32 protein-coding genes and 1 pseudogene are annotated in these 50,999 nt (G+C 40.8%); 26 read left to right on the plus strand and 7 right to left on the minus strand.

The window, feature by feature from the left end:
- Window positions 1-13 precede the first annotated feature (13 nt).
- The gene (locus B5G52_RS14825; RefSeq protein WP_087533416.1) at window positions 14-883 is read right to left on the minus strand and encodes a sensor domain-containing diguanylate cyclase; all 870 of its coding nucleotides are present in this window, start codon (window positions 881-883) and stop codon (window positions 14-16) included.
- A gap of 32 nt (window positions 884-915) precedes the next feature.
- Window positions 916-2,937, minus strand: coding sequence for an ATP-binding protein (locus B5G52_RS14830; protein ID WP_087533417.1), 2,022 nt, complete (start codon window positions 2,935-2,937; stop codon window positions 916-918).
- Window positions 2,938-3,209: 272 nt separating this feature from the next.
- Here B5G52_RS14830 and B5G52_RS14835 point away from each other — a divergent pair, with 272 nt between their 5' ends.
- From B5G52_RS14835 to B5G52_RS14870, 8 genes and pseudogenes are all read left to right on the plus strand, one after another.
- Window positions 3,210-5,510 carry a TonB-dependent receptor gene (locus tag B5G52_RS14835; RefSeq protein WP_087533418.1) on the plus strand — a complete coding sequence of 767 codons (2,301 nt, stop codon included), beginning with the start codon at window positions 3,210-3,212 and terminating at the stop codon, window positions 5,508-5,510.
- Window positions 5,511-5,564: 54 nt separating this feature from the next.
- On the plus strand, window positions 5,565-5,852 hold the full coding sequence (locus tag B5G52_RS14840) for a hypothetical protein (RefSeq protein ID WP_087533419.1): 288 nt from the start codon (window positions 5,565-5,567) through the stop codon (window positions 5,850-5,852).
- The gene (locus B5G52_RS14845; RefSeq protein ID WP_087533420.1) at window positions 5,849-7,459 is read left to right on the plus strand and encodes a PepSY domain-containing protein; all 1,611 of its coding nucleotides are present in this window, start codon (window positions 5,849-5,851) and stop codon (window positions 7,457-7,459) included. The genes B5G52_RS14840 and B5G52_RS14845 overlap by 4 nt, the downstream gene beginning before the upstream one ends.
- On the plus strand, window positions 7,456-7,686 hold the full coding sequence (locus B5G52_RS14850) for a hypothetical protein (RefSeq protein WP_087533421.1): 231 nt from the start codon (window positions 7,456-7,458) through the stop codon (window positions 7,684-7,686). The genes B5G52_RS14845 and B5G52_RS14850 overlap by 4 nt, the downstream gene beginning before the upstream one ends.
- Before the next feature lie 244 nt (window positions 7,687-7,930).
- Complete coding sequence (locus B5G52_RS14855; RefSeq protein WP_254911226.1) at window positions 7,931-9,955, plus strand: TonB-dependent siderophore receptor; 2,025 nt, start codon at window positions 7,931-7,933, stop codon at window positions 9,953-9,955.
- 171 nt (window positions 9,956-10,126) lie between these two features.
- On the plus strand, window positions 10,127-11,023 hold the full coding sequence (locus B5G52_RS14860) for a LysR family transcriptional regulator (protein ID WP_087533423.1): 897 nt from the start codon (window positions 10,127-10,129) through the stop codon (window positions 11,021-11,023).
- Between the two features lie 78 nt (window positions 11,024-11,101).
- A complete protein-coding gene (locus tag B5G52_RS14865; RefSeq protein ID WP_087533424.1) occupies window positions 11,102-11,791 on the plus strand; it encodes a VC0807 family protein in 690 nt (229 codons plus the stop codon).
- A gap of 121 nt (window positions 11,792-11,912) precedes the next feature.
- Window positions 11,913-12,362: pseudogene (locus B5G52_RS14870) on the plus strand (efflux RND transporter permease subunit); the annotation flags it as partial.
- Window positions 12,363-12,417: 55 nt separating this feature from the next.
- On the opposite strand, the gene B5G52_RS14875 reads toward B5G52_RS14870, so the two are convergent.
- Window positions 12,418-14,397: a ligand-gated channel protein gene (locus B5G52_RS14875; RefSeq protein WP_087533425.1), complete on the minus strand. Its 1,980-nt coding sequence runs from the start codon at window positions 14,395-14,397 to the stop codon at window positions 12,418-12,420.
- Window positions 14,398-14,518: 121 nt separating this feature from the next.
- On the opposite strand from B5G52_RS14875, the gene B5G52_RS14880 reads away from it, so the two are divergent.
- A complete protein-coding gene (locus B5G52_RS14880) occupies window positions 14,519-15,427 on the plus strand; it encodes a LysR family transcriptional regulator (protein WP_087533426.1) in 909 nt (302 codons plus the stop codon).
- On the opposite strand, the gene B5G52_RS14885 is transcribed toward B5G52_RS14880, so the two are convergent.
- Together B5G52_RS14885 and B5G52_RS14890 are read right to left on the minus strand one after the other, a co-directional pair.
- Window positions 15,424-18,147, minus strand: coding sequence for a choice-of-anchor I family protein (locus tag B5G52_RS14885; protein WP_087533427.1), 2,724 nt, complete (start codon window positions 18,145-18,147; stop codon window positions 15,424-15,426). The two genes, B5G52_RS14880 and B5G52_RS14885, sit on opposite strands and share 4 nt — an antisense overlap.
- Before the next feature lie 188 nt (window positions 18,148-18,335).
- The gene (locus tag B5G52_RS14890; RefSeq protein ID WP_087533428.1) at window positions 18,336-20,780 is read right to left on the minus strand and encodes a prolyl oligopeptidase family serine peptidase; all 2,445 of its coding nucleotides are present in this window, start codon (window positions 20,778-20,780) and stop codon (window positions 18,336-18,338) included.
- A 176-nt stretch (window positions 20,781-20,956) separates the two neighbouring features.
- Here B5G52_RS14890 and B5G52_RS14895 point away from each other — a divergent pair, with 176 nt between their 5' ends.
- The 5 genes from B5G52_RS14895 to B5G52_RS14915 all read left to right on the plus strand — a co-directional run bounded on the left by B5G52_RS14895 (window position 20,957) and on the right by B5G52_RS14915 (window position 29,251).
- Window positions 20,957-21,961: a LacI family DNA-binding transcriptional regulator gene (locus B5G52_RS14895; RefSeq protein ID WP_087533429.1), complete on the plus strand. Its 1,005-nt coding sequence runs from the start codon at window positions 20,957-20,959 to the stop codon at window positions 21,959-21,961.
- Window positions 21,958-23,178 carry a glycosyltransferase family 4 protein gene (locus B5G52_RS14900; RefSeq protein ID WP_087533430.1) on the plus strand — a complete coding sequence of 407 codons (1,221 nt, stop codon included), beginning with the start codon at window positions 21,958-21,960 and terminating at the stop codon, window positions 23,176-23,178. The genes B5G52_RS14895 and B5G52_RS14900 overlap by 4 nt, the downstream gene beginning before the upstream one ends.
- Before the next feature lie 116 nt (window positions 23,179-23,294).
- The gene (locus B5G52_RS14905; RefSeq protein ID WP_087533431.1) at window positions 23,295-24,527 is read left to right on the plus strand and encodes a threonine/serine exporter ThrE family protein; all 1,233 of its coding nucleotides are present in this window, start codon (window positions 23,295-23,297) and stop codon (window positions 24,525-24,527) included.
- 538 nt (window positions 24,528-25,065) lie between these two features.
- Window positions 25,066-27,624, plus strand: a complete 2,559-nt coding sequence (locus B5G52_RS14910) for a TonB-dependent receptor (protein ID WP_087533432.1) — start codon at window positions 25,066-25,068, stop codon at window positions 27,622-27,624.
- A 289-nt stretch (window positions 27,625-27,913) separates the two neighbouring features.
- Window positions 27,914-29,251 carry a TonB family protein gene (locus tag B5G52_RS14915; RefSeq protein ID WP_087533453.1) on the plus strand — a complete coding sequence of 446 codons (1,338 nt, stop codon included), beginning with the start codon at window positions 27,914-27,916 and terminating at the stop codon, window positions 29,249-29,251.
- On the opposite strand, the gene B5G52_RS14920 is transcribed toward B5G52_RS14915, so the two are convergent.
- Window positions 29,232-31,367, minus strand: a complete 2,136-nt coding sequence (locus B5G52_RS14920) for a winged helix-turn-helix domain-containing protein (protein WP_087533433.1) — start codon at window positions 31,365-31,367, stop codon at window positions 29,232-29,234. The genes B5G52_RS14915 and B5G52_RS14920 overlap by 20 nt on opposite strands.
- A gap of 157 nt (window positions 31,368-31,524) precedes the next feature.
- Between B5G52_RS14920 and B5G52_RS14925 the strand changes: the two genes are divergently transcribed.
- The 3 genes from B5G52_RS14925 (at window position 31,525) to B5G52_RS14935 (ending at window position 36,906) form a co-directional block, all read left to right on the plus strand.
- Window positions 31,525-34,146: a TonB-dependent receptor gene (locus B5G52_RS14925; RefSeq protein WP_087533434.1), complete on the plus strand. Its 2,622-nt coding sequence runs from the start codon at window positions 31,525-31,527 to the stop codon at window positions 34,144-34,146.
- 94 nt (window positions 34,147-34,240) lie between these two features.
- A complete protein-coding gene (locus B5G52_RS14930) occupies window positions 34,241-36,289 on the plus strand; it encodes a S9 family peptidase (protein WP_087533435.1) in 2,049 nt (682 codons plus the stop codon).
- Window positions 36,290-36,480: 191 nt separating this feature from the next.
- Window positions 36,481-36,906 (plus strand): hemerythrin domain-containing protein, encoded by a 426-nt coding sequence (locus tag B5G52_RS14935; protein ID WP_087533436.1) that lies wholly within the window; start codon window positions 36,481-36,483, stop codon window positions 36,904-36,906.
- Window positions 36,907-36,965: 59 nt separating this feature from the next.
- Here the strand turns inward: B5G52_RS14935 and B5G52_RS14940 are convergent, their stop codons facing one another.
- On the minus strand, window positions 36,966-37,382 hold the full coding sequence (locus B5G52_RS14940; RefSeq protein ID WP_087533437.1) for a hypothetical protein: 417 nt from the start codon (window positions 37,380-37,382) through the stop codon (window positions 36,966-36,968).
- Window positions 37,383-37,547: 165 nt separating this feature from the next.
- On the opposite strand from B5G52_RS14940, the gene B5G52_RS14945 reads away from it, so the two are divergent.
- From B5G52_RS14945 to B5G52_RS14985, 9 genes are all read left to right on the plus strand, one after another.
- Entirely contained in the window at window positions 37,548-39,878 is a 2,331-nt protein-coding gene (locus tag B5G52_RS14945) for a TonB-dependent siderophore receptor (protein WP_087533438.1), read from the plus strand.
- A 12-nt stretch (window positions 39,879-39,890) separates the two neighbouring features.
- Window positions 39,891-42,044 (plus strand): FAD-dependent oxidoreductase, encoded by a 2,154-nt coding sequence (locus B5G52_RS14950; RefSeq protein WP_087533439.1) that lies wholly within the window; start codon window positions 39,891-39,893, stop codon window positions 42,042-42,044.
- Between the two features lies 1 nt (window position 42,045).
- Entirely contained in the window at window positions 42,046-42,867 is an 822-nt protein-coding gene (locus tag B5G52_RS14955) for a DUF547 domain-containing protein (protein WP_087533440.1), read from the plus strand.
- A 49-nt stretch (window positions 42,868-42,916) separates the two neighbouring features.
- Window positions 42,917-44,116, plus strand: a complete 1,200-nt coding sequence (locus B5G52_RS14960) for an ABC transporter substrate-binding protein (protein WP_303394028.1) — start codon at window positions 42,917-42,919, stop codon at window positions 44,114-44,116.
- On the plus strand, window positions 44,116-45,828 hold the full coding sequence (locus tag B5G52_RS14965) for an ABC transporter permease (RefSeq protein WP_087533442.1): 1,713 nt from the start codon (window positions 44,116-44,118) through the stop codon (window positions 45,826-45,828). Before B5G52_RS14960 ends, B5G52_RS14965 begins: the two co-directional genes overlap by 1 nt.
- 1 nt (window position 45,829) lies before the next feature.
- A complete protein-coding gene (locus tag B5G52_RS14970; protein ID WP_087533443.1) occupies window positions 45,830-46,480 on the plus strand; it encodes an ATP-binding cassette domain-containing protein in 651 nt (216 codons plus the stop codon).
- Window positions 46,473-47,105 (plus strand): CDP-alcohol phosphatidyltransferase family protein, encoded by a 633-nt coding sequence (locus tag B5G52_RS14975; RefSeq protein WP_087533444.1) that lies wholly within the window; start codon window positions 46,473-46,475, stop codon window positions 47,103-47,105. Before B5G52_RS14970 ends, B5G52_RS14975 begins: the two co-directional genes overlap by 8 nt.
- Window positions 47,098-47,886 carry a sterol desaturase family protein gene (locus B5G52_RS14980; RefSeq protein WP_087533445.1) on the plus strand — a complete coding sequence of 263 codons (789 nt, stop codon included), beginning with the start codon at window positions 47,098-47,100 and terminating at the stop codon, window positions 47,884-47,886. Before B5G52_RS14975 ends, B5G52_RS14980 begins: the two co-directional genes overlap by 8 nt.
- 244 nt (window positions 47,887-48,130) lie before the next feature.
- Window positions 48,131-50,386 (plus strand): tetratricopeptide repeat protein, encoded by a 2,256-nt coding sequence (locus B5G52_RS14985; protein ID WP_087533446.1) that lies wholly within the window; start codon window positions 48,131-48,133, stop codon window positions 50,384-50,386.
- Window positions 50,387-50,999 lie beyond the last annotated feature (613 nt).

The following is a 50,999-nucleotide window of genomic DNA, read 5'->3' on the forward strand; positions in this document are numbered from 1 at the left end:
TAGTAACATCAAATTATGCGGTTATTACTTGGTTGCCACCCGCTTTTTTAGCTTTATACATGGCATTATCTGCATATTGAATTAATTGCTGGTCGTTACAGCGTTTATCTGGATAAATTGCCATGCCTATACTGCTTGAAATATTTAAAGTATGACCTGCAATCACAAAGGGCTGACTACAGGCTAGGCGAATTTTTTCTGCTAACTGCTGACAGTTTTTATGATGTTTTATTCCATATATTAAAACCAAAAACTCATCACCACCGAGTCGACCGACAGTATCTGACTTACGAACGGTCAATAATAAACGTTGTGCAATTGCTGTAAGCAACTGATCGCCTATAATATGACCAAAATTATCATTAACATCTTTAAAGCCATCAATATCAATAAATAATACTGCTAACGAAGCGAGATCACGTTCAGCTTTAAATAAGCTAGTGCGTAAACGGTCTAACAACAACACTCGGTTAGGTAATTCAGTGAGTGGATCATGGCCAACTAAATAATGCAGCTGTTTTTCCATCTCTTTGCGCTCAGTAATATCATGCGCAACCGCTATTCGTACCTGATGTTGTTCTGACCAACATACGGACCATAGAATATGTACAATGCCACCATCTTTTCGCACCCAACGATTCTCAAAACGTGGTTTTGCAGTACCTGATAATAATACCTCGACAGTCTCAAGGGTGATATCTTTGTCTTCATGGTACACAAAATCAATCATGGATCGACCAATAACGTCTGCCACAGGATAACCAAATATCGTTTCAAATGCCGCGCTTACAAACAGGAAATGTCCTTGCTTATCAACAATACAAACAGCATCGAGCATCAGTTCGAGAACATCAGTCAGACTCACTAAATCATTTTTAATCATAAAGCCTGCTTTTAAGGGGGAATACTTGTATGTTAGCTTTTACTTGCTAACTGTTCAGAAACACGAATTACAGCTTCTTCAATAGAGTGTAGTTTAAACGGCTTTGAAATAAACATATCCATGCCAGCTTCTTTACATGCGACTTTATCAGTGGCTGAAGTATTGGCAGTTAATGCAACTATTAAAGTGTCACCAATTGGACTTAACTTTGTATCTCGTAGGATCTTAGTCGCTTCTAAACCATTCAGCTGAGGCATAACACAATCCATAAAGATGAGATTATATTTCTTTTGCTCACATTTAAAGATGGCATCTTGGCCATCAACAGCAAAATCTGCTTTTATATTGAGTTTATCAAGTGATGCCTCAAGTACTAACCGATTAATTTGATTATCATCCACCACTAACACGGATAAGTCATCAATACTAACAGCAAGTTTATTTCGCTCAAAATACTCAACCTGAACAGTCCCTATTTCTAAAGGTAGTTGAATATTAAAAGTAGTCCCTTTATTTAAGGTGCTCTCTACAGCAATGGTACCATGCATATAATCGACCAGTTCTTTTACTATTGCCAACCCCAACCCCGTTCCACCAACGCTTTTCGTTGCATCAACTTCTTGTGTAAAAGGTGAGAATAATGACTCTAAAAAATCTTCAGTCATGCCACGGCCACTATCCGAAACCACTATATCCAACATTATTTTCGACGCTTGGACGCTAGAGTTCACAGTGAATTGTACTCCACCACGCTCTGTGAATTTAAGCGCATTACTTAATAGATTAGACAAAATTTGGCTCAATCGCGCATTATCACAATAAGCCCAACAGTGATCGTCAATATTTATAGATGATTGAAAATAAACGTTTTTGTCTTTAAATAGGGGTAAATACAGTGACGCTAAATCCACAAAGATTGTTTTTAGCAAGAAGTGATTGGGCTCTAGTTTGAGCTCACCATGATTGATTTTTGAGAAATCCAGCACTTCGTTAATAATGCTCAGTAATATATCTGCACTTCTTAATGCAACTTTTAGTTTTTCAACTCGGCGCTCTTCATTTTGTTCATCCAGTAATGTGGTTAACATACCTGTAATGCCGTTAAGCGGCGTACGTAACTCATGACTAATTTTTGCAAGTAACATACTTCTGTCTTCAAGCATTCGTTCTGCAAGCGCTTTTTTATTTTTTAGCTCTTCGCGTAGTTCAACAGATTCTGTAATATCTTGCAGCGTGCCAAATAAACGCACACATTTATCATCAACGAATTCTGCTTCCCCAAACGTTGAAACCCATATACTTTGATTATTTGCAGTAATTAATTGTAATTCTAGGTCCCATTTGTTCCCATTCTCAATAGCGATCTCAACAGCATTAGTAATACTGTCACGACTTTTTCCTGCTCTAAAAAATTCAATCGCAGATTCTAAATCTGGTTGATATGACGAAGATACTTGATAAATACGCCGAGTTTGTTCACTCCATGTTACTTTATCTAATAGTAAATCCACTTCCCATGTGCCAATTTTTGCTACATTTTCTAGTTTTAATAAAGTACTGTTATTTTTTATTAATTGCTCTGTAGCTCGCTTGCGGGCTTCTTCTACACCTAACCATTGTGCAAAAAGTTCGACATAGTCGTAAGCTTGATCTGAAAATGGAGACGAGGCTTTGGCTGCAGAGAAATTAACAGTTCCATATATTTCTTCACCAACTTTAATTGGAGCGCCAATATAAGACTCTAATTTAAAATTTAAGTAACAAGGGTGACTCGCTACACTACTAGTTGAGGCTTGATTAAAAGCAACAGCACTACCTGCTGCTAATGTATGGATACAATAAGTACCCTCTAAATCGAAGGTAGTACCTACAGGTAATGAATCATCAGGTGTAATAACGTGCTTAACAAGGTAGCTACCGTCAATAACCTTACTTACAATCGCAATCTCTAAGTCAAAAACATCAAGTCCAAATTTAAGAAGCCTATCAACTTTGCCATCAAAATTTTGTGTTTGATCTGAAACGATATCATGAAAGCTTCTCAGAAAATTCAAAGTGTAGTTCCTTAATGCTCAAATTATAAGCTCAATATTTAACTGATAAAGGTAAAATTTTTATCCTACCTAAACAATAATGTAGCCAATTTAATAAAGCAATTTATTCCGTCTTTATCTTTGTAGTTAGAATAAATTAAAACAGTGCATTGTAATTTACCCGTTAAATAATTTATTTAGCAATTACTCTATTAACGATTGTTAATAAAAATACATCAATATATAATAACAACTATTATCATTTACAGTTACCAAAAGGACTACAGCCGCTAATGCGTATACTCACCAAATCAACTATTGCACTGACTATTGCCTCTTCTCTCGCCAATTTAGCTGTTGCTGATGATTCAGCCATCGAAAAAATCATGGTTAAAGGCCAAAAGATAGACCGAACATTACAAGACACCCCCGCTAGTGTGGCGGTTATTACAAGCCAAACGATTGAGCGAGAAAACCTGAATGACTTTTACGACGTACTAGCACGCACACCAAATGCATCAGGTACTGATGGTTCAGGTTTTAATATTCGCGGTATTGATGCATTTGGTGTAACTGATGGTGGAACGGGTGGGCTTGCTAGTGTTTATGTAGATGGTGCGCCAGTGCCGTATCGTATTATGCAACAAGGGGCTTTTTCAACATGGGATATAAGCCAAGTCGAAATACTACGTGGTCCACAATCGACTTTACAAGGGCGTAACTCACTTGCCGGTGCTGTGGTAATGAAAACCCGTGATGCTGTACAAGAATATGATTTTAAAGGCCGTATTGGCATGGGTGAATACGGCACAAAAGAAGCGGCCGTAGCGTTTGGCGGCGGCTTAATTGAAGATGAGTTAGCATTTCGTATCAGCGCAGAAAAGCGTGACTTTGACGGCTACAACACAAATGTGGCTAGCGGTGAAGAGTCTGACTTTGATAACAATGAATTTTATCGCGCAAAATTACGCTATACCCCTTCAGCTCTACCAGAATTTGAAGCCCAACTAAGCTTTATGCACAGTGAAAACGAAAAAGGCGTTGATTGGGTAATGGAACAAAGCGGCCATGAAAATTACCCAATCAATAATATTTATGATGATCGTTTTGTCTATTTAGATTCCCCTACCTTTGAATCCACAGAGGCTGATTTATACATACTAAACCTTGATTATGATATCTCTGATGAGTGGTCATTCTCTTCAATCTCAACTTATTCAGACGCTGTATATGGCTATGAGTGGGATGGCGATGCAAGCATGCAAGAACCTAAATCTATTCTGACAGATACGCGTACTGATAAAACCACTACCCAAGAGGTGCGTTTTACCTATGAGGGCGAAAAACTCTCAGGCCTTATTGGCGTTTATTATTCAGATTTAGATGTATTTGATAGCAGCGGCGGTGAGCGCGGGATCACATTTGAACAACTGGGTGTACGTTCATTATTAACGGCACCAGCACAATACGGTGGTTTAGGCTTATCTGGCGCTTTAGCGGATCAAGTTTTACAGTTCTACACTGGCGCAGATCCTGTTTATATTGGGCAAAGCTCTGATTTTACGCAAAAGGTAAAGACTAAAGCCTTGTTTGCAGATTTTACCTATGAAATAAACGACGCTTGGGATATTTTTGCAGGCCTGCGCTACGATAAAGAAGAGCAAGCGAACGGTACTAATGCCGATATTTACATCACGGAGCAGACACAAAACGCCCTACCACAGCCTGAAAGCTTTGCTGCTGATCCTATGCTTGCACAACTAATTGCTGGGATTAACATGCAATTATACGCTATGGCGGATGGTGCATCAGGTGACGAACCTGTTGAAGATGCAACATTTGATGCATGGTTACCTAAAGTTGGCACAACCTATCGCTTCAACCAGGACGTATCAACGAGCTTCACCATTCAAAAAGGCTATCGTTCAGGGGGAGTTGGTACCAACATAGCACAAGCGACACCTTTTACTTTCGACCCTGAATACACTTGGAATTACGAACTCGCTTTTCGCTCTGTTTGGCTAGACCAAAAACTCGTTATCAATGCCAACATGTTCTATCTTGATTGGACTGATCAACAGGTATCCGTCTACTTATCAGGGAATCAATATGACCGTGAAACCCGCAATGTTGGTGAGTCACACGTTCAAGGTTTTGAAACTGAAATTAGCTACGAGCTAACCCCTTCAACTAATTTATATGGTGGTATTGGTTATTCTAAAACTAAGTTTGATGAATTTAGTGCAAGCTTTAATGGTGAAGAACAGGATTACAGTGGCTACTCATTTGAAGGCGCCCCAGAGTGGACCGCTTTGATTGGCTTAGATTACGCTAATGCTGATGGTTTCATCGCTAATATTAATGCTAGCTATACAGGTAGTTCACAACGCTTAGCAACTGCTCTTGAACCCCGTAATGATGCATATTGGTTAGTTAACTCGCGTGTTGGTTATCAGTGGAGCAACTACGGGGTTTATGCCTTGATAGATAATCTACTTGATGAGGAATATATCGCGCTTGCACCGGCTGGTTTTAGTAATCAAACACTTAGCTCTCCACGTACAGCAAGCGTACGTTTTGAGGTTAATTTCTAAAAGCAATTAATTAGGTGATAGCCATGAGGCTGTCACCTATTGGGGCAAGTTATAATGAATAAAAAAAATACTTTCACAGCCACTAAACGGCGCCATTTAATGGCTTGTTTATTGGCATTAGTTACAGCTGTTGTCATGATCCCTGGCATGACAACTTACTTACCGTTTGCCATGGAAGAACAAATACTAATACCCATCATGTTATTCCCTTTTATTTGGGCTGGATTATTTATCTATGCCTATATGGCTGAAAAAGCATGGCAGCCATGTGTGGTGATGCTGTTAATAATTTTAAGCCATGCTGGATTAAGCTTCATGGCGTTATCAGGGGCACAAGGATGAAATCAATCTCATTAAAAAAATTATTTTTACTGCATAGTTGGGTAGGAATAGTTACCGGTATTTTACTTTTTGTGGTGTGCTTTACAGGCGCCCTGGCTGTACTTAGCCGCCCGGAGCTAAAAATTTGGGCCAACCCTGAATTACATCAATTAAACTCCGTACCCAGTGAAAAGGTCACTGAGTTAATTAATCGCTATCATCAACAAGTCCCTCAAGAGTTTGGCGAGAACATTCACGTTTATTTACCCACCGGCCATAATACTCACCTTCTGACTATTTTATTTGAATCTCATGACGGTGATGAAAACTACGATGAAGAAGCAGCATACGCCTATCAATTCGATCCGCGTAACTTTGAATTAGTAAACGAGTACTATGGTGCAGCGGGCTATTTTTACGAGCACCGTAAAACCGATGCTCCTTCTTTTATTGGTCATTTTCATGCTGACTTACATTTAGGCCGCCCTATTGGATTAATACTTACTGGCTTTTTAGGTTTAACCTTACTGGTATCGACAATCACAGGGTTATTTATTCATCGCCAATTGATTAAAGAACTCTTTACCTTTAGACGTAAAAAAGAGCTTGATGTAGTCGTTAATGACGCCCATAAAATCATGGGGATTTGGGGCAGTTTATTTCATGGTGTTATTGGCTTTACCGGTGCATTTTTAGGTTTAGCAACCATCATTTTACTTCCCGCAGCAGCTTTTGTCAGCTTTGGTGGCGATCAAGATAAATTGGTAGAAAAGTTTACCGCAATGCCCGAACCTATCGTAACCAATCAATATCAGGCGACCGATATCACCACAATTCTAACTGATGCGCAAAGCCGTTTTCCAAAAGCAAAAGTCATCGACTTAACCATAATGGCGCATAACGACGCCAGTGCTGAAGTGTACCTACGTTTGATTGGTGGTGAAGCTGTTGCATCTCAATTGCTGCAATACCATGGCAATGGCGAATTTAGTAAGTCAATGAGTAGCTTTGGTGATATCCCAGGCCCTGCAATTAAAGTGTTAGAGCTGCTTTTCCCACTGCATTTTGGTAACTTTGCAGGCATCTTTGTCAAACTGATTTGGGCTTTATTAGGCTTAACAACGGCATTATTACCGCTTTCAGGCATGATGATGTGGCTTGCCAAACGCAGCCGGGGCAGCAATCCAACATTAACTCAGGTTGCTTATCAACGCTGGAATAGAGTTATTATTGGCAGCTGCGGCGGCCTTGTTTTAGCAACTGCTCTTTTATTTCCAGCACAAGTACTACTTAACAACTTTGTACCAGTGCAAATGCATAACGATTACTTTGGCCCATTATTCTTCTATTCTTGGCTTGCTTGGAGTTTACTGGCTATTTTGCCATTTAATTATCATCGCTATTTAAACGTCACAATGACCTTAACTGGTATCGCCTGCATAGCGGTATTACCTCTTAACCTTATATTCTCATCAAGTCATGCTTTTATACTCAATAACCTTTTAGTAACAGTGGTCGATATCAGTTTTTTAACCATCGGCGCCTTGATTATATTTGCTGCTCAACGCATTAACGCTAAGCAATTTAAATTAACCGAATACGCTAACGCACAGGGAGTAACTGTATGACATATTTTTACTTAACTCTTGGCTGTCTACTATTAGTTGCAACTAGCTTATTGCTTAGAAATGCAACTAAAGCTCAACGTCTGCTAAGTCTAGCTACATTTGTGCTTGCGCTGATTTGCTTTATCACCATTTACGGCAATATTGCAGGCGTTTTTGTTACAATTACCTCAGGGCTACTTTTTGGTTTGCTTACAGCCTTTATATTGGGTAAACCTAAAAACAACTAGTATTTTACCTACTAAGGCCTTCAAATTGTTGTATGAGGGCCTTCATTTCCCCCGTAATTTAGAAAATGTATCTCACAAAAACCAATAATCGTAATGATAACTCATATCAATTGTGTTAATGTGTCGGCAGTTTAATTATGCAAAAATCACAACAATATACAATCTACTCTATTACTTGGAGAACCGAATGAAATTTAGCCACTTTCCCGTTGCTGCAGCAGTTATTTATGCGCTAGCCCCACATATGAGTATTGCACAGGAAGAGCCAACAGCCGAGGACACAAGCATTGAAACACTAGAAATTGTCGGTGTGCGCCAAAATCGAATTTCTGAAGGTGCGACGGGTTTAGCGCTTGAGATTGATGAAACGCCACAATCGATCAGTATTATTTCAGCTGAACAATTAAAAGATTACGCTGCTTTTAGCATCAATGATGCCTTACGACTCGCACCAGGTATAAATGTTGAAGAGTGGGAAACAAATCGTACCAACTATACAGCTCGTGGTTTCGAAATTAAAAGTACACAAGTTGATGGCGTAGGCTTACCTAATGATTGGGGCATAGTAACGGGTGCAATGGAAGCATATGGTTACGAAAACATTGAAGTCATCCGTGGTGCAAACGGTTTATTAACCGGTGTTGGTAATGCATCTGCAACACTTAATTATGTTCGTAAAAGACCAAAAAATGAAAATGGTGGTGAAGTAGGCGTTGCAATCGGCTCATGGGACTTTAAACGTGTCCAAGCAGATTACTCTGTATTATTGACAGAGTCTGGCAGTTGGGCTGCGAGATTTGTCGCTGCCGCTGAAGATAAAGCGTCTTATTTAGATGGACTTGAAAATAGTCGTGAGTTTTTCTCTGCCATTGTTGACGGGCAATTAACAGATAACGCAACGATAACACTCGGTTACTCATACCAGGATGCCGACACCGATGGCAATACTTGGGGCGGCCTAGTTTATAATTACACTGATGGAACGCAGGCAGAGTGGGATGTAAGTGACACCACAACTCAAGACTGGACGATGTGGGATACTGTTAATAGCTCAGCATTTATTGAGTACAATTATATTTTTGCTAACTCATGGCAGGTTCAAGCAAGCTATAACTATCGCTCTTTTGAAGAGCAAGACAAACTCTTTTACGCCAGTGGCGCAATTGATAAAGACACAAACTTAGGTTTATCTGGTTGGCCTGGTAGATACGACAGTGAAGTTGACTCTGATATATATGAAATCAAAGCATTTGGTGCATTTGAATTATTCGACCGCGAGCATGAAGCAAATTTTGGTGTAAGCGTAGCTAAAAGTAATGATCTAATGTATCAATATGGTTTTGATTTTGCTAATACTCAAGCGTATGGCCCGACTCCTGCATTTCCATATCAGCTAGATGCCATCCCTGAACCTGACTGGTTGCCAAAAGCAGAGTACTCAGATATTGATCAAAAATTAACTCGTTACTTTGGCTCTGCAAAAATTAACTTAACTGATTCATTATTTGCTGTTGCAGGTTTTAACTCCATCAAATTTAAACGTTCAGGAAATAATGCCGGCGCAGATATTTTAAACGAAGAAAGCGAAACTAGCCCATATGTTGGTTTAACGTATAAAGTACATGATGACATTAACTTATACGCTAGTTACTCTGATATTTATCAACCACAAGAGCAAACTGATTTTGATGGCCAATACTTGGACCCAACAAAGGGTAAAAACTTTGAGACCGGTGTAAAAGTGCAGTGGCTTGATAATTCACTCATGACGTCGTTTGCGATATTTACAGCTGAGCAAGAAAACTTTGCCCAATATGCCGGGACCACATCAGCTGGTATCTATTATTACGAAGGTGTGTCAGTTGAATCTAAAGGTTATGAGTTTGAAGCCGTTGGTAATATTACAGACCAATTAAACATTGTTGCTTCCTATACTAAACTTGATGTTACTGATAAAGATGGTAACGACACCAACAAATGGGCACCACGTGATGTATTTGGCTTTTCTGTAAATTATGCTCTATTAAATAACTTAAACGTAGGTTTTGGTGGCCGCTGGCAGTCAAAAATCGAAAGTACGGATTACAACGTAAAACAAAGCAGCTATTTGTTACTTAACGCGTTTGCTCGTTGGGGCATTACGGAACAACTAGCCGTGCAAGCAAATGTGAATAATATCACTGATGAAAAGTACATAAACAGCCTACAAACTGTTGGCTTTTATGGTGCACCTGCTAACGCAAGTTTATCACTTACATATCAGTTTTAACTTCTGAAAACTTTTGAGGCCTCACCATGAGGCCTCATTAGGCTAATATCTCTTTTTCTTCATTATCTGTGTGACATGCCGTTATTTAATGTAATAATTACTATAACTGTTTGATGCTATATACCCTCCCCCTTACTTGTAACTTTTTAACACTTAATAAGACGACGCTAGATGAATCCTAAACTATTTCGCTCATTGAGTATCTTTGTCAGAATTGTTGAAACTGGCAGTATGAGTAAAGCAGCTCAAGAACTTGCTATGACCACGTCAGCAGTCAGTCAACAAATTAAACAAATTGAGCGTGAAATAAATTTAAGCTTATTTAACCGTAGTCCTCGTGATTTAACTCTAACAGAAGCTGGTGAACTCAATTATCAAAGCTGTTTAGCCATCCTCAGTGCAGCACAACAAACGAGTGAAAAACTACAGCTATTACAAAATAGGCCAAGTGGCCAATTAAAGCTTGTTGCTCCGGTAGGTTTCGGTGGTGGGATTTTAAGTAAGCCATTAAAACAATTAACGGATCAATATCCAGATTTCGATGTGCAACTGAGTTTATCAGATGAAGCTGTAGATATGATAAAGTCAGGGGCTGATTTAGCCATTGCAATTGGTCCAATGGAGGAATCTAACTTAGTTTCGAGGGCTTTAGCAAACTGGCCTTTAACCCTCTGTGTCAGTAAAAACCATGCTTTAGCAAATAGTTATTTACTGCCACCGAATGAACTCAGTAATTTTACTCGCATTGCCCACACCACGGCTGAGTTTCCACTAACGAATATAAAAGATCAACAAATAGCTCAGTTACCCAAACCCCGTATTAAAGTGAATAACATGCACAGTATCATTCAGCTAGTGTGTGATGGTGTAGGCTACGCTATTTTGCCCAAACCGGAAGTGAAAACTTTATTAGACAATGGTGAATTAATTGAAGTGTGCCCACAATGGCAGTTGCCCAAATACGACGTACTCGCAATGACACCAAAGCGGGATATCTTAGCCGCTAAGACAACTATCGCGATTGATATTTTAAAACAGCATTTTGATGAAATTTCTGCGGCCTTATAACTGACACAGCAAGCGGTGTGTATCTTAGGTCTGCTTAAGTATATACTTACGCAATATTATTCTAATTAAATGTAAGCAATGACAGCACCTAAAAAGAAAAGTAATTTTTTCAGTAATCTTATTTTTAATATTATTTTACCTGCGGTAATTTTAAGCCGTTTTAGTACTCCTGACACACTAGGTCCCGTTTGGGCTGTTGTTGTAGCCTTGGCTTTTCCACTATTATTTGGTTTATGGGAGCTAAAGCAATCCGGCAAAGTTAACTTTTTCTCTATTTTGGGAATTATCAGTGTACTACTTACTGGCGGTATTAGTTTATTTGAGCTTGACCCACAGTACATTGCGATAAAAGAAGCTATGGTGCCTGGAATTATTGGCATTATTGTGTTGATCAGCCAGTACACTCCCTACCCGCTCATCCGCAAGTTATTAATTAACCCTGAGTTGTTAGACATAGAAAAACTAACTCAGTCACTAGCGCAACAAAACAACACCGCCGTATTTGATGCAAAAATGCGTTTAGCTGGGTTTATTGTCGCCAGTGCATTCTTTTTATCAGCAACCTTAAATTACTTTTTAGCAAAAGCCATTGTAGTCAGTATGCCGGGAACTACCGCCTATGCCGAAGAGCTGGGTCGTATGACATGGTTAAGTTATCCGGTCATTGTTGCACCAACGATGGTGTTACTCGTAGGCGCGATTATTTTTACCTTTATGCAAATAGGTAAACTCACTAAGCAGCCTATAGATGACTTTATTTTGCAGTAAGTGGTTGGTCAAAAGTCTTAGCGATACATTTTAATAAATCGCATTACGCAATCTGCAACGTATTCTGCCGGCGGAAGGTCGTCGGCTTTTGCATGGCCAAGTGCGTGGCGTAGTTTCCAATCTATTGATCACCGTACTGGTGATGTCATTTAATTCGTTTACCACCACAGCATTAATTTTAGTCAACGCCTTGCAAGCGGCGATGCTTGGCTTATTAAGTGTATACATTGCAGACTACCCTTTCGGTTTTACCGTGATCATCGGCTTATTAGGTTTAATGGGGCTGGCAATTAACGCTGCGATCGTTATTTTATCCGAACTTAACGCAACTAGTGCTTTAACCGATAAAAACAAGATCATTGCCGCGGTCATGACTTGCTCTCGCCATATCAGTTCAACAACTATTACTACGGTGGGTGGCTTTTTACCGCTGATTTTAGCTGGTGGAGGCTTTTGGCCACCGTTTGCAATCACGATTGCTGGCGGTACAGTGCTAACTACTATGCTGTCATTTTATTTTGTACCTATCGCTTATTATTTACTATCAAAACGAAAGTTGCACTGTAAATAAGCATTCACTCGAACTAAACAAGGCCTCAATTGAGGCCTTGTTTATGTTAAATTACTTAAAACTCCCAGCTCAGTGAAGCCCAATAACGGCGGCCGTCTTCAACATAACCGTACTCATCCTCAGTGATGGCTTTATCGAAAATGTTATACACACCAAAGCCAAGCTTTACCCTGTTGGTTAAGCTATAGTTACCACCGATATCCGCCAAAGTATAATCCGGTGCAATAAGGCTACTTTGCGATGGCCCGGTTGTTGGTTGGCTTTCTTCACCGCGATAATGCACACGTAACCAGCTGCCAAATGTATCGCTCGGTTGCCAATTTAAGGACGTTTGCAATATATGTTTAGGTAACTGATTTAACGGACTGCCTTTGTACTTACCCGATTTTTGCTCGGAATCGGTGTAAGTGTAATTTGCCCTGACGTCGATATCACTGCTGATGTCATACGACAGCGTAAATTCAAAGCCTTGCGTAACCGCTTCATCAACATTTATATATGTCGTTGGCATTGAGCCAAACTGATTTGGACCATCGGTGCATTGTGTTAACGGGCAAGCAATACGGGTAATTTTGTCATCAAACTGATTATAAAACACGGTACTTGAGACATTGAGATCGCGGCTAACATCATAGTAAACCCCCATTTCATAGTTAACGGACTTTTCTGGGCTTAAATCCGCATTACCATAAATATTACCACCTCGACTTACTTGCCCCCAATCTGGCGTTGATTGACGAATATTTGGCGCTCTGTAGCCTGTTGAGATACCACCTTTAATTGTGAAATCATTAGTTGCTGAATAAACGCCATATAAGCGAGGACTCCAATGGCCAGCGAAGTTACCATCGTGATCGTATCTAAGTCCTGTCGTTAACTTAAATGTTTTAGTAGCACTCCATTCATCTTCTGCAAAGATAGACCACTGTTCATTCTCAATGTGTGTTAAGTCACTAATTTTATTGCTGGTGTAATCATCCAGTAGTTCTTTTAAATACGCCGCGCCTACCGTAGCATTATGATCGCTAATAACTGGCAAGGTCCAGCTAGTTTGCACGTCGGTGTTTTCAACAAACATTTCACGGGAGGTGTTGTCGAACTTATCGTATTTTAAGTAGCTACGAGAAGAGCCAAAATCGTAAAAGCCATTATGACTGAGTGAAAATGTTTGTTGTTCATATTCGCTCGTTGATGATTCTGGACAACCACGGCGCCCACAAGATTCACCAGGAGCGAGTGGCTCTATCGTTTTACCTAAAGTAGCATCAATGGTTTGATTCCCAGTGCCCAGCTCAAGCATAATTTCATGGTTATCTGTAGGGGTTAAAATAAATTTAGCCTTAAGGTTGCTTTGCTCTTTGCCTCTATAACCTGTCGGAAAATCATCTTCATCTCGTTTGGAAAATTGCCCAGAGAACTGCACACCGAGTAACTCAGGAATTAAGCCGCCCGCAGTAAAAAAACTACCTTGATTAATATTACCCGACTCATTACGCTCTTGAATTGTGCTATCAAGGCGTACTTCGCCATACCATTGCTCTGGTGTTTTACGGGTAATAATATTGATCACCCCACCAATAGCATCAGAGCCATAAAGCGATGACATCGGACCGCGAATAACCTCAATGCGTTCAATTGCGGAGATCGGGGGTGTCCATGCACCTTCGACACCCGGTCCATCACTGTTTGGGCGAGTTTCGCGAGATGTCTGCCGCTGCCCATCAATTAGAATTAAGGTATATTGACTCGCCATGCCGCGCAGACTAATGTCTTTTCTATCGCCGCCGCCAGTGACAACAACACCGGGCACGTCGGTTAATGCATCGGTTAAATCTCGATAAAAACGTTTCTCGAGCTGTACTCTGTCTATCACGCTAATACTGGCTGGTGCCTCTTTGAGCATTTGTTCACTGCCAGATGCTGATACCACAATCACTTCCATATCTTGCTTTGCATCATCCGCATGGGCTGACACACTCAAAGCGCTTAAAATTGCTGCAGTTAACGGTATAAATTTACGGCTTACCGTATTCATGATGATTCTCCGTGACTTCTGTCTTATAAATGATAATAATTAGCGTTTGCGATATTAATCAGAAGTTCCCTCGTTCTCAACGTGTGAATTCTTAAAGCTATGTTAAGCAGGACTTAAAGTTATGAATGGGAAATTACTAAAGGCGCTCAATGTGTTCGCACGCACAGTGGAAACAGGGAATATGAGTAGTGCAGCACAAGAGTTAATGATGACCACCTCTGCTGTAAGCCAACAAATAAAGCAACTTGAGCATGAGTTAGGTTTAAGCTTGTTTAATCGCAGTCCGCGGGTGCTCACACTCACCGAAGCAGGCGAGCTGTATTATCAAAGCTGTATCAAGATGCTGGCCCTGAGTGAATCTGCGTCGCAGCAGTTACAGCACTTACAAAATAACCCCAGTGGCCGATTAAAGTTAGTGGCACCGGTGGGCTTTGGCGGCGGGCTGTTAAGTGCACCACTACAGCAATTAATCAGCCAATACGAGGATATTGATATTCAACTCAGCTTGTCTGACGAACCTATTGATATGATAAAAGCCGGCGCTGATTTAGCCATTGCGATTGGCCCTTTGCAAGACTCGAACTTAATCGCAAGGCACTTAGTTGACTGGCCTTTAGTGTTATGTGTGCACCACAGCCACCTGTTAGCCAATGAGATCAGTAACGATATTGAGCAATTAACAAAAATGCCACGCATTGCCCACATAAGCGCAGAATATGCGCTGACACATAAAGCAACTAAACAAAGCGTTACATTGCCCGCAGCACGGATCACCGTAAACAATATGCAAAGCATCATTCAACTAGTATGTGATGGTGTTGGCTACGCCATTTTACCCGAGCCGGAAGTGCGTAGTTTATTACATTCAGGTGAATTAAAACCTTTGTGTACCGATTGGCAACTCCCCCATTACAGTGTGTTTGCAGTCACGCCTGCGCGGGATATTTTAGCTGCGAAAACGAAAGCCGCAATTGCCTTATTAAAAGCAAGTTTTGCGGCTCTTTCGTTAGTAAAAGCCAGTAAAAATTAATTTACTGGTTTTAACTCAATTATCGATACGGAACCAAGAGGATCAATCTTGTAATCTTCACTCGGTTCGCCTTCATCGGCGGTGATGATTAATTTACCATCTGGACTGAACGTTACCATGTCTGGCAGCGCTCCGACTGCAGCTATCATTTCAAGCTCATAACTACTGGTGTTAAACATAGCAACAACGCCAGTATCCGTTTTCACGCCTGACTCGATCGCAGCGGCAAGTTTTCCGCTTGATACTGCCACTGAATTTACACCCGCACCATAGTAGCTGATATCGATGGTAGCTAAAGTAGCAATGGTGGCCGGATTAGCAAAATCAACCACTTCAATACGCGGTGCACTAAGTAAACTGCCGTTATTAACTACAAATAAGCGTTTAGTTAGTTCATCATAAGCTGTAATTTCTGCAGCACCTTCACCACCTTCCAGTAATAAACGTGATGTAAAATCAAACTTACCTTCGCTGTTTTCAGAATAAACAGTAATATTGCCGCTGTCTTCGTTTGATACCACAAGTTGCGAGTTACCTGTAGGGCTTTGCGCAGCCGCTATAAATAGAACCCCCTCTGGTGCATCATCATCTTGTGTTACCAGCATTTGTACAAATGATACCGCATTCACGTCTGTAATATCATAAACAGCAACCGCATCAGCACGCTCAAGCGCAATAAAGGCATAACGCTTATCACCGACCATCCCCGTTGTTATACTTTCTGGCTCAGTGCCTTTCGCATCACTGCGGTCATCTGGATACACACCCGCTTTTTGCGCTTCAATCGCTAATGATGATCCACTATCAAAGACTTGCTCACCGGTATCACCATTGTAAATAGAGAATGAACGAGCACCAAAACTATGTAATTTATTATGACTTGAAGCTGCACTATCAGAATCAACATATTGCGAAACTAATAAACGACCCAATTCAGCATCGGTTTGTAGCATAGAGGCATCGGTGAAAACTGAACCGTCGAGTATCACGTCAGCAACTTTCTCACCTTCTTCAAAGTTAGTGAACCAATCGCGCACGTCCCCTTCATTTGCGGTCAATACGAAGTGAGTGCCGTCTTGTGCAAACGTTGCGATACCGTCTGGTTGATACATACCAACCACATTTGCACGTGTTTGTAAGTTAATTACATCATCTTTATCACTGGCATCAATTTCGTTGCCAACTACACCGTAATCTTTAAGACCTAGCGCAAAGATATCAGTAATGCTCATGCCCACTAAATCAACTTTCGCAAGGCCATTATTTTCTTGTAATGACACCCAAGCTGTTGCTGAATCTGCTGATACTGCAATGTACTCAGGCTCCACGTCGGTGGCTAAATCAGCATCTTTACCAAACACACGGAACCCTTTGCTTTCCAGCTCAACTTCTTGGTTATTAAACGCGGTAAAGTTAAGAGTCGTTGCCGTAGCAACAGTGGCTGGTGTGGCAAAATTTTTACGACCTGGGCTGGCATAAAGCTGTGGTGCATTACCTTCATCTAAATCAATAAAGTCCATACCATCAGGGAAGCGACCATAACTGTTTACATGGAAATCGCCGTAGCTTACCTGCTCATGTACTTCACCTTGGTATTTAAGCTTAATTGTTTCGCCTTTACCTAACCCAAAGTCTTCATTATTGTTAAATATTGCATTTGCAGGCGCACCATTTGGTAGCGCAGCCCCTTCGACCATGTCCGGTATTAGCACAATAAAACCATGCCCAGGGATTTCAGTACCGGCAGGAATGGTCATGCCCGCTTCGTTATTGGCCTCACGGTCTAAATCAACTAATTCCCACTCATTTTCACTAAATACAAATGGTTCTGATGATTTGTTGTAAAGTTCGACGTAATCGAAATCGGCGTCATCACGTCCTTTTGACACCACTTCGTTAATTACGATATCTGCAGCCGTTGCTCCCTCGACCACATCAGGAAGTTTATTGGCTGAACCTGGAGTGGCTTCTAGTGCTTCATCTTGGCTATGCCAAGCACCACCATCTGGTAAGCGGCCCCAAGTTTCAACATGGCTACCATCATTGTAGTTTATGCTTTGTACAATCTCATTATTATGAACAAGTAACGCGGTATCACCTTTACCTAAACCAAAATCGGTGTCACCTTCACTGGCGGCAATCGTGCCCGCAGGCGCATCAAACGGTACACTTGTTTGATCCACTGCAATCACTAAAAAGCCACCGGCTTCAATGACTGTGCCTTGCGGGATTTTAACTCCAGGTTCTTTATCTTCTGAAAAACCTTTAATATCGTTTACTGCCCAGTTAGCATCAAAGGTAAATGCTTCATCTGAAGTATTGTAAAGCTCAATATAATCATAGCCACCACCTGTTGAGCGCAACTCATTGATAACAATATCACCCTCTTCAGGCATCACAACAGCGCTAAATGTCGCTGTAATATCTTTATGACTATCCATCGTTAATGTAAGCGACGGGGTGTCATAATCAGCGCTGCCAATATCACCCGTCCATGATACAAACTCATAACCCTCTGCAGCCTGAGCCGTTAACATAACAATCGCATTTTCTTCGTAATCTTCACGCTCAGGTGAAATCACAACATTACCCGCACTTTGCGGCGTAATTTCGAGCATTAACTGATATCGTGCTGGGTCCATATCATTATTATTATCGAGATCACAGCCAGATAAAGCGCCGAGCATTAGTAGACTGCCCACAAGTGGTTTTAATTTCATCTTATTTCCTTGGTAAGTACAAAATTATTATTTTAAGAGCAGCTACAATAAGGAAGAATTTTGACAGTTAGATGCCATTTACATGGCGCCTAGGTAACAGGTTAGTTACATTATTATGAAAGATACTTTACAAAGAGGGACAAAAAACGCGATATTGAACCGCGTTTTTTAATTGAAATTAGACTAAATCACTCACCAGGTGTAGCTGACTCAGCTGTACCTCCATCACTTAATAAGTACTTTTCAAGCCATTGCTCTTGCTCCCAAAGTACATGCAATAAGCTCTTACGCGCTTTATAACCATGCGCTTCATAAGGTAGCATTACCAAGCGAGCCTCTTTGCCTAAGCCTTTAAGTGCTGCGTACATTCGCTCACTTTGCATTGGAAAGGTTCCTGAATTCGGATCTTCTTGACCATGGATCATCAACATTGGTTCGTTAATTTTCTCAGCATGAAAAAATGGCGACATCGCTGCGTATACATCTTGTGCTTGCCAAAAATCACGCTCTTCACCTTGAAAACCAAAGGGTGTCAGGGTACGGTTATAAGCACCACTTCGGGCAATACCGGTTTTAAATAAATCACTGTGTGCTAATAAGTTTGCCACCATAAATGCACCATACGAGTGCCCTGCAATAGCAATTTTATCTTTATCGGCAATGCCTTTTTCAACAAGCACATCCACAGCGGCCTGCGCACTTGATACTAACTGTTTTCTAAACAAGTCATTCGGCTCTTTACCCTCTACGCCTACAATGGGCATTTTCGGGTCATCAAACACCGCAATGCCTTTAGCAAGATATGGCATAGGTCCCCAATAACCTACATAGGTAAACGCATAAGGTGATTCACGTACTTGAGATGCCACTGCTTTATCTTTATATTCAAGCGGGTAAGCCCACATAAGCACAGGTAAAGTACCTTGGGTTTTATCATAACCAGAGGGTAAATAAAGCGTGCCTGTTAATTCAACACCATCGTCACGTTTGTATCGCAGCAACTCTTTTGTTACTCCTTTGAACGCAGGGTATGGGTGTTCAAACGTTGTCAGCTGGGTCAGCGTATCGTCATCTAAATCACGAATAAAAAAGTTAGGTTGCTCTGTTTTAGACTCACGAATGGTAATTAATCGTTCACCTTCATCATCAAGCATGGCGCGAACGCGTTCATAATATGGCGCTTTTGACTGCCATAAACGCTTTGTTGTATTTGTTTTTATATCATACTGATCCAAAAACGGCACATTGCCTTGCTCAGACTCACCATTGCCGCGTAAGAAGATGTATCGACCACCCACTACTTTAATGACACTGCTACCTAAATCATTTCGTTCATAAATTGCACTGCCTGGATTTTTATAGGCATCATTATAGCTGCGCTGTGAAAACAGCACTCGGTTTCTATCAGCGTTGCGCGGTTGAATAACAAACGTGCGTACTTGGCGATCACTAAAGCGCCAGTCTCTCAACATTGCCACATTTTGATTGGCCCACTCAAATCCAGCAAAACGGCGCTCAATTTTAGCAAATAATTTTGGCTCTCGTTTAAAAGGCGCGCGTAAAGAATAAATATAATCGTGATGCGACACATCGGTTTTCATATCACCGCCATCTTGCGCCTCGGCCCAAATAACTTCTGCCCCTTGATCTGCTCGCCATTCAAAATCACGACGGCCTGTTCGTACACTGTCATAACCTTGCGGAATATTATCTGCAAGTGGCTGCTTAGCCAGTTCCACTAGCGCATAACCTCGCATTCCCAAAATTTGCCATGTGGTTGCAAATCGACTGTACGGTACTTGATAAGAAAAGGGCTCATCTATACTGGCTACCAGTAGATTCGTCGAGTCAGGTGAAACAGAGAACGACTTAAATAAAGCCGGCTTGCCAATTGCTCGTGCTACACCACTAAGTGGAATATAAGTTAATTGCCCTTGGCCATAAAATTTAAATTGCTGCTCATCAAATGGACTAGTCAACAAGTTCTGATAAGTGCGTGCTGGCGCTTTTTCGCCCGTACTTTGCTGAATGATCGGAACGACATTTTGGCTATTGTTGGTTAGTCTTGGTTTACCAATATTCACCGCAGCATTCGCTACAATTGCGGTGCTATCGGGTAACCATGTATAAGGGCTACTGGTTAAAACCGAGTTTAAAGCAACATCTGCAAGCTGGCGGGCCAGTTTTGTTTGAGTGTTATACACCCATAAATTAGCCTGCTGTGGCTGCTCGACAATAAACGCAAGGTATTGTCCGTCAGATGACCACTTCGGCGAGCGGATCACACCCGCAGGTAAATTAGTAACAGTAACCACGGCACCGGTTTCAATATGCTTTAAAGACAAGCTTGTAAATTTGGTGCGTTCGCGAGAGCGTGAAAAATTAGCAGGATTGAGCTTTACACCCGCAAGTTTAAACTCTTCTTTGGCTAGATCATCAAGTGATTCTATGCGTTTACGATCAAATAGCGCAAGCCATTGACCATCCGAAGATAAATAACTGCTTGGCGCAAGCTTAGCATCAACTAACGCAGCTAAATCATTAGAGGGAGTTTGATAGCCTTGCTCAGCATGGGCTGGGGTTGTGGCCCCAAATGTCACGGCAAGGGCTAAAAAAAGCGAAAAAGCCTTCATCATTTTTCCTTTTTAATTGTTATTAGATAAGTAAAACATGTTTCGGTACATTCATAAAGACTTTACCTTGATTAGCTTATAAATCATTCGTATAGCAGCTAAAACACAGCTTTAATGACTTTATCAGTCTGTTTACGTTAAACTTAGTTATTATGTTGACTCTTGTATAATGATGAATGAAAAATAAAACCAATAAAGTCACAATTTTTGATGTAGCCAAAGAAGCTGAAGTATCAAAATCGACTGTCTCATTAGTGCTTACGCAAAGTGACAAAGTCAGCGATAAACGCAAAGAAAAGGTACTACAGGCAATTGATAAGCTAGGTTATGTCTATAATCGTGACGCTGCCGCACTGCGAAGCAAGCGCTCAAACTTAGTCGCGGTAATTATTAACGACCTAACAAACCCGTTCGCAGCCCAGCTTGCTGTCGGGCTTGAAGAGCATTTATACGCTATGGGTATGTTGCCTATGTTGGTGAATACAGCAGAGAGCTATCAACGCCAACAACAAGTTGTTAAAAACCTTAAAGAGTACAACGTAGCAGCATTTATAATGTGCCCGGCGCCAGGAACTGAGCAAGTATGGCTAGATGAGCTAATTCAACATAACTTTCCTGTTATCAATATTATGCGAGAAGTACCCTATAGCCGTGCGCCGACTATTTTACCTGACAACAAAAAAGGCACTCACCTAGCGACAACGCATATTCTTGAGCAGGGGATCACCGACATCGCGTTTTTAGGCGGTACCGACGATATTTCTGACTACCACGAGCGCCTAAATGGTTTTTTGTCTGCACTGGAAAAATTTAACATTAACACCCAACCAGTCATTAAAGCAGTTACCAATCGGCAAGGCGGTAGAGATGCTTTTAACCAACTATATAAATTAGCCCCTCATATAAAAGCAGTGATTTGTTTCAATGATGTCATTGCTTACGGCGTCATAGAAGCTATCGGACAACATGGACTCATCGTAGGCAAAGACATAAAAGTAGTCGGATTTGACGACCTTGCTGATTCAAAACTTATGTCGCCTTCGTTAAGCACTGTGGCTATTGATGCACATGAGATTGGCAAACGTACCTGTCATACCCTTCAAGAGCTGTTAAATAATACCGCGGCCCCCGTACGCACCTTGGTAGATGTAAGCTTACAAATTAGAGATTCAAGTAAATGAAAAAAGTATTAGTTATTGGCTATGTTTGGCCTGAGCCAAATTCCTCAGCTGCTGGTACCCATATGATGTCGCTGCTTAAGGCATTTAAGTCACAAAATTGGCAAGTAGAGTTTGCCAGCCCTGCACAAAAAACTGAGCACATGGAAAACCTAGAAGAGTACGGTATTAGTAGTCAGGTGATAGCACTCAATTGCAGTAGCTTTGATGAATACGTGACGGCTTATGCGCCAGATATCGTAATGTTTGACCGCTTTATGATGGAAGAACAATTTGGCTGGCGCGTAGATAAGCACTGTCCTAATGCCCTTAAAATTCTCGATACAGAAGACTTACAATGCCTACGTAACGCGCGCCACGAAGCTCACAAAGGCAATCGCGAATTTAGCCACAGTGATTTACATTCAGATATTGCTAAGCGTGAAATTGCCGCCATTTTACGCTGTGATTTAAGCCTCATTATTTCTAGTTTTGAAATGCAACTGCTTGCAGATGTATTTAAAGTCGACAATCAGCTATTACATCATTTACCCTTTATGGTCGATTTATCTGCATTGCCAGCTAAAACCAAGACATTTGAAGAGCGCCAACACTTTATGACTATTGGCAACTTTCGTCATGCGCCAAATTGGGATGCAGTATTATATTTACAGCAAATTTGGCCACTGATACGAAAACAGCTACCAAAAGCAGAGCTGCACATTTATGGTTCTTACCCGCCACCCAAAGCAACCGCACTCAATAACCCTAAAACAGGCTTTTTAATTAAGGGCTGGGCAGCGGACGCCTATACCGTTATGGAAGATGCCCGAATTTGTTTATCACCACTGCGCTTTGGTGCCGGTATTAAAGGTAAATTATTAGAAGCGATGATCATGCAAACGCCCAGTCTCACCACAACAGTTGGTAGTGAAGGAATGCATGGCGAATTACCTTGGCCAGGTGTAATTGAAAATGATCCTCAACGTTTTGCAGCTGCAGCAGTGGCACTTTACCAAGATCCACTCCAGTTTTTAAACGCACAAAAAAATGCCCATTCACTGCTAAGCGCTCATTATGATAAAGCACAACTAGCAGCTAATTTAATAAATAAAATTGTGGCTATTGAAAGCAACTTAATACAACACAGAGAAAGTAATTTTACCGGCCAAATGCTTAAACACCATACCATGCGCAGTACTCAATATATGGCACAATGGATAGAAGCAAAAAACAAGTAAAAAAAGCTAGACAGGAACAAATTTGTGTTTAAAATCGCCGCCAAATAACTGGGCAATTTAAGCTGTATTGTCTATATTTTTTAACTGAATAATTTAAATTTTGGTTCAAAACTCATTTGAAAACCGCAACGTTTACTGAAAAACGCAAATTTATCGTAAAGCTTGGCAAAATGCTTCATAAATACGGTACGCCTGCGTACCGCCTTGAAGCACATTTAATGGAAGTGGCAACCTACCTTGGCTTAAAATCATCGTTTGTTATGTCGCCTACATCTGTCACCTTTGTTATTTGGACTGACGGTCATGAAGATGAATACACTCATGTAGCACGGGTTGATCCAGGCGATCACGACTTAGGCTCCTTAGCCGACACGGATGATCTAGTAAATAAAATGCTGAACGATGAATTAACCTTGCAAGAGGTTGATCACCAACTGGATATTATTTTTGCAGCTCCAAACCCCTATAATAAGCTTTTAACAGGTATTGCTTTTGCCACTTCGGGCGGCGCATTTGCAATGTTGATGGGCACCAGCTGGAATGACGTCATCTGGTCCGGCTTACTTACATTTATTGTATATTTATTTGTACTTTGGTCGGCTCGTTCTAAACGGGTTGCTCATATGCTTGAGCCTCTTGTGGCAATTATTTCAGCTATATTGGCCTGTGCAATAAGCGTCTATATAGATGCGCAAATTAATATTCGCCTTATTGTGCTCTCTGCCATTATCGTGTTTATACCTGGGCTTGCACTGGCACTTGGCTTAGCAGAGCTTGCTGCGCGGCATTTAGTGTCAGGTACCGCACGGGTGATGGACTCGTTTATGCTTTTATTTAAACTCTACTTTGGCGCATTTATTGGTATTGCAATTGGCTTTGCCATGTTTGGCCAAACCGACTTTATCCAGCCAGAGCCGTTACCTAAATGGACTGCTTGGTTAGCAATTTTGCTTTTATGTAGTAGCTTAATCGTTATTTTTAGAACAAAATTAAAGCACGCAGCGTGGTCAATTGCCTCTGGTTTTATTGCCTATGGCACCAGTATCGGCCCAGCCATTTATTTAGACTTAGATTATACCTTAGGTACATTTATAGGCGCATTTTCAGTGGGAGTGTTTAGTAACTTATTTAATCGAGTCGCGAACGCACCGGCTTCTATTGTTGCCATGCAAGGCTTGATTGTATTAGTACCTGGTAGCAAAACCTATATCGGACTAAACTCGTTAATAGAAGGGCAAGATTTTGTATCTGCAGATCATATCGGTCAACAAACCTTCTTAATATTTATGTCCCTCGTGGCAGGGTTAATATTTGCCAATGTAGCGCTCCCGCCGAAAAAGAGCTTATAAACCCCCACCAGCGCTTAGCCTATGTTAAGCGCTGTGCAAACCTCCTCACAAGCTGGGTCGATACGGGCAATCTTAAACTCCCACTTAATTTTAGACTTAAGTAGTCGCTGGCTAATTCCGACCGTTAGTACGTTTATTATTTAAATTTACACTGTTCTTAAATGTCACAACTTGTGAATTGGCACTAACTTTTGGTTCTACTGATATAAGTAAACTTAACTTATTAAAGTTAAAATAAAATAAAAAACAAATAAGCCACTGATTAATAATAAATAAAATAATAAATAAAATATATAAAAAGTCACTTTATCAATTTCACAACTATTCACTTAGTTTCAAGACTCGGTAAATCAAAAAGCGTTTAATAGAACCACAAACCCAACTTAGTACATGTTATTGCCACACTAATAACGGTGGTTATTAAACTTGGGGGCGTATATTGGTTTTAAAATATGGCTGTGCTTATAAGTAAAATACTTGCCATCAAAACCATACTGTTAAACAACAAAACGAAGTGTTGATTCAAGGGGAATCGAGAATGATAAATATAAAGATGAAAAAGCTACATTTAGCCGTCAGTGCATCACTTGTGACATCAGCGTTAAGCTTACCTATGATGGCACAAAGTGCCCAAGCCCAAAGTACTGATGAAGTTGAAGTTATTCAAGTGCGCGGTATTCGTGGCAGTGTTGTAAAATCATTAAATACAAAACGCTATGCCAATTCAATTGTTGATGCTGTTACCGCCGAAGACATTGGTAAGTTCCCTGATCAAAACGTGGCTGAATCTCTACAACGTATTACCGGTGTTTCAATAAGTCGTAATTTTGGTGAAGGTGAACGTGTAAGTATTCGTGGTACCAGCGAAAGCCAAAACCGTACACTGTTAAATGGTCAAGCTGTAGGCTCTGCCGACTGGTGGACTAACTCAGCTGCAAGTCGTGGTTTTAACTATACCATGCTACCGTCTGAAATTGTTTCTGGCTTAGAGGTGTATAAATCACCGGAAGCAGATATTGATGAAGGCTCTATTGGTGGCACGGTTATCGTAAGAACGCGTAAACCGCTTGATTTAGAAGCCAATAAGTTTGCCGGTTCTGTGCTTGCGCAACACAGTGAAATATCGGGTGAAACCGATCCACAGCTATCGGCTATGTATAATTTTAAGACCGAAGATGAGTCTTTCGGTGCGCTTATTTCATTGGTTCGCCAACAGCGTAACCTACGCCGCGATGGTATTGAATCATGGAGCTGGGCAAAGCGTGATATCACTTTAACTGATGGCACCGAATATAAAGACGTGTACAGCCCTGGTGGCGGTGGCTCAGCCATGTTTTTACAAGAACGTATTCGTACGGGTATTAATTTAGCTGTGCAATACCGCCCTACCGAGCAACTTGATTTAACCTTTAATGCCCTTGATTCGACCCTAGAAGCAAATAACGAGAATCAAAATTTCTTATGGTTACCTGGCTATGGCGGCTCGCAATACACAGATGCCACGCTAATCGAAAACGACCAAGTAGGCACCATGCTAGTTGGCGGCACATTAGGTTTATCAACCACCGCAAATAACATTTTAGATGAAACTAAAGTACGAAACTCTGAAATCAAAACCAAATCGTACGATTTAAAAGCCGATTATCAAGGCGACTTATGGCTGACTAGTGTGCATGTTGGTTATACTGAAGGCAGTGGTGGTTCGCAAGCTGATAGAAGTGTGGGTTGGGAAGGTAATTATGTACATAGCTTTGATACTTCAAGTGTTGAGGACGTACGTACCAGCTACGGCGCAGATCCTGCTGATGGTAAAAGCTGGGATTTAGGTTTTTTACGTTACGACAGTAACGATGCCAAAGATGACGAAACTTACCTACAAGTGGATTTTTCGCGCCCAATTGACATCGCTGTCTTTAATAATGTTAAGTTTGGTTTGAAATACCGCGACCACTTTCGCTTTAATACTAAACACACCACCGATAACCGCACAGATTTAGGTTGGAGCTTAGCCGATTATTCACTCTCTATGCCATCTGATTACTTGTCAGGTCTAGGCTCAGACGGCACATTAAGGGATTACGCAATCACTGATTCAAGTAAAATTCGCCAAGATGGTGATGCACTTGATTGGAACTACCGCGTACTCAAAGCCAGCACCTTTGAGGTTGAAGAAAAAATCACTGCAGGTTACGTAAAGGCGGATATTGATGTTGAAGGTATGCGCGGTAATTTAGGGGTTCGTTTAGTACAAACTCAGCAATCCTCCGCTGCCTATGTGGGTGAAAGTGGCTCTGAAGTGTGGACCAATGATGACCGTGATTACTTTGATATTCTGCCAAGCATTAACCTTGCCATTGATTTAGAAGAAGACTTATTACTACGCTTTAGTGCAGCACGGGTAATGTCGCGCCCAGACTATGCCGCAATGACACCATCAACCTCATATAATCTTGAAACACAAACTGGCAGTGGTGGTAACCCTGAAATTGACCCATACCGTGCAACACAGTTTGATACAGGTATTGAATGGTACTTTAGCGAAGCTGGTTTATTCTCTGCGGTGGTATTTTATAAAGATATTCAATCTTTCTTAGATGTAACACCTACACTTGAAATGCACGAAGGTGTCGAAATACTGGTAAACCGCCCTACCAATGGTCGCTCTGGTCGTATTCAAGGTTTAGAGCTTGGTTATCAGCAAGAAATCTTAGAAGGCTTTGGTTTAAATGCAAACTACACCTTCGTTGATGGTGAAGCAAAAGATAAAGATGGTAATGATACAATAATCCCTGGTAACTCTGAGCATACGGTTAACTTAAGTACTTACTATGAAACAGACACATTTAGTACCCGTATCTCTTATAACTTCCGAACGGGTTACAACTCAGGTCAAGGCCATGGCTATGTTGATGACTACGCTCAAGTAGACGCCAATTTTACTTATAACGTAAATGAGAATGTGTCGTTAGTGCTTGAAGCAATTAACTTAACAGACGAGCACACATTCAGCTACCAAGAAGAAGGTGTAGAACAAGCGCTAACAGGCGTTTATGCTGATGGTCGTCGTTTTGTAGCGGGGATACGCTTTAACTTTTAAACAGGTTTAGTCGACTTACTTAACTAACACAGGTATTCGACTTTTGCCAAGGAAGGCTGCCCCTATGCCCAGGGGTTTAAAGCAGGTAACCTTTTGGTTACCTGCTTTTTTATTAACGAGCGGGCAAGTTCGCGCTAGTAATAATAAACAAAACAAGTACAATCAGTAGTTAAAAACGCCACTAGGTTAATGTTAGCAGTAGCTAAAGTTTAAATTCGTGCCAACACATTTATTTAAGTACCTACACAAATTCAAAGCCAAGCTTTTAATCTTAAAAGTAAGTCTAGTTGTGTCTGCGTTACTATTTTTACCTTTTGCAAAAGCAGATTTGCTCAGTGCAACACTACACTACCACCAAGGTAATTTTGCCAAAGCTAAAAAAGAATTTACCCAGCTTGCTCAGTTGGGCAATCCGGATGCTATTTATAATATCGCAGTGATGCATCTACATGGTCAGGGCATGGATAAAAATAATGCGCAGGCGTATGCTTGGTTTAGTTTAGCTGCAGATTTTGGCTTAGCTGATGCACGCGATACAGCTATGCTGATTGCGCAACAAACGAAAAATAAACAACCCCTTGATGATGCCTATAATGCGCTGTTAAAGCATCTGAGTTTTCAATGGTATAACGAGCAATTACGCCCCGAACTAAACAATCAACCTAACAATGACACCAGCTTAACTCGCGGTTATACCGTAGAGCCTAAATACCCAGAGCACGCTTATAAAAATGGTATTGAAGGTTGGGTGTGGCTAGAATTTGATATTGATGAAAGTGGTGCTGTCACCGACATCACACTGATCGACTCAAACCCCGAGAAAACCTTCGATAAAGCAATTGTAAATGCTGTTAAACGCTGGCAGTATCAAGCCGATAAAGATCAGTTGCCCTACTATAATCGCTCTTTGCTTTACCATTTCACTACTTTTAAAGGTAAGCAATATGCGCAAAGCTTTCAGAGCCAACAGCGCCAGTATAATGAAGAAATTACAGAACTGATTGACGCTGCAGAACAAGGCAATGGCTTAGTACAATACTACATTGCTAACTGGCTCAGCTCTGACGAATATAACGCTACACGATTACTAAAATACCACTGGCAACAGAGTAATGCCTCTGACGAGCTTTTATTACAAGCGGCGAGTAATGGCTATGCCAATGCACAATATCGCATCGGTGCTAATCTACTGCGCGGGGCATATGGGAAAATCGAACGAGAAAAAGGCCTTAACTGGATCTTACTTGCAGCACAAAATGGTTTTGCCCAAGCGCAATACCGATTAGGCCGTGAGTTACTTGATAAAAAGCACTTAAACTATGCACCAAATAAAGCTGTTAAATGGCTGCAGACAGCTGCTGAGCAAGATCTTTTTGTCGCAAAACGTGATTTAGCGAAACTATTATATTCATTGCACAAGGTGGATACCGCAACAGTAACTCAAGCACTAAATAGCGCGCTAAAAGATGATCCTAATCATCCTCAGCTGTTATTGCTCAAAGCGAAAATCGCTGCTAAAAATAACAGTGCTACAGCAATAAAGATTGCCCAGCACGCACTCAATGAGGCAAAAAGCCGTAACTGGTACGTAGGCCATATTACTCGGTTTATTGCTGCTCAACTTTAGTAGCCCGATGTAAAAGAATATCCGTTTCTATGCCATCAACTTGGCTAAACACCACTTGTTTACCATCTAAAGAGCTACTGATATTTAAATTTATATCTAAATCAAAACCATACATACCCAACTCTTTAATAAATACATTGCGCTTTTGTTGCGTCAAATAACAATACAACAACAATTGGTGCCCTTGGCGTAATACATAATAAATCCCCTCTTTAAACACTGCAGGTTTAAATAAGGCAAGAGATGGTAATAATTGTGACAGCGGTAATTGCTGTTCAAGCTCACCAGCTAAATACCGAGCAACATGTTCCTCATATTCAAGATAAGAACTATTGAGTTGCCAAAGCGGGTGCTCTAAATCTAAACTTTCTAGCGTCACATTATCACTTACAAGCGCGTTACTCATTAGCTGAATATCATATCGCCAATCTTGCCACCGCCCTTGACTGTTTTTGGCTTGATAATAAATACTATGGCTATCTTCAGACCAATGAACGGCGTTAAGTTGCTCAAACCCAGATATGATAGGCACTAACCGCCGAGAAAAGGTATTGATCAAATATATATTATGCAATTGATCTGCCAATAAAATATTGTCTCCATTAGGAGAAAACAACAAGTATTTAGGAGTAATATCACTGGGCAATGTAGCAATTAAATTAGCACTTTTTCGCTGCTTATGCTTTAGCCACACTTCTATATTTGTAAACCCAGTGATCCCACGGCGCTGCAATGAAATAAACGCACTTTGCTGACCATCCATCGACACTGCCGGGAGTATATCCATACGTGATGACGAAGATAATTGGCTTGAACTGACGATAGGTTGATCTTTAGTAAGCGCTAACTCAATCTGATATAAATTTATCCGTGCTTGGCCTTCGGCATGAGCAATATCGCCAGTGTGAGGATTAATCGCTAAATCAGCGATAAAGCCTAATGGTTGGTGGATCATCTGCTCAGCCCCATCGTAAGCATAGCGCCTTAGGGCATCATCTCCTAGCCAATAAAAACCGGGGTCGCTGTCCATTAATAGTGGTGCACGAAAGTGGCGACTTTGCGTTACATTTTCACGCATAACCCCTTTATTTAAATCAACTTCACTGAGATTAAACCACCCAGCTTGTTTTTCTAAAATAAGCATTCTATTGCGGCTATTAATATCAAATGCGAGCGGTTTAAAATCACCAACCACTTGCTGCTCAATGATTTTCGGGCTTGGTGCCAATGAAAGAGTGTATTTAATTAGCCGTGGTTGCTCATCTTGCCAGTGAGTAGTGTAAATTGTTTGCGCATCTACCCAATGTAATTTTGTTGGCCCGTGACGCTGCTGGCACTTTGCTAACCTAAACTCAGGACTCAGACGCCACGTTTCAATTGCATTAGCCACAGACATCACCCTGATATCACAACTAATTGGGTCGTATCTAAAATACGCCAACCATTTACCATCTGGCGACCAAACCGGTGCCTCTTCAGAATAACCAGAGCTTTTAATACTGTGTACGGTTTTACTTTGGTGATCAAAAACGGCTAAATCAAATTGGCTTTGTTGATGATTAGATTGACTAAAAGCTAAATATCGGCCATTTGGGGAATAACGTAAGAACACCTCAGCCCCTGGTGCTGAAGTAATACGTGATTGATATTCATACGCTAATGTGGGCTTGCTGGGCATAAGTAAATATTGGCTAAATAAAGTAACTAAGCAACCTATAAATAAACCAATCACAATGAATAGTGCAGAAGTGCGCGGACTTGCTGGAATCACTTTTTCTAAAATAGTTGGGGCTTCACTAACTTTAGCAATTAACTGATAGCCAACTCTGGGAACTGTGCGAATAAAATAGGCGGTTTTCTGATCATCATGCAAACTTTTACGTAATTGCGTTACGAGCTGACTAACCGAATTATCACTCACAACCACATCAGGCCACACAGTATCCATAATAGTATCTCGTGTAACGGCTTGGCCTTGATGACTTACTAATAGCTTGAGCAACATTAACTGTTTAGCTTCAATAACGCACCACTTACCCGCCACCTTGATTTTTAACGCGGAAAAATCAATAAGCACATCATTGAGTAGTAACTGTTTTGGCTTAGCTTCGGACATCGTTTGGTTTTTACACAAGTTAATCTATGGTTAAATATGCGAATAAAGCGTATTATATAAAAATGCGGTACATATTAGCACAGCCGTTTTCTGTGTTCTTATTTTATAAGTAGTTATCACTGCTCATTTTTCTCATGTTGTTGGCGTTGGGTCATCTATGACAATAAATATTACAAAATTTGTTAACATAATACTGATTTATAGTGCATTTTATGCGCTACATGGAGCGGCTAATAATACCCCACAAACCGAGCTAAACCAGTTAGAAACAATACAAATTAGGGGTTATCATGACAGCGCTGTCAAGTCTTTGCTAGATAAACGTGACAGTCAATCTATTATAGATACTATCAGTGCACAAGATATCGGGAAGTTTCCCGATAAAAATGTTGCAGAGGCACTCCAAAGGGTGACCGGAATTTCTTTATCAAGAGCCCAAGGTGAAGGGGAACGAGTGGGTGTACGTGGTACAACACCAGAACAGAATCGCACCTATCTAAATGGTCAATCTATCGCGTCTGCAGACTGGTGGATTTCAACTCAACCTAATCGAGGCTTTAATTACACGCTATTACCTGCTGAACTTGTTGCCTCATTAGACGTTTATAAAACACCGCAAGCTGATCATAACGAAGGCTCTTTAGGGGGCACGGTTAATATAAAAACTCAACGTCCGCTGCACATTGATACTAATCAATTTGTGGTTAATGCTCAGATGCAATATAACGATTTATCCGGTGAATTCGATCCACAATTAAGTGCTTTTTATAATTGGAAAAACACCGCAAAAGATCTAGGTGTGCTGATTACTGTTACTCGTAATCAGCGCTCATTACGCCGCGATGGCTTAGAGTCATGGGGTTGGCACGAACAAAATTATGATCAAAGCGACGATGGCACTCTTACTCCAACCCATAGCGAATATGCTGATGTTAAAAATATTTGGACACCAGGAGGGGGTGGTTCAGCCATCTTTCAACAGCGACGAGAATTAACCAGCGCTACGGCAAGTATTGAATACCAGCCAAACCTTGATTGGAATATACAGCTTAATACTTTGTATTCAGTACTTGATGCCGATAATAGTAACCAAAACTTCTTGTGGCAACCCAGCAGCATTTTTGCTCGTGGCGGCCATATTAGCGAGCACGGAATTATTGATAACACGTTAGCATACGCACGCTATTCACAGGTGCCAGAGCAAAACACACAAAGTTTACCCTTTAGTACCGCGATGGAAGCTATTTGGCGTGATTCGCAAATTGATACCAGCAACGTGCATCTAATTGCTACTCAACAAGCAAATCTGTGGCAAAATCAGTATCAAATCGGCTTTACCAAAGGCGGTGGTGGCTCAAAACAAGACTATACGTCGCAGTTTTCAGCAAATACAGCCTTTACTGTAGATACCCGCGAAAATAAAAATATTATAGCTAAATACGACACCTCTCCACTAGATGCCACACAATGGCAGCTCACAGAGGCGCGCAACGACAGTCAGGATTCAAACGATCAAGAGTTTTATTTACAAGGCGATTTTGAACGAGCTGTTGACCATTCAATTATTAGTGCCGTTAAGTTCGGTACTAAATACCATGATCATCAGCGTGACTTTATCAGGTATCGCTCAGTAAATGGCGCTTATGATGGGTTAGTAAAACAACTAGATTGGACTTTAGCTGATTATCAAGGCACTTTCCCTAGCGGCTTTTTGACAAATATTGGCAGTCAAGACACGCTGAAAAAATATAGCTATGTAGATATAAGCAGATTATCAGACGACTTCAATAACATTAATTTTGAACAACAAGAAGAAAAAGCCAGCCGTTTTGATATTCAAGAGCGTACTTTAGCAGGTTATGTTAAATTAATGCTCGAAGGCCAAGACTACCGCGCCAACCTCGGAGTAAGAGTGGTTAATACACAACAAAACTCAGGCGCCTACAAGCGAATTGCAACCACACCACAACAAGAGCTGTTTATCTGGCAACAGCACGATAAAAATTACCTTGATATTTTACCCAGCGTAAATATCAACATAGACCTTTCTGAAAATTTAATCACCCGTATTAGTGCTGCTAGAGTCATGTCACGACCACAATACAATCATTTAATGCCCTCTACAAACTACAATGTCACGCAAGCACAAGGCCAAGGCGGTAACCCTGATTTAGACCCCTATCGCGCTAATCAGTTTGATTTTAGCCTTGAATGGTATTTTGATGATGCTGCTTTACTTTCAATGGCGTTATTTAATAAAGACGTTGAATCCTTTGTCGAATTTAAGCGAGCTATTGAACAACATGAGGGCATCGACATGGCCATTGATCGGCCGATAAATGGTAGTGGTGGTACAATTCGAGGTTTAGAGCTCAGTTATCAGCAGGAATTATTTTATGGTGTAGGCTTAATTGCCAATTATACCTTTGTCGACGGCGATCGTACTGATAGCTTAACAGGACGAAAAAACTATGTACCTGGCACCTCAAAACACACCATAAACTTAACCAGTTACTACGATAATGATTGGCTCAGTGCTCGCCTTGCCTATAACTATCGGACTCAGTTTGCCACCGGTGTAGGTGAAGCTATGATGGACGATTTTGGTCAGCTTGACGGTAATCTCACATTTAAAGTGACAAATAGCCTCGATGTTGTACTTGAAGCAATCAACTTAACTAACTCAATCACCTATGTTTATGAACGTAACCAATACGCGCCAACGGGTATTTACGAAAATGGCCGACGCTTCTACTTTGGCATACGATATAGCCATTAATCTTTTCAGATTGCCTATTAAACGCATATTTTAGTTTTACAGGTACATCCTGATATACTGCATTGATAATTAAAAACAAGCGAAGGAAATTTTCATGTTAAAAACTAGTTTAGCATTGGCAATTGGGCTTTCAAGCTCTCTTGCGATTGCAGCAACGCCTCTTACAGTTGAAGACATTCCAAAGATTCAATCAGTAATACAAACAAGCGTTAGTCCTGATGGCGACAGCGTTGCATTTACTCGTTCTGTACCTCGTGAGCTTTATGTTGATGAAAATGGCAGTAATTACAGTGAACTTTATGTTGTCGATGATGAAGGTGTTGAGCGCCCTTTCATTACAGGCTCTGTCAGCATTAAAAGCATTCAATGGTCAAACGACAGCAAAACCATCTATTTTTTAGCTAAATTAAAAGGCGATAAGTTCACTGCTCTTTACCAAATTCCGGTTGATGGTGGACAAGCACAAAAAGTGTTGTCATTAAAAGGCACGTCTATTTCAAGCTATCAGCTCAGCCCTGACAATAATCAGTTAGCCATTTTAGCTATGCCTGCTGCCAATAAGTCTGATAAAGAACTAAAAAAACTGGGCTTTAAAGCTGAAGTCTATGAGCTTGGTTTAAAAAACAAGCAGCTTTTTATTGTTGATTTGGCAAAAGCCGACAAACCACTCACCCCAACTGCACTTAACGTAGAGAACTACGTGAGTGATGTTAACTGGGCTGCAAATGGTGAAAAGCTCTTAGTTAAAACACAACCGACTGCTTTAATTGATGATAAATACACAAAATCAATGTGGCATTTATTTGATATTGCCAGTAACCAAGTGACTCTATCGTTTAAAACAGAAGGTAAACTCGGCGATGCAGAACTCTCACATGATGGTAAATACATTGCCATTTTAGGTGCCGAGGATAAACACGACCCGGCAACTGGGCGTTTATATATTGCCGATACTAAAACAGCCAAAATTACTGAGTGGTTACCTAATTTTATGGGTCATGTTGCTGATATTGAATGGTCGAATAAACGTAACACCCTTAACTTTATCGCCAACGTAGGCACCGAAAGCTTCGTTGCAAGTATAAAAACCGGTTCAAATAAATATAAAAAGCTGGTTAAAGAAGGTAAGTTTATTGCATCTAATCTGAGTATTTCTGATTCAGATAAAACCATTGCACTTCGTGGTAATACAGCTAAGCACCCTAATGAAGTCTTTATTGTTCGCGGTAAAAAAGCTGAGCGCTTAACTAATTCCAACCAATGGTTAAACAACAAACGTTTTGCTAAGCAAGAAACCATTTCATTAAAAGCCCGTGATGGCGTTGAGATTGATGGTGTACTTGTATACCCACTTGATTACAGTGAAGGCACTCGCTACCCGTTAATTATGTCTGTTCATGGTGGTCCTGAAAGTCATGATAAGAATGGTTGGATAACGAATTACTCGCGCCCAGGTCAAATGGGGGCAGCACGTGGTTATGCAGTATTTTATCCTAACTACCGTGGTTCAACCGGTAAAGGGGTTGAATACTCTAAGCTTGGTCAAAACGACTATGCTGGTAAAGAGTTTGATGACTTGGTTGATTTTAAAAACCACCTTGTTGACATGGGCTTAGTAGATACTAAACGTGTAGGTATCACTGGTGGCTCTTATGGCGGTTATGCATCTGCGTGGGCAGCGACTAAACTGACTAAACATTTCGCTGCAAGTGTAATGTTTGTAGGCGTTACAAATCAGTTATCTAAATTTGGTACTACTGATATTTCAAATGAAATGAACCTAGTACATGCGCGTTCATATCCATGGGATAAATGGCAATGGTACTTAGAGCGCAGCCCAATATACTGGGCGGGTCAATCTGAAACCCCGTTATTAATTATGCATGGTAAAGATGACCCACGTGTTCACCCTGCGCAATCAATGGAAATGTACCGTTACATGAAAGTGCAAGGTAAAGATGTACGCCTTGTATATTACCCTGGCGAAGGGCATGGCAACCGTAAAGTCGCTGCGCAATACGATTACAGCTTACGTTTAATGCGCTGGATGGATAACTACTTAATCGACGGCAATAAAGACATGCCTGCATTTGAAATTGATCATGCAGCTAAACTTAAAGCGGTTAAAGACGCAAATAAGTAATTCTTAGCGACAAAGTTTAAGATTATCAGGCCAACCACAGTGTTGGCCTTTTTCATTTTAATCGGTAACTTTTACACTGTTTTGCCCTACCCAACACATAAAAACAATTAAACCTTATTAAAAACATAACTTTATAATTTGGCTTGAGCCTTGCAATTTAAACCTACAAATGAGCAAAGCAAGGAAACATCATGAATATTTTTGAAGCATTACGTCACGATCACGATAAGCAACGTTCACTTGTCGATGCACTAATTGAAACACATGGTGACTCAGCAAAACGTCAAAAGTTAATGAACGATTTAAAAACCGAGTTAGAAGAGCACGCTAAATTTGAAGAACGGTTTTTCTATAATCCGCTGATGTGTGATGACTTAACACAAGACAAAGCACGTCACAGTGTAGCTGAGCATCATGATATTGATGAATTGGTTGAAGAGCTTGAACAAACTGAAATGAGCTCTCCAGGCTGGCTAGTAACCGCTAAAAAATTGCATCATATTGTGCATCATCATCTTGATGAAGAAGAGCAAGAAGTATTTCAGTTAGCGGGTAAAGCACTTACCCAAAGCCAAAAACAAACATTGGCTGATAAATACAACAATGCTATGCATTAGTAACTCTCTTAACCAAAGTTCAAGTTAATTAAGCCGCGGGCAACGCGGCTTTTTTAGTGCTACTTATTTACTGTGAATTTCACATCTTGATCACGTAATAAATACAATGCAAAACACGCTGCCAACATCGGCCATGCGGTAAAGAATAACAAGTTATTAAAGCCATCAATATATTGTGAGTACGATGAAAGTGTTGATGCACCATGCATTAAAAAGATTAAACCATAAGTAACGCGTTTTTTAACACCTGCCATAAATGCCAAAACCAATACTAATTGTAAGCCACCTAAAATATATGCAATGGTGTCTGTTGAACCACTAATACCATAAAAGTGTTCAAAAATACGGGCGCTGTGTCCAGGATTTACAAACTTATCTAAAGTCCACATAAGCATTACTACAAATACGCCTAAACGTAATGAAAATAGCGACCATTGCAGGCGGTTTTGGGTATCAGCTGTTATTGTCTGAGTCATTGGTTTTCCTTTCGGGTTTTTACTACAAAAAAACAACAAGACCGACTAACTATTAATTTATTACAAAAAAATTTAAATATAAATAATTGAAAAATTGGTGAAAGTATTTTTACCCCATAAAGGTCTCATTAAACGTACATATACAGAAACAGTAGTGAGATCATTTTGAAATATGCATTTTTAGCCCTAAGCATTTGCGCCAGCTTTACATCGTTAGCAAATGCAAACAAAGATATTGAAGTCATACATGTATTGGCAGATAAACTATCAGCACAGCAATTATCGCCTAAAGATGCAACAATCAGCGGTTCGTTTGGTGACGACTTGGCACTTACAGATATAGCCCGTGCCATCACACCTATTTCAAGTGATATGATTGAACAGCTTAATATCACAACACTGCAAGATATTCTCGCTGTTACTCCTAATAGTTATGCGGCTAGTGGCTTTGGTGCCCCCAGTCTACCCACTTTGCGGGGTCAATTAGGTGAGCTATATCAAGATGGTATGCGTCGCCAAGCTGGTAATAATGGCTTTGGTATCCCGGTTTCGTTTAATGCCATTGAGCAAATCGATGTAGTCAAAGGTGCGCCACCGGTTTTGCTCGGTAGCAGTCAGCGTAATGGTGGGTTTGTTAATTTACATTCAAAGACTGCGAGTACTCATGCCTCTCAAGGTAAAATAGTACTCTCAGCAGGACGATGGGATAATTACAGTGCCCAGCTTGATTATTCAGCCCCGATTATAGAAGGTGAAAGTGGCTTTAGAGTCAGCGCTGAGCACATAGATAATAACAGCTTCTATGATTATGCTGGGTATGAAAGTGACAGCTTATTTGCTGCTTTACGCTTTTTACCTGATGATAAAACCAGTTGGGATATGAATTTTGAGCTTTACCAAGTTGATTATACCGATAACGCAGGAATAAACCGCCCAACTCAAGCACTCATCGATGACGGCCTGTACATTACCGGACAAGGCGAACAAGCAAACGGCAGTACAGTGCCTGGTGCTGGCGCTATTGTATCGCCAACGGGGCAAGTGGTGATCCCACGAAGCCAAGTGCTAACCGACCCTGAAAACATAAACAATGCCACCACTTATTTATTACACAGCATTTATAAGCATCAGTTAAATAGTAAAACGGCTATTAAAAACATAACTTATTTTCAGCATCTGCAAAGAGAAGGTATTGCGCAAAACAGTTTTGTCGAAATTATAGATGGTGCAGACACGGCGCAGAGCAGGACCGAGTTAAATTATCAGTGGGATCAAGATCAAAACACTATTTTTGCATTTGATGTTCGCTACAACAAAGTCAAAGGCTATAGTCAATTTACCACCGAGGCAGACTTACCCATTGATTTAACAGGCCCAATTGAAAACCGTCGTATCCCTTTAACTGAGGAACAACAAGCGCGTTTAGTTGAGCTTCGACCAGGTGTGTTTGTCTCCCCGGGCGGTCAGTATGATTTAAATAACGATGGCAGTGGTGACTTTTCATTATCAGATACAACAAACTCCACCAGCTGGCAAACAGGCATTGCCATACAGCATGATAGCCGATGGACTAACACTCTAAGCACCAGTATAGGTTACCGTCTTGATTATTATGATGTTAAAGCAAGTGACCCCATTGCACCAAAAGGGCAAATAGCCGCAAGCGACACGATTGATGAAATTTTACATTCTGCTCAAGCAAGTATTAATTATAAGCTTACCCCAGAACTGACCAGTTATATTACAGCAAGCTATAACCAAGCTACCTCTAATAGTATGGCTGGAGGCACGGTACTTGGCAGCGATAACAAAATTAGTGAACAAAATTTTGCCACCGACAACACCCTTGCTGAAGTCGGTTTAAAGTACTCTCCTAATGATAGCGCTTGGTATATTGATGGCGCACTATTTAATCAACGCCGTAGCTTACGAAACCGTGACGGTAGTAATACCGGTATTCGGACTCAAGGGTTTGAAGCACAAGCTTTTTACGATACAGCTGCTTATTGGTTTAGCATAGGCTATAGTTATATTGATGCACGTTACGATAATTCAGCCAGTAGCCAAGATTCTAGCCAAGTGGCCGATGCATTTGATAATTCGCGCCCTGATATTATAAATGGTACAGCAGTAGGTGCGCCTAACTTTGCATCTTTTGCGCCTTCAACACAGCGCGTACAGGGCATTCCAGAGCAGTCTGTGAGTTTTAATGGTGGGGTTTCGATTACCGATGATTGGGATATCGGCCTTGGAGGCATATACACAAAGAGCTACCCATTGGATTATTTAGCAACAGTTTATATACGCGATCAATATACATTAAACGTAAACAGCCGTTATTCATTTAATGAGCAAACATCATTACGTTTAGATATTTCTAATGTAACCAATCAAGATAATTGGCGTCCGGTATTTGAAGGCGGTTATTTTGGTTCAACCTTGGTTTATCCCGAGTTACCTATTCATGCAAAACTTACATTTCAACATAACTTTTAAAAGCGAGTGCACATGTTAAAGAAATTATTACTACTTATTATAGCCTTGCTTACTGTAGGGTTATTTTTTCATTTTGATTTACACCAATTACTTACCTTAGATGGTCTAAAAGGTTCAATGGAGCAATTTAGTCAATGGCGAGAGCAATCTCCTTTGCTCGTTATCGGCGGATTTTTCTTGTTATATGTCGCGGTCACTGCCCTATCGTTACCAGGCGCTGCAATTTTAACTTTAGCTGCGGGCGCTTTATTTGGCTTAGTTGAAGGCCTACTCGTTGCTTCATTTGCTTCAACATTAGGGGCTACATTAGCCTTTTTAGTTTCTCGTTACTTATTACGAGACACAGTAAAAAAACGCTTCCCTGAGCGTCTAGATGCCATTGATAAAGGCGTTGAAAGAGAAGGTGGCTTTTACTTATTTACTTTGCGTTTAGTTCCGGTATTCCCATTCTTTTTAATCAATTTATTAATGGGTGTTACAGCCATCAAAGCATGGACATTCTACTGGGTAAGCCAACTAGGCATGTTGGCAGGTACTTTTGTATATGTTAATGCGGGTACACAACTAGCCCAGATAGACAGCTTGTCGGGCATTTTGTCTCTGAATCTTATTTTATCTTTTGCATTATTGGGTATCTTTCCATTTATCGCTAAAGCAATTATTAACTCTCTAAAAAAACGTAAAGTTTATAAAAACTATAATAAGCCAAAACAGTTCGACCGCAACATGATAGTCATCGGCGGAGGTGCGGGTGGCTTAGTGACCAGTTACATTGCCGCAGCCGTTAAAGCAAAGGTTACCTTAATTGAAGCCGGTGAAATGGGTGGTGACTGTTTAAACTATGGTTGTGTGCCAAGTAAAGCGATTATTAAAAGCGCTAAAGTCGCTGAACAATTTAAACATGCAGACAAGTATGGCTTAGAAAGTAACACTGCAGAGTTTTCATTTAAAAAAGTGATGGCCCGTGTACATCAGGTAATTGCTGATATCGCCCCGCACGACAGTGTTGAGCGCTATACAAAATTAGGTGTTGAAGTACTTAAAGGCTACGCCAAAATAGTTGATCCATGGACAGTGGAAATTAAATTAAACGACGGTAGCAGCCAAACGCTTACTGCTAAAACCCTTGTCATTGCAACCGGTGCCCGCCCATTCGTACCACCATTACCAGGTATTGAAGAAACGGGCTATGTCACTAGCGATACATTGTGGAGCAAATTTGCTGAACTAGATCACGCTCCTAAAAAATTAGTCGTACTGGGCGGTGGCCCAATTGGCTCAGAGCTTGCGCAAAGTTTTTCTAGATTAGGCTCATCGGTTACACAAATCGAAATGGCCGATCGTATTATGATTAAAGAAGATCTAGAGGTCTCTGAATTTGCTACTCGTGCACTCAAAGCCAGTGGCGTAAATGTATTAACTAATCATCAAGCGCTGCGTTGTGAAGCTCGCGATGGTAAAAAGTACATTGTTGTTAAACACCAAGATCAAGAGCTTGAAATTGAATACGACGAACTGCTATGCGCCGTAGGCCGTAGTGCTCGCTTAAAAGGCTATGGGCTTGAAGAGTTAGGGATAGAAACTAACCGTACCATTGTTACTAACGAATACTTAGAAACCCTTTACCCGAACATTTTTGCCGCAGGTGACATTGTAGGGCCTTACCAGTTTACTCATGTTGCAGCACATCAAGGCTGGTACGCTGCTGTTAACGGTTTATTTGGCAACCTGAAAAAATTCAAAGTCGATTACCGTGTGATCCCATGGACGACATTTATTGACCCAGAAGTTGCACGAGTCGGTCTAAATGAACAAGATGCAATTGATCAAGGCATAGATTACGAAATAACCCGTTTTGAATTTGAAGAGCTTGACCGAGCAATCACAGAAAGTGCAACCCAAGGTTTCATCAAAGTGATTACCCCTAAAGGAAAAGATAAAATACTCGGTGTCACTGTGGTTTCGGAGCATGCTGGCGACCTAATAGCTGAATTTGTGTTAGCAATGAAACACGGCTTAGGCCTTAATAAAATACTCGGTACTATTCATAGCTACCCAACATGGGCTGAGGGTAATAAATATGCAGCAGGTGAATGGAAACGTGCGCACGCACCACAAACCGTTCTCAATTGGCTTGAAAAATACCACACGTGGCGTAGAGGCTAATATGCGCTTAGTGTATAGCTCAGTTATACTGTGGAGCGCTGCACTGGCATTATTTGTCAGTTCAGCGTTTGCTGCTGCATCAGCTAATGACTCGATTCACCAACCATGGCAGCAACTACTCAACAATAATGTAAAAAACATAAATAACGGCGTCAGTAGTCAGGCTAGCTACGCAGGATTTAAAGCTGAACAGGCAAAGTTGCAGGCTTACTTAAATACATTATCTCAAGTAGAAAAGAGCGACTTTGACAGTTGGAATAATACGACCCAATTAGCCTTTTTGATTAATGCATACAATGCTTGGACCGTTGAATTTATACTAAGTGAATACCCAAATATAGACTCTATTAAAGAGCTGGGCAGCTTTTTTAGTTCACCTTGGAGTAAAGAGTTTATACCGTTATTAGGTGAGGTTCGCAGCTTAGATAATATTGAACATACTTTGATCAGAGGTGAGAATAAGTATAACGAACCGCGTATTCACTTTGCAGTTAACTGTGCAAGCATCGGTTGCCCTGCTTTGCGAGCCCAAGCTTATAATGCGCCTGAGTTAAACAAACAACTTGAGCAACAAACAACGCTCTTTTTGGCTGATAAAACACGCAACTACGCTGATGGGGATACTCTGTATCTTTCATCAATCTTTAAATGGTATCAAGATGACTTTGAAAAAGGCTTTGCTGATTCACATTCTTTAGCCAGCTTTATTTTATTATATTCAGATGCGATAAACTTAAATGCAGAGCAACAACAGCTATTAAAAAGTAATGCCATGAAAATAGAGTTTTTAGATTACGATTGGACACTGAATGATATTCAGTAAATGTTACCCCTTTAACTGTCAAAAGAGTCGTTTTTGGGCCATTATTTTAATGCTATTAGCCATTTCATGGATACCGACTGGATCAGCTTCAGACTGGCAAGAAGTTGTTAAAAAAGGTGAAAATAGCACTGTGTATTTTCATGCTTGGGGTGGCGACCCACAAATTAATAAATACATTGAGTGGCTGGCTGATCAAGTAAAGCAAAAACACAACATTGACTTACACCACATAAAACTCACTGACACCAGCGAAGCAGTCAGTCGTGTTCTTGCAGAAAAATCTGCGGGAAATCATCATAACGGTAAAGTAGATCTTATTTGGATCAATGGGGCTAATTTTGCTGCCATGGCTCAACATGGTTTATTAACACCAAACTGGGCGGAGCAGCTACCAAACTTTGCGTTAACAAACCCAATAAAAAATCCAGCCGTTACCTTAGACTTTGGCGTACCTACTCATGGTATGGAATCTCCATGGGGGCAAGCGGCCCTGACATTTTATTATGATAGCCAAGCTACTCAAAGTCCTCCGTATACATTACAAGATTTACTTTCTTGGAGCGCAAAAAACAGCGGCCGCTTTACTTATCCAAAACCGCCTGATTTTATCGGGGTGAGTTTTCTAAAATATGCCCTGATTAGCTTAACGCCGAAAGATAAACAGCACTTACTCTATCAAGCAGCCACTAAAGAAACAGCCGCTATAATATTGCCCAAACTATGGCACTATTTAGATGCTTTACACCCAAACCTATGGCGCAAAGGCCGCTTTTTTGTCTCTAATAGCACAGCACTTCGGCGCTTAATGGGTGACACTGAGTTAAGCTTAGCATTAACGTTTTCTGCAGCAGAAGTACCAGCAGCCGTTGAACGTTACGATCTACCCACGAGTATTCGCAGTTATGACATGCACGATGGTAGCCTCAGTAATATTCACTTTGTGGCTATCCCCTATAATGCGACTCAGAGTAATAGCGCACAGATTGTGGCTAACTTTATGTTAAGTGTACCGGCGCAAGCTAAGAAGCAACAACCCTCTGTATGGGGTGATCAAACCGTACTTGACCTTTCCACACTCAGTACAGAACAAGCGGCGCTATTTAATCAAACAACCGCACACTCAAGCAGCTTAACAGTAAGCTCTAAAAGCCCTTCTCTAGCAGAGCCTCACCCAAGTTGGGTGGCATTAATAAACCAACAATGGTTGATGCGATATGGGGCAAAAAGTAACATGCAGAAGGTAAATTAATGATCAAATCCCGTGATTTTTTTACTCAAGCTGTACTGCTATCTCCCAAATTACTCATGGCTTTACTGATTCTACCTGTTTTAGGTGGCCTTGTTGGCGTGTTATTACCCGCGTTCGGTTATATCCCAGCACTCAATAAAATGAGCTTTTCACTAGAAGGCTTTACTGCACTTTTTAACACCCCCGGGTTTTGTCAGATGGTGCTACTGAGCATATCTAGTGCACTGGCTAGTACCTTACTTGCCTTTGTAATCACTACATTGATACTTGCTTGTTATTTTAATAGCCCTTGGCTTTATCGAATTCAGCGCTTATTAGGGCCTATTTTAGTCATACCACATGCAGCAGCAGCTATTGCTATTAGTTTTTTAATCACTCCCTCAGGAATGATATCACGGCTATTTTCACCTTGGCTCACAGCTTGGAAAACCCCACCAGATTGGCTATTGCCGCATGACTCATGGGGGATTAGTATGATTTTAGGCCTGACATTAAAAGAGTTACCTTTTTTATTATTGATGGCACTCGGTGCGTTATCACAAGCTGATTTAGGCGCTAAATTACGTGCCCAACATAAAATAGCCATGAGCTTGGGTTATTGCCCAATGACGGCTTTTTTTAAAGTTGTACTACCTAACTTGTATCCTTTTTTACGGTTACCTTTACTCGCCGTTTTGGCTTATGCCAGTGCCAATGTTGAGATACCACTCATCTTAGGGCCTAATGCGCCCCCTACTCTCGCAGTAGCAATAATGCACTGGTTTAACGATGTAGACTTAACGTTACGAATAAAAGCCTCTGCAGGCGCTATAATTCAACTGGTATTGACCGTTATTTTATTAGTTTCTTGGTGGTTACTTGAAAAGTTAACCAAGCGTGTCAGCCAAACAAGCATAATCAATGGCAAACGTGATTACGCAGGCCATCTTGTTATGCGTTTTACTCATGCGACAACGTTCATTTTGATCAGCTGTGTCGTACTTTCATTAGCTGGCCTTGTACTTTGGTCTTTTGCAGGGTATTGGCGTTTTCCAGCAAGTTTGCCAGACCAATTTGTGACTATGCATTGGCATAATGCACTAATGCAAATGCACACATCATTAATAAATACTCTTTTAATAGGCTTTGCAGCCACATTTATTGCAATTATATTTGCTTTATTCACCCTAGAAGCAGAACAACAACGGGCACAAAGTTTGTCTCGCTTTGCAAGCTTAGTTATTTATTTGCCGATGCTTATTCCAAGCATTGCGTTTTTATTTGGCTTAGTGTGGTTACAAGAACAAGTTAATAGTCAGCATGCATTATTCAATGTTATTTTTAGTCATTTGTTATTCGTTGTTCCCTATGTTTTTTTATCACTAGCCAGTAGCTATCGACGACTAGACCCACGCTTTGCTAATTTGGCAGCAAGTTTAGGCGCCACCCCAGCGAGTGTATTTTGGCGAGTAAAACTACCGATGCTGATGAGCCCAATTTGTATTGCTTTTGCTCTTGGATTGGCCATTAGTTTTAGTCAATATTTACCCACTTTATTGAATGGCGGCGGGCGAATAGACACCATTACTACTGAAGCAGTTACATTGGCAAGCGGTGCCAGCAGACGAGTCAGTTCAGTTTATGCATTAATGCAAATGCTGTTGCCTGCACTTGCTTTTGCACTGGCCTGGTTTATCCCTAAACTCCTAAATAAATATCAACATAAGGCGTAAGATGAACTCTTTATTAGCTATTAAGCAACTTACTATCTGGCGTCAGCAAACCCAACTGCTCAGTATTGATGAGTCTATACAAGGAGGAGAAATCCTCAGTATTATGGGCCCGTCAGGCAGTGGGAAATCAACGCTATTGAATTGGCTTACTGGCATGTTGCCTCATCAGTTTCGCGCTCAAGGTAGCTTGTTTTTAAATCAACAAGACATCACTCAGATCCCAAGCCACCAACGCCATATTGGCTTGTTATACCAAGACCCTTTGTTATTTCCGCATTTATCGGTTGCTGGCAATATTGCTTTTGCAATGCCAAATGGTGTTAAAAAACACCGTACTGATAAAATATCTCACGCCCTTGAGCAAGTTGGTTTAGGTGGCCTAGAGCAGCGTAACCCAGCCAATTTATCTGGCGGGCAACAAGCTCGAGTAGCATTATTGCGTGTTTTATTAAGTGAGCCTAAAGCTATCTTACTGGATGAGCCCTTTAGTAAGCTCGACAGTCAACTACGCCAAGAAACGCGCCAACTGGTGTTTAATCAAATACGAGAGCACCAATTGCCCGCAATAATGGTAACCCACGATCAGAGTGATACTGATGCCGCCAATGGTAAAGTTATTAATTTAAGCTCACAGGAAAACACCTATGCTTGATAAATATATCACCCCAGTAATCAAACCACTGTTACTGCCTGTGGTTATGTTTCTAGACAAACAAAAAATAACACCAGATCAATTGACAGTGATTGGCTTTATTATTGGTCTACTCGCAGTGCCATTATTAGCATTTGAATTATGGTACGGTGCGCTTATCGCCATCGCTATTAACCGTATTTTTGATGGCCTTGATGGCGCACTAGCTCGTTACAGTCAACAAAGCTCAAGTGCGGGGGGCTTTTTAGATATCACCTTAGACTTTTTATTTTATGCTGCGATCCCCCTTGGTTTTATATTGGCGAACCCTGAGCAAAATGCCATTGCAGGGGCCATTTTATTAGCCACTTTTATTGGCACTGGCTCAAGCTTTTTAGCCTTTGCTATTGCCGCTGAAAAATTTAAGCTTGAAAAACCACAGTTTAAATATAAAAGCTTTTATTATTTAAATGGGCTGACTGAAGGCACAGAAACCATTGCCCTGTTTATTGCTTTTTGTATTTGGCCTCAGCACTTTGCCATTCTGGCCTGTATATTTGCGTTTGCATGTGCGATTACTATTGTTACTCGTATTTATGGCGGCTACCTCACGCTTAAACAACAAGAGTCTGCTCTACATGAATAATGAGCTTTATTGGCGACTCGGCTTTTTCATCAGTATCTTAGCAATCATGATGTTGCTTGAGAGGTTAAAACCTGCTCGTAAATCCCTTGTTGCGGCTAAACACCGTTGGTTTGCAAACTTTAGCTTAGTGTTTATATCATCCGTGACTGCTCGTTTAACTGTGCCCATCGGGTTAACTGCATTAGCAATTTACAATACCGAGCAAGGTTTTGGTCTTTTTAACTTGATCCAACTACCACTTTGGTTAACTATTCTGCTGAGTGTATTAATACTCGATATGCTTATATATTGGCAACACAGGCTATTCCATCGAGTACCATTACTCTGGCGTTTGCACAAAGTACATCATGCTGACAACCACATAGATGCAAGTACAGGGCTACGCTTTCACCCACTTGAAATTGTACTCAGTATTTTAATCAAACTTATTGCCGTTACAGCGTTAGGCGCACCAGCTATCGCTATACTCATATTCGAAATTGCACTGAATGGTTTTGCTTTGTTTAATCATGCTAATATTCGGTTACCCAAAAAGCTAGAACAAGTTTTGCGGTTTATAGTTATCACTCAGCAGCTACACCGTATTCATCACAGTCAGCGACCAGATGAAACCAACAGTAATTATGGCTTTAGTGTGATCTGGTGGGACAAGTTGTTTGGAAGTTATAAAACCTGCGCAACTGAAGATGATACAAACTTGAAAATTGGTTTAAGGCAGTACCCTGCGAACAAAAAAAATGCATCAATAATAACCTTATTACTAATGCCTTTTAAAGTTTGAACAAATTTTAATCCTGAAAGGTCAACACACCCTAGTTTATCGTTATACCATGCCAAGCTTATTGCAATGGATGTTTATCATATGCCGTGTCAATTTTAAGATTGAAGAGATACAAGCTGGTATTATTTTCTTAATTACAATATTGTTATAATCTAATTAGTTATAAACTTCACTCTGGCATTGCTGTGCTGATAGAAGTGGATTAAGTTACTTAATAATGCTGTTCGCACAAGGATATTTGTAAATGCGATTTCTATACTTTGTGGCTTGGATGAGTTCCTTGTCTTTTTTTCACGATGCTCAAGCAAACGAGCAAACGTGTATTTCTTGCCACAAAGCCGAAGTACTTGATTGGCAACGCTCAGACCACTTTCATGCCATGGAGCCAGCTACATTAAAGACCGTATTGGGTAACTTTGATAACCAAACACTCGACTACCAAGGACAGCAAGCTCGTTTTTTCACTGAGAATGAAAAGCTAGTTATTAGCATGCCAGATCTCGAAGGTACATTAACGAATTACCCCGTACTTTTTACCTTTGGCTATCAACCCTTACAGCAATATATGTTTGATATGGGGCAAGGGAAAATCCAATTATTTCCTTTTGCATGGGACTCTCGCACGAAAGAGCAAGGTGGGCAACGCTGGTTTGTGCTGCATCCTGAGCAAAAAAAACATGATATATTTCACTGGTCGCAAATGGGACAAAATTGGAACCATATGTGTGCAGATTGCCACTCTACAGATTTTAAAAAACAATTTGACCTACAAAGTAATAGCTTTAACTCTACGTTTACGCAAATAAATGTTGGCTGCCAAGCCTGTCATGGTGATACTCAGCAACACCTCGTCTGGGCCAATGGTGATACTGATATTAAAGACAAAGGCTTCTCGGTCAATATTAGTAAAAAAACACCGTTGTTTACTCGCCAAGCTGATGGCAGCATGAAAAGCGTTCAACCGCTAAAAAACTCAGCGCAAATACCGGTTTGTGCAACGTGTCATTCTAGGCGTAGCCAAACTGCCGACAGAGTGGAGCCTCATGAGTTTTTAAAACAGTTTCAACCGTCACTCATCACTCCTGAGCTATACCATGTCGATGGCCAAGTATGGGATGAAGATTATGTATGGGGTTCGTTTGAACAAAGTAAAATGTTTGCAGCAGGTGTCACGTGTAGCAATTGCCATAATCCTCATTCTGGTAAGTTAAAGCTGCCTGGTAACCAAACCTGTACTCAATGCCACACGAGTGAGGTATTTGATACACCGGATCATCATGGTCATAAGATCGATAATGCGGGCAGTCAATGCGTTAATTGCCATATGCCTGCGACAACCTACATGCAAGTAGATGCTAGACGCGATCACAGCTTTAGAGTACCGCGTCCGGATTTAACATTGAAAACCCAAGCTCCTAATGCATGCAATAGTTGCCATGAAGACAAAACGCCTCAGTGGGCGGTGAAAAATATTAAGCAGTGGTACCCAAATTCAAAACACATGGGAAGCGATCATTTTTCACAGGCCTTTCACGCAGCTGATAACCAGTTACCTAATAGTTCATCCATGCTAACAAAAGTTGCTCAAAATAAAGACTTCCCTAATATTATTCGTGCATCGGCACTCACTCGTATGGCAAATACCCCCGATAACAATGCCGTTGTGGCAATTGCTAGAGCGGTAAAAGAAGATGAACCATTGAAACGCCAAGCCGCTATAGTCGCTGCGATGCCGTATGAAATATCACAGCGCTGGCGCATGCTAAACAGCTTACTAGATGACTCGCGTTTACCAATACGCAGTGAAGCCGCCCGTGCACTTGCTGCGATGCTGATTGAACCATTCCCTGGTGGCTTGAATGAAACTGATACTAAACGACTCACAAATGCATTAAACGAATACAAGCAAGTTCAGTCTTACCAAGCTGAGCGTGGCTTTTCACATACAAATTTAGGTAACTTAGCACTTGAGCTTAATCAACCAGAGCAAGCAAAAGCGCACTATTTAACGGCAATTAAAGTGGAAGATATTTTCATTCCAAGCTATGTCAATTTAGCAGACCTCTATCGTATTCAAGGTGACGAAGTTGCGGCACAAAACATTTTAAAGCAAGGGCTTAAAGTAAATGCTGAAGCAGCTGATTTACATTATTCTTTGGCCATGAGTTACATTAGAGTGAAAAACAAGCAATCTGCCTTAGGGCATTTACAAAAAGCGGCAGATTTATCTACTGATAATGCTAATTACAATTACACGTATGCATTACTGTTACAAGATATGGGACAAATGGAGCGCGCTTTAGGCGCACTGAAAAAAGCATTTAGGATCACCCCAAATAACCCTGATATCAGCTATAGTTTAGCGCAAGCCTATTTAGCCAATAAGCAGTATGACTTAGCAATGCGTTATGCCAGAAATTTAGCACAACTGGTTCCTGGTAACCAACAGATACAACAATTTATCCAACAGATAAAAATGATGCAAAGTCTAAATAAATAAGGACTGTAGCATGGATATTCTTGCATAGTTCACACAATTCAAACGCAAATGATGGTCGTTATTATGGGCTAATAAGATGAAATTGAACGCCCTCTCATTACAATACTTACTTGTTGAGGATCTAACTAGGCATGTTAAACCCTTGCTGTTAAATCCTTAGCTTGAATCATTAAAAGCCAACTTTAGCCGAATCCAGTTTATTACCTTACGATATCTATTGTGGTCCACGAACTTCGGGCAGTGAATTTAAGTTGTATGCAAGTCTAATTTTTTGCCAATAATATAGTACTTGCCTGATAAATCAACCGCGCACCAGCTAAACCTAACAGCTTAAAGCTATGGATTTTATTCAATTGCCTAAACAAGGGAGCATTAAGGAAGTAGATTCCAGTGTATTACTCCAAGTTCTACAGCAACATACTTTACCATCCATAGCTCTAAACTTACTGTACAACAACAAACGTCCGCATGTACCTAAACGTACGCGTGTTATTATGCAGTAATATTAGAAGTAATTACCTAGTTATGCCCCCTGTTTAGGTTTAGTATGGGTATTTATAGAGAATGCAAAGGAGTTTCACGTCCTAGATTCGGATAATAAGTGCAATTTCTT

Origin of the sequence: Pseudoalteromonas sp. A601 (assembly GCF_002165575.1) — a bacterium.
In the GTDB taxonomy this organism is placed as follows: Bacteria; Pseudomonadota; Gammaproteobacteria; order Enterobacterales; family Alteromonadaceae; genus Pseudoalteromonas.

Coding starts and splice junctions, on each gene's coding strand:
- B5G52_RS14855 (WP_254911226.1), top strand. CDS start 7,931: ATGAGTATTGCACAGGAAGAGCCAACAGCCGAGGACACAAGCATTGAA.
- B5G52_RS14895 (WP_087533429.1), top strand. CDS start 20,957: ATGAAAAATAAAACCAATAAAGTCACAATTTTTGATGTAGCCAAAGAA.
- B5G52_RS14825 (WP_087533416.1), bottom strand. CDS start 883: ATGATTAAAAATGATTTAGTGAGTCTGACTGATGTTCTCGAACTGATG.
- B5G52_RS14850 (WP_087533421.1), top strand. CDS start 7,456: ATGACATATTTTTACTTAACTCTTGGCTGTCTACTATTAGTTGCAACT.
- B5G52_RS14975 (WP_087533444.1), top strand. CDS start 46,473: ATGCTTGATAAATATATCACCCCAGTAATCAAACCACTGTTACTGCCT.
- B5G52_RS14980 (WP_087533445.1), top strand. CDS start 47,098: ATGAATAATGAGCTTTATTGGCGACTCGGCTTTTTCATCAGTATCTTA.
- B5G52_RS14835 (WP_087533418.1), top strand. CDS start 3,210: ATGCGTATACTCACCAAATCAACTATTGCACTGACTATTGCCTCTTCT.
- B5G52_RS14875 (WP_087533425.1), bottom strand. CDS start 14,397: ATGAATACGGTAAGCCGTAAATTTATACCGTTAACTGCAGCAATTTTA.
- B5G52_RS14985 (WP_087533446.1), top strand. CDS start 48,131: ATGCGATTTCTATACTTTGTGGCTTGGATGAGTTCCTTGTCTTTTTTT.
- B5G52_RS14840 (WP_087533419.1), top strand. CDS start 5,565: ATGAATAAAAAAAATACTTTCACAGCCACTAAACGGCGCCATTTAATG.
- B5G52_RS14925 (WP_087533434.1), top strand. CDS start 31,525: ATGACAATAAATATTACAAAATTTGTTAACATAATACTGATTTATAGT.
- B5G52_RS14865 (WP_087533424.1), top strand. CDS start 11,102: ATGACAGCACCTAAAAAGAAAAGTAATTTTTTCAGTAATCTTATTTTT.
- B5G52_RS14935 (WP_087533436.1), top strand. CDS start 36,481: ATGAATATTTTTGAAGCATTACGTCACGATCACGATAAGCAACGTTCA.
- B5G52_RS14890 (WP_087533428.1), bottom strand. CDS start 20,780: ATGAAGGCTTTTTCGCTTTTTTTAGCCCTTGCCGTGACATTTGGGGCC.
- B5G52_RS14885 (WP_087533427.1), bottom strand. CDS start 18,147: ATGAAATTAAAACCACTTGTGGGCAGTCTACTAATGCTCGGCGCTTTA.
- B5G52_RS14955 (WP_087533440.1), top strand. CDS start 42,046: ATGCGCTTAGTGTATAGCTCAGTTATACTGTGGAGCGCTGCACTGGCA.
- B5G52_RS14880 (WP_087533426.1), top strand. CDS start 14,519: ATGAATGGGAAATTACTAAAGGCGCTCAATGTGTTCGCACGCACAGTG.
- B5G52_RS14970 (WP_087533443.1), top strand. CDS start 45,830: ATGAACTCTTTATTAGCTATTAAGCAACTTACTATCTGGCGTCAGCAA.
- B5G52_RS14860 (WP_087533423.1), top strand. CDS start 10,127: ATGAATCCTAAACTATTTCGCTCATTGAGTATCTTTGTCAGAATTGTT.
- B5G52_RS14940 (WP_087533437.1), bottom strand. CDS start 37,382: ATGACTCAGACAATAACAGCTGATACCCAAAACCGCCTGCAATGGTCG.
- B5G52_RS14930 (WP_087533435.1), top strand. CDS start 34,241: ATGTTAAAAACTAGTTTAGCATTGGCAATTGGGCTTTCAAGCTCTCTT.
- B5G52_RS14950 (WP_087533439.1), top strand. CDS start 39,891: ATGTTAAAGAAATTATTACTACTTATTATAGCCTTGCTTACTGTAGGG.
- B5G52_RS14920 (WP_087533433.1), bottom strand. CDS start 31,367: ATGTCCGAAGCTAAGCCAAAACAGTTACTACTCAATGATGTGCTTATT.
- B5G52_RS14910 (WP_087533432.1), top strand. CDS start 25,066: ATGATAAATATAAAGATGAAAAAGCTACATTTAGCCGTCAGTGCATCA.
- B5G52_RS14965 (WP_087533442.1), top strand. CDS start 44,116: ATGATCAAATCCCGTGATTTTTTTACTCAAGCTGTACTGCTATCTCCC.
- B5G52_RS14900 (WP_087533430.1), top strand. CDS start 21,958: ATGAAAAAAGTATTAGTTATTGGCTATGTTTGGCCTGAGCCAAATTCC.
- B5G52_RS14960 (WP_303394028.1), top strand. CDS start 42,917: ATGCTATTAGCCATTTCATGGATACCGACTGGATCAGCTTCAGACTGG.
- B5G52_RS14845 (WP_087533420.1), top strand. CDS start 5,849: ATGAAATCAATCTCATTAAAAAAATTATTTTTACTGCATAGTTGGGTA.